This window comes from Serratia odorifera (assembly GCF_041448735.1).
Lineage (GTDB): Bacteria > Pseudomonadota > Gammaproteobacteria > Enterobacterales > Enterobacteriaceae > Serratia_F > Serratia_F odorifera.
This window is the reverse complement of sequence record NZ_JBGMUT010000001.1, coordinates 458913-516028: the sequence shown is the minus strand read 5'-3', so window position 1 is coordinate 516028 and position 57116 is coordinate 458913. Positions and strand designations below refer to the sequence as shown.

Below are 57116 nucleotides of genomic sequence, written 5' to 3'. Positions count from 1 at the left end.
GCGAGCACTACGACTCGCTACCGGATGCGCAAGGCTGGCACGAAATCATTTACGTGGTCAGCGGCAGCATGACGCTGATCCTGACGCAACAGACGTTGACCCTGAGCGCCGGCCAGACCCACGTGTTCAACAGCGATCAACACTATGCCTATGCCAACCGCGGCAGCGAACCGCTACGGTTTATCCGCAACGTGACGTTTTAGTCGTCATTGTCGGCCCGCTGTTCCGGCAGTTCCTCCAGCGGCGGCTGAATGCCTTCCGAAATATAATCCTTGGCGGCAAAAACGCGCTGATTGCCAAGTCGATCCTCGACCACAACGTGCTTTATGGCGCCGCTTGCCAATAAAATCCGCTTGATACCACGACACTGATCCATCGGGGTTGCTCCAGCTGTTGCACATCCCTTCAGTGTATACCCAAAATAATGCCGTTACCGATGACGACTCGGCTAGCGTAGAGGTTATTGCTGTTGCAGCCAACGCTGCAACTGTTCGACGGCGCTGCCGGGCGCGATGGGTTGCGGCGTCAACAGACAGTAACTGCTGCCGTCCTGCTGAAAGCCAAACGGCGCCACCAGCATGCCGGCGTGAATATCGTCGCGCACCTGCCGCCATGGACCGATGCCGATGCCGAGCCCGGCGGACGCGGCCTGCAGGCTGAAATAGAAGTGATCAAAACGCTGTTGCGCCAGCCCGTCGAGCGTCATCCCCTGCGCTTGCGCCCAGTCGTCCCACGCCGTCGGTCGCGTCGCGCTGTGCAGTAGCACCGCATCGCGGCGCAGGCGGAGATCGCTGCCACTGCCCTCGACAAAACGCGCGAGTGCTTCCGGTTTACAGACCGGGCCGACCTTCTCGGCAAACAGCACGCAACTGTAAATATGGCGCTCCCAGGCAAAGTCATTGCGGCGAATCGCCAGCGTAATGCCATCGTGAAACACCACCGGCCCGCCACCCGCTACCAGTTGCACGTTGATTTCCGGGTGCGCCTGCTGGAACGACGGCAGACGTGGGATCAACCAGCGCATTAACAGGGTCGGCTCGCAGGACAGTACGATCGGAGCCTGCTGCGCCTGGCGATAGAGCCCCTGCACCGCGTGCTCAAGAATGCCAAACGCCTGCTGAGTGGCGTGGAGCAACGTGCTGCCGGCGGCGGTGAGATATACCCGCCGATGACGCCGTTCAAATAACGCCAGCCCCAGCTCATCCTCCAATGCGCGCACTGCCCGGCTGACTGCGCCATGCGTCAGATTCAGCGAGCTCGCCGCCTGGGTAAAACTTTCCAGCCGGGCGGCGGCCGCAAAACAGCGTAGCCCGCCCAACGAAATCTGCCGGCCGATTTTAGGTGATATTTTCTCACTGATATCGTCAGTTTTCATCGTTTGTCCCGCGACTCCCTTTCCGCCACAATCCGCCTTCTCTTACGCTTCATCAAGCAGGGCAACTATGACCGAATTTATCGCCGTCGTCACCATTACCTTACTCGCCGTCATCAGTCCGGGACCGGACTTCGCCATGGTATCGCGCAACAGTTTGTTGAACTCCCGGCGCAGTGGGATCCTTACCGCCATTGGCATCGGTTCCGGTGTGTTGATCCATGTCGGCTATACGCTGATTGGCGTTGGGGTGCTGATACAGCAGTCGCTGTGGTTGTTTAACCTGCTGAAAATCATCGGCGCTGCCTATCTGATCTATCTGGGCGTAGGCATGCTGCGACAGGCCGCTGCCCCGTCGGCGAATGCCGAGCGCGCCGCTAACGCCATCGGTGATTTTAACGCACTTAAAACAGGTTTTCTGACCAATCTGCTGAATCCCAAAACCACCATCTTTATCGTCAGTCTGTTTATGCAGGTGGTCAACCCGCATACCTCGCTCGGTATTCAGATCGCCTACGGTCTGTTTATTGCCATTGCGCATATCATCTGGTTCAGTTTGGTCGCGCTGCTGTTTTCAACGCCGCGTATCAATGCGCAGTTCCTGCGTTTGCGCAGCGGCATCGACCGGCTGTTCGGCAGTCTGTTGATTGCCTTTGGCGGATTGCTGGCGCTGGCCGGTATCCGTTAACGCCGCACGCGCCAACTTGCCGGTTAGCTTCTATGCTTAGCGATGGGGTTTTATTCAGCAACGCAGGAGAAGCAAGATGGCGAAACTATTGGTGCTTTACTACTCGATGTACGGGCATATTGAAACGCTGGCACAGGCGGTTGCCGAGGGAGCCGGCAAAGTCAGCGGCATTGAGGTTAGCGTGAAACGGGTAGCGGAAACCATGCCGGCCGAGGCCTTTGCCAACGCCGGCGGCAAAACCGATCAGCCGGCGCCGGTTGCCAGCCCGCAAGAGCTGGCAGAGTACGATGCGATCATCATCGGCACGCCAACCCGCTTTGGCAATATGTCCGGCCAGATGCGCACCTTCTTCGATCAGACCGGCGGGCTGTGGGCGTCCGGTGCACTGCACGGCAAAATTGCCAGCGTATTTTCCTCCACCGGCACCGGCGGCGGTCAGGAGCACACCATTTCGTCGACCTGGACCACGCTGGCGCACCACGGCATGATCATCGTACCTATCGGTTACAAAACGCCGGAGCTGTTTGACGTTTCAAAAACCCGTGGCGGCACGCCCTATGGCGCCACCACCATTGCCGGTGCCGATGGCTCGCGCCAGCCCAGCCAAGAAGAACTCAACATCGCGCGCTATCAGGGTGAATACGTCGCCAGTCTGACCGCCAAGCTGAAAAGCTGAACATTCACCGTACTACTCTTCCCTGGGGCCGGACAGCCACCGGCCCGATCTTGTTGCGGCGTCACACCGGCGCTAAAATGCGGCCACCCTGCCATTCATTTGCTGAACGTCACGGTCGAAATTCGTCCTGCTTTTCCGCTCGGCTTCGCGCCCTGCGGCAGGCGTTGTCTATTTTGCGCATTGCAAAGGGAAATAAGTCAGTGTCTAAAGATTTTGATGAACTAATAAGAGACATGGATCTTATTATTGAAAATGTAGACAATTTAAAGGCTATGGCCCCGCGTGCGGATGTGCCGCCGGTCGCCCCCCCTGCGGCCCATCACTATGATTCATTTTGCGAAACCATGGCGTTGAAAATGGTGCTCAAGGTTTTGCTGTCATCGGTGGATAAAATCGTCAAGGTTCAGATCGCCAACAAGGTTGAGCAGGAAATTTGCCAAATAGAACAGCAGGTGGTTAAAGCCGGTGGCGGCCCGGTTTCGGCCGACGACCTGGCGCAAATGACGCACTATGTACGCCATACGGTGAATGCCTTGCTGGAATAAGCGTCAAAAAACGGGCCAATGCTGGCGGGCATGATCAATTTTTACGAAATTTTTATATTGCCCGCTTTATTCTTTACGCATTGTCTGACTAACTGGACGTATTGCCAACGGCGGCTTGGGCGCAAGCATGGTTAAAACAAAACAAATTCTTATCGTTGTCCACCTGTGTAGTTTTTTGGTTGTTCTCTACAGTCTTTCCATGATTCCACCGTTGCTGATGGCACTGCTGTACAAGGAAAAAAGCGTTTTTTCCTTCTTTTACACGCTGGTGATCGTTGGTGCGCTCGGAGGACTGGGCTGGTTCAGTAGCCGGCAGTCCAGGGTACAGCTGCGCACCCAGGACGGTTTTCTAATTATCGTTTTGTTTTGGTTCCTATTTTCTTTAATCAGCGCCATGCCGTTATGGCTGGATGATAGCCTCAATATCAGCCTGGTCGACGCGGTGTTCGAGGGCGTTTCAGGTATCACAACCACTGGCGCATCGGTGTTGAACGACGTTTCCGGCGTGCCTAAATCGGTGCTCTATTACCGTTCCCAGCTTAATTTTATCGGTGGTTTGGGGGTTATCGTACTGGCGGTGGCGGTGCTGCCGCTGCTGGGTATCGGTGGCGCCAAACTGTACCAGTCGGAAATGCCCGGCCCGTTCAAGGAAGAGCGGCTGACGCCGCGCCTGGCCGATACCTCCAAAAACCTGTGGCTGATTTATCTGGCATTGGGCCTGCTATGCACCGTGGCGTTTCGCGTGGCCGGCATGCCGTGGTTTGACGCGCTGTGTCACGGGCTCTCCACCGTTTCGCTCGGCGGTTTTTCGACCCGCAATGAAAGCCTCGGCTATTTCGACAGTTCGGCGGTGGAAATGGTCGGCGGTATTTTTTCCATCCTGGCGGCGGTCAACTTTACGCTGTATTTCGTTGCCGTCGGCAGGCGCAGCTTCAAACCGCTCTATCGCAACCCCGAACTGCGCTTCTTTTTGCTGATCCTGTCGATCGTCGTCGCAATTGTAGTGGTTGAGCTTTACCGTGCTGACATGTACGGCGCGAAAGACGCCTTTGTTCACGGTTTCTTCCTCACCAGTTCAATGATGACCGATAACGGCCTGGCCACCGCCGACTACGCACAGATGCCCTCGCATACCATCATGCTATTGCTGGCAGCCAGCTTCTTTGGCGGCTGCGTCGGCTCAACCTGCGGCGGCATCAAGGCGTTGCGCTTTTTGATCATGTACAAGCAGAGCCGCCACGAAGTCAATCAACTGGTGCACCCGAACGCCATCTTCACCATCAAAGTGGGTAACGCCCCGATCCACGATCGGGTGCTACGCTCGGTGTGGAGCTTCTTTTTCCTGTACGTCTTATTCAGTTGCTTCTTTATTTGGGCGCTGAACCTGATGGGATACGACATCATGACGTCGTTCGCTACCGTCGCCGCCTGCATCAACAACATGGGGTTGGGCTTTGGTGAGACCGCCGCCGGTTTTGGCACCCTGAGCGATTCGGCCAAGTGGCTGATGTGTGCCGCCATGCTGTTTGGCCGTCTGGAAATTTACCCAATCCTGATTTTGTGTTCGCGCGCCTTTTGGCGCTTCTAAACCACTTTCCTGCTACGCTTAATACGTGGCTGCTGACGCCGGTGTCACCGAGAGCACCGGCGTTATCGTGCCGTCTGGCAGCGTGATTTTCATATAGTCAAAAGTTCTAAAGGCATTAGCAATAATAGCCGTTTTAACCAGAAGCCTGAAAAATGGCGCCCTTTTAAGGTATACTGCCTCGCACACTGTTTCGGGCGTTGCTGCGCCCGTTTTTATGGAGTTGTTAAAACGATTAGCCTAACTCCCTAACGGACTAGCTAAAAGGTATTCTATGAGCCAAAACGACACTGAAAACGTGGCACGTCGTAGCCATATCAATCCTCCGGTATTTTATATTTCCGCCATCTTGATTTTTGTCCTGGTGGCGTTTGCGGCCTTTTATCCCGAATTGGCAGATCGCAAATTCAAAGCGTTGCAACAGGGTATTTTCACCAACGCCAGTTGGTTCTATATTTTGGCGGTGGCGCTGATTCTGCTGAGCGTCACCTTTTTAGGTTTGTCACGTTACGGCAATATCAAACTCGGGCCGGATCACGCCCAACCTGACTTCAGCTACGTGTCGTGGTTTGCGATGCTGTTTTCTGCCGGCATGGGCATCGGCCTGATGTTCTTTGGCGTCGCCGAGCCGGTGATGCACTATCTTTCGCCGCCGGTCGGCACGCCGGAAACAGTGGAAGCGGCTAAACAGGCCATGCGCCTGACCTTCTTCCACTGGGGCCTGCATGCCTGGGCGATTTATGCCATCGTGGCACTGATCCTGGCGTTCTTCAGTTACCGTCACGGCCTGCCGCTGACGCTGCGTTCGGCGCTATATCCGATTATCGGCGATCGCATCTATGGGCCGATTGGCCATGCGGTCGACATCTTTGCGGTTATCGGTACCGTGTTTGGCGTCGCGACCTCGCTGGGCTATGGCGTCTTGCAGGTTAATGCCGGGCTGAATCACCTGTTCGGCTTGCCGATAAACGAAACGGTGCAGGTGGTACTGATCGTGGTGATCACCGCGTTGGCCACGCTGTCGGTGGTATCCGGGCTGGACAAAGGCATTCGCATTCTGTCCGAACTGAACCTTGGTCTGGCGGTGCTGCTGCTGGTGATGGTCGGGGTGCTCGGTCCAACGGTGCTGCTGCTGAAATCCTTTGTGGAAAACACCGGCGGTTATCTGTCTGAAATCGTCAGCAAAACCTTCAACCTATACGCCTATGAGCCTAAATCCAGCAACTGGCTGGGGGGCTGGACGCTGCTGTACTGGGGCTGGTGGCTGTCGTGGTCGCCATTCGTCGGCATGTTTATCGCGCGCGTTTCCCGCGGCCGCACCATCCGCGAATTCGTCACCGGCGTGCTGTTTGTTCCTGCCGGCTTCACGCTGCTGTGGATGACCTTCTTCGGTAACAGCGCCATTCATCTGATTATGGATGAAGGCGCTCGCGATCTGGCCAGCACGGTGCAGAACGACGTTTCGCTGGCGCTGTTCAACTTCCTCGAGCACTTCCCGTTCTCCAATATCCTGTCGTTTATCGCCATGGCGATGGTGGTGGTGTTCTTTGTTACCTCTGCCGACTCGGGTGCGATGGTGGTCGATACGCTGGCCTCCGGCGGCAATGACCAAACGCCAATCTGGCAGCGTATCTTCTGGGCCGGGTTGATGGGCGTGGTGGCTATAGCCCTGCTGCTTGCCGGCGGCCTGAGCGCGTTGCAAACCGTGACCATCGCCAGCGCCCTGCCGTTTTCAATCATTCTGCTGGTGTCTATTTACGGTCTGCTGAAGGCGCTGCGAGTCGACGCCTACAAGCGTGACAGTCAGATGATGACCACCATTGCGCCTACCGCCGCCCGCAATCCGATCTCGTGGCAGCGTCGTTTGCGCAATATTGCCTATTTCCCGAAACGCTCTCAGGTGAAACGCTTTGTCAGTGAAGTAGTGCAACCGGCAATGACGTTGGTAGAAGCGGAACTGGCCAAGCAGAGTACCGTTTCCTCGATTGACGACTCGCAAGACGACCGTATCCGTTTTGAAGTGGATCTGGGCGAGGATCTGAACTTTGTCTATGAAGTGCGCCTGCGTGCCTACATTCAACCGGCCTTTGCCCTGGCCGGGTTGAACGATGAACAACGTGACGAGGAGCATAAGTACTACCGCGGCGAAGTTCATCTGAAGGAAGGCGGCCAGGATTACGACGTGATGGGCTGGACACAGGAGCAGATCATTCACGATATCCTCGATCAGTACGAGAAACACCTGCACTTCTTGCATCTGGTGCGCTAACTGTCACAGGGTGACCGAGTGGCCCATTCGATAGGCAACGCCGGATTCCCCTTATTCTCACCGCCCCGTCTGGGGCGGTTTTTGTTTTAGATATTTTATTTATCTATGTATCAACCCTGACACATTCAAGAAACCAGGGCGCTGCATTGTTGTATCCGCATCACTGCGATAAGTTCAAATGACTGTATATACGTACAGTATTTTGCCAACTTATTGAGGATATCACTATGCGCTTGTCCAGAATTATTGCCCTTTCCGCCTTGCTGCTGGCAACCCAGGCCGGTGCCGCCACGCTGGAATCCATCGACAATTGTGCGGTCGGTTGCCCGACCGGCGGCGATTCTAACCTGTCAATTGTTCGCCACGCCTACACGCTGAATAACAACGGCGACACCAAGTTTGCCAATTGGGTTGCCTACCACATCACCAAAGATACGCTGGCCAGTGGCAAATCACGCACCTGGCGCACCGACCCGGCGCTGGATCCGGCACAGACGCTGGCACCTGCCGACTACACTGGCGCCAACGCCGCGCTGCAGGTGGACCGGGGACATCAGGCGCCGCTGGCCTCACTGGCCAACGTGTCGGACTGGGAGTCGCTGAACTATCTGTCCAACATTACGCCGCAAAAATCCGATCTTAACCAGGGCTCCTGGGCCGCGCTGGAAGATCAGGAGCGCAAGTTGATCGCACGCGCCGACATCAGCTCGGTCTATACCGTGACCGGGCCGCTGTACGAACGTGATATGGGAAAACTGCCGGGAACCACCAAGAGCCACACCATCCCCAGCGGCTACTGGAAAGTGATTTTCATCAATAACAGCCCGGAGGTTAATCATTACGCCGCGTTTATCTTCGACCAGAATACGCCGCGCGGCGCTGACTTCTGCCAGTTTCGCGTGACGGTTGACGAGGTTGAAAAACGCAGTGGTCTGATCCTGTGGGCCGGCCTGCCTGATGACGTGCAAGCCACGCTGAAACAAAAACCCGGCGTACTGCCCGAACTGATGGGCTGCCAGCGCTAAGCTCGACATGAGGCCAGCAGGGGCGACAACCGCGCCCCTGCTGATTACTTCAGATAAAACACCTCGCGTAGCGAAGTAGTCACCGGGCTGAAATCGACGTTGCTGGGCATCAGCTCGCTCATATATCGCCACCAGCGCTGACAAATCTCGGTTTGTGCCACTGCATCCCACTGCGCCTGCGATTCTATGTCCACCACGCCAAACAGCAAATGCCGCGTTTCATCGAGAAAAATAGAATAATGGTGCGCGCCATGGGCCTTCAGCACCTGCGCCAACTCCGGCCAGATCGGGTCATGCCGCCGCTGATATTCGGCATGCGCCTCGGGGTTTACCTGCATGACAAAAGCCTTGCGTATCATTGTCCGTTTCCTCCGCACTGATGCCGGGCGAACTGCGGCACCACACTCTGGCCACGCGCCGGCATTATTGCACCTCCAACGCGGCGCTCATTGGCGTAACGCCAAAACGCGCGGCCAGCGCGATAAACTGCTCGGTGGAGATGGTTTGCCGCTTCCCCCCCATCGCAATCACTTTCACCATGATTTCGGCGGACTTCTCGGCAGTGTCGATCAGGCCAAACGCCTCATCCAGCGTCGGCCCGCAGCCGAAAATGCCATGGAACGGCCACAAGACCAGGCTGTGATGGCGCATCTGTTCGGCGGTTTTCACGCCAATGCCGTCGGTGCCCGGCACCATCCATGGCACTATGCCAATACCGTCCGGGAACACCACCAGGCATTCGGTGCTCCCCTCCCATAGCAGGCGGGTAAAGCTGGCGCTTTCCAGTTTTTCGACAAAGCTGAGCGCGATCAGGTTGGTGGCATGACAATGCATAATCACCCGATCCTGACCGTTGCTGAGCTGCATACGCACAATGTGCGACTGAAAGTGCGACGCCAGTTCAGAGGTCGGCAAGCCGCCCTGCGAAAGTCCCCAGTGAATATGATAGGCCGTGCCGTTATGGTTGACCTGCAGCAGCACCAGGCTTTCCTCCGGCGCCAACGGCACGTTGCGGAAGAACTTGCCGGAGCCGGTCACCAGGAACCAGCAGTCGGCCAGTTCAGCCGCCGGTTGGCTGAGCTCTTCACAGCGCGGTTCAGCGACAAAATCGGCACGGTACGGCGCCACATCGTCATCGGTCAGGCGCAGGCTGATATTGCCGCCGTTGCGTTCATCCCAACCTTTTAGCCACATGTCGCCGGTGGCCTTAATCATACCCTGGACGAACCAGGAAGAAAGTATGCGTTGCATTGCGCTAGTCCTTAACGTTGGCTGAGAATCTGTTGTTCATAATCACGCACCGTGTCAAGCCAGCGGGCATCGGCCGGTACATCGTGTCGCTGGCAATAGGTTTCCCACACCGCTTGCCACGGCAGGGATTTTTGCTCTTCCAGCAATGCCAGACGCGCGGTGTAATCCCCCTGCTGTTCCCGTTGGCGCAGCATTTCGGTCGGCTCCAGCAGAGCCCGCAGCAGCGCTTTTTTCATATTGCGGGTGCCAATCACCCAGGCGGCGATACGGTTGATCGAGGCATCAAAGAAATCCAGCCCGATATGCACCCGGTCAGCCAACTGATGACGCACGATCTCACTGGCGATGGCCTGCGTTTCATCATCCAGCAGCACCACATGATCGCTGTCCCAGCGCACCGGGCGGCTGACGTGCAGCAGCAGTCGCGGCACGTACAGCATGGCGCTGGAAATCTTGTCGGAAATCACCTCTGTGGGATGGAAATGCCCCGCATCCAGGCATAGCGCGGTTTGGCGACTGGCGGCATAACCGAGATAGAATTCATTGGAACCGACGGTGTAACTTTCTGCGCCAATGCCAAACAGCTTGCTTTCCACGGCGTCAATGTGGTGCGCCGGATCGAGCTTTTCCGCCAGCACCTCATCCAGGGCGCTGACCAGACGCTGACGCGGGGCCAGACGATCGACCGGCGTGTCTTTCATGCCGTCCGGGACCCAGATATTCATCACCGATGCGCTGCCTAACTGCTGGCCAAAATAGGCGGAAACCCTGCGGCTGGCCTGGCAGTGTTCAATCCAGAAACGGCGAACCTGCGGATCGGCGCTGGACAGCGTAAAGCCGCTGGCGCTCAGCGGATGCGAGAAACAGGACGGATTGAAATCCAGCCCCAGATTGTGCCGTTTGGCCCAGTCAACCCAGTGCGTAAAATGGCGCGGCTCAATTTCATTGCGTGGGACCGGGGTGTCCGACTCCAGATAAATGGCATGCAGATTCAGCCGATTCGGGCCGGGGATCAGCGCCAGCGCCTGCTCCAGATCGGCACGCAGCTCTGCGGCGTTGCGCGCTTTGCCAGGATAATTGCCGGTGGCCTGGATACCGCCGGTTAACAGCCCCTGCGGGTTTTCAAAACCGGCGACGTCATCGCCCTGCCAGCAGTGTATCGATACCGGTAGCCGGTCCAGCGTGTCCAGGGCGGCGTCAACATCCACGCCAATGTCGGCAAAGCGTCGTTTGGCCAGTTCCCAGGCCTGTTCAATCGGGCTCGTCATACGCAAAATTCCTTAGAGGATTGGCTCAGCGACTGAAATTGCGGCCAGTGGGCGGCAAAATCCGGGTTGTCGTGAGGAGTAAAATGTTGCAACGGAAAATTGGCGGCCACCACCTGGCGGAAATGCTCAATATCATCCACGGCCCCCAGTGCCATCAGTTGTGCGCCAACGTTGCCGAGCGTGGAGGCTTCAATCGGACCTGCGCTGACCGCCAAACCGGTGGCATCGGCGCAAAGCTGGTTCAGCAACGCGTTCTGGCTGCCGCCGCCGACGATATGCAGTCGGCTTAACGGTCGCCCATGCAGATCGGCCAACTGTTGCGCCACCTGTCGATAAAGCATCGCCAGGCTGTCGAAAATGCAGCGCACCAGCTGTGCCGGCGTTTCCGGCACCGGCATGCCCCGTTCACGGCAACTGTCCTGAATGGTTTGCCGCATGCTGACCGGGTTGATAAAGCGGGGATCGTTGGGGTTGACCAGCCAACGGCACGCTGGTTGCTGCGCCGCCTGCGCGATAAGCGTCGGCAAATCGTCCAGCGCCAGTTCACGGGTAATACGTTGCAGCAACCACAGCCCCATGATGTTTTTCAGCACCCGGTAGCCGGTCGCGCCGCCTTCATTGGTAATATTCGCCGCCAGCGCCGCGTCATTCACCATCGCCAATGGGCTTTCAATGCCCATCAACGACCAGGTGCCAGAGCTCAAATAAGCGGCATCGGCATCCTGCAACGGGGTGGCCAATACTGCGCTGGCGGTGTCATGGGTGGCGACGGCAATCACCGGCACCTGGCGACCGCTTGGGCTACGCCAGTCACCGACGCGGTTGCCCGGCGGCGTCGGCTTGCCAAACCACTCGACGGGCACCCCGGCCCAGGCCAGCAGCTCGGCGTCCCAGCCGTCACTGGCGATATTCAGCAGTTGCGTGGTGCTGGCATTGGTATATTCCCAATTAAGCTGACCGGTGAGACGATAGTGTAGATAGTCGGGGATCAGCAGCAGGTGCGCGACGCGCTCCACCAGCTCGGGGTGTTGCTGGCTCAGCGCCCGCAACTGGTACAACGTATTGAACGGCAGATACTGTATGCCGGTGCGCCGGTAGATTTCATCAGCGCCGAACTCACGCTGCGCCTGCGCCATCACCCCCTGGGTGCGGGCATCTCGGTACGAAACTGCCTGACCGACGCGTTCGCCGTGCGCATCCAGCAGTACGAAATCAACGCCCCAGGTGTCAACGCCAATACCGTCAAGCCGGATATTCTCCCCATCCAGATCGCACAGCGCCTGGCAAATATGCTGCTCCAGAGCCTCCAGATCCCAACACTGCTGACCGTTACGCTGTTGCAGGCCATTGCTGAAACGGCTGACCTCCCGCAGCGTCAGACGCTGCGATGCCGAATGATAGCTTGCCAGCATGACTCGCCCGCTGGAGGCGCCAAGATCGATGGCGGCAATATGATGAGTGGTCATAACACAAGCCCGTCGTTACAAGATGCAGGCAGTGTAGAAAGTTGGCGCTGCGGCAGCCTTCTCATCACTGCCAGCGCGTGCTGTTGACTGGCAAAATGCCAAAGATGAATGTGAAACGGATCACGCTTTACTGGATGGGTTAACGCGCAGGGCAATAACGCTCCCTGAGGGCGGCAGGGAGCGGCGTAAGGGGGACGGTCAGCGGCCGGCGGTCAATGACCAATCGACGAGCCGCCCTTGGTCCATCGTCACCGCGCGGTCGCACATATGGTCGATAACGTCGGCATCGTGGCTGACCAGAACCAGCGTCAGATCGCCAGCGCGCTTGAGGTCGTTCAACAGATTGAGAATTTCCGCCTGTACCGACATGTCCAGCGCCGACGTCGGTTCATCCAGCAACAGCAGCCTCGGTTTGAGCAACAGCGCGCGAACGATCGCCACGCGCTGGCGCTGGCCGCCGGAAAGCTGGTGCGGGTAGCGCGACAGCAGGCGGGGATCCAGCCCCACCTGGCGAAAACCGTCGGCAACTTTCTGTTCGATGCCCCTCTCCCCCAGCAGTTGCAGCGGCTCCGCCAGCGTACGCAGCAAACGGTGTTTAGGGTGCAGCGAAGCGTAGGGATCTTGAAACACCATCTGCACTTCGCGACGCAGGTTGCCGGTAAAGGCCTGTCCCGGCTCGATGCGTCGCCCAAACAGGCTGAACTCCCCCTGCCATTGGCCGTTCAAGCCGGCCAATACCCAGAGCAGCGATGACTTGCCGCAGCCGGACGGACCGACCAGACCGAAACATTCACCCGCGTCGATGCGCAGGTCGACGTCGTGTACTACGGTGCGCAGTTCATAGCCCTGACGATGGCTGACGCTCAGGCCATTCAATGCAATCAGGCTCATTTCAGCGCCTCCAGCAGACGTCGATCCAACACCGGCAAGGGTCGCCCACGCGTCGCCTTGCTCGGGCGGCACGACCACAGCGTTTGGGTATAAGGATGGCTGGCATGCGCCAACTGGTCGGCCGGCAGCCGATCGACTATCCGCCCCTGATACATCACCAGCACCCGTTCACAGTAGTGTGCCACCTGCTGCAGGTCATGGCTGATCAGAATCAGTCCCATATTGCGCTGTTCCACCAGACGTTCAATCAGTTGCAATACCTGGCCGCGCATCTGGTGATCGAGTGCCGAGGTCGGCTCGTCGGCGATCAACAGCCGTGGGTCGTTAATCAGCGCGATAGCCAGCATCACCCGCTGCCCCATGCCGCCGGAAAGCTGATGCGGATAACGTTGGCTGAGCGTCTTCACCGCCGGCAAGCCGACCGCCGCCAGCATCTCCAACACTTTCTCGCGTCGTTCGGCGCGTCGCAGTGAGCTATGCAGCAGCAGTGGTTCTTCCACCTGACGGCCGATCGGCTGAGTCGGATTCAGCGCATGCTTGGGATCCTGCAATACCATCGCCATCTTGCTACCGCGCAGCCGGCTCCATTGCCGCTCGCTGATACGCGTCAGATCGTCATCGTCCAGAGACAGGTGCTGCGCCCGCAGCTGCAATGACGACGGCAACAACCCCATCAAGGCACGGGCGGTCAGCGATTTGCCCGAACCGGATTCGCCCACCAGCGCCAACCGTTCCTGGCCGACGCGAAAAGAGATATCGTGAACCAGTTCCAGCGGCTGCGCTCGCAGACCGATCGACAAACGGTCTACGGTCAATAAGCTATTTGTGTCCATTTCGAGGATCCATTTTATCGCGCAGGCCATCGCCCAGCAGATTAAACGCCAGGCTGGCAAACAGGATCGCCCCGCCCGGCGCGGCGGCCACCCACCATTGATCGAAAATGACTTTGCTCCCTTCGGCGACCATCGATCCCCACTCGGCGGTTGGCGGCGCGACGCCCATACCCAGGAACCCCAGGCCGGCGGCGGAAAGGATAATGCCGCCCAGACTCAACGCGGCGCGCACCACCGCGCTCGGCAGGCATAGCGGTAAAATATGGCCGACCATCAGCCGCAACCCGCCAATGCCCTGCATGCGCGCCGCCGCCAGATAATCGCTACGGCGCAACGCCAGCGTTTCCGCCCGCGCCTGCCGTGCGAACGGCGGCCAACTGGTCAATGCCAGCGCCAGCGCGCCGTTCATCAGCCCCGGTCCGAGCATGGCGACCAATGCCAGCGCAATCACCAGACTCGGCAACGACAGGAACACATCGGTGATGCGCATCAGAATGCGCTCCGCCCACCCGCCGAGATAACCGGCGCAGATCCCCACCAGCAGGCCGAGCGGAATGGTCAACAACAGGATCAGCGACACCAGCAGCAGGGTCGGGCGGGCGCCGTAAATGACCCGCGACAGCAAATCGCGGCCAAAGCCGTCGGTCCCTAGCCAGTGTTGCGACGACGGTGGCAACAGACGCAGTTCCATGTGCTGAATATTGGGATCGAACGGCGCCAGCCAGGGAGCGAACAGCGCCGCCAGGATCGGTACCGCCACCAACAGCGCGCCAACCGTCAGGGTCGTCAGGCTACGGCGTGACACAGCGCCCTCCAGCGCCGCGCCGGGCGATACAGGATCGGAAAATGAGTGGCTCATCGGGTTCGTGGGTCCACAAGGTAGGTTAAGGCATCCGCCAACGCGTTCAGCAGCACAAAACAGCTGCCGATCAATAGCGTGGCGCCGAGGATCGCCGGCGTATCGGCGGCAAACAGCGCATTGGTCAGGTAACGCCCGACGCCCGGCCAGGCGAAGACCGTTTCCGTCAGTACCGCCCCCTCCAGCAGACTGGCATAAGACAGCGAAAGTACGGCGATCAGGCTGCCCAAGACGTTGGGGAAGACATGGCGCAGCAGAATGCGCCAGCGTCCCGCCCCCTTCGAGCGCGCCAGCGTCACGTACTCCTTATTACACTCTTCCAGCATTGCGGCGCGCAACAGACGGGTAATGCCTGCCATAGACAGCAGCGCCAGCGCCACAACCGGCAGCCACAGATGGCCGAGCGCGTTATAGAACATCTGCCGATCGCCGGACAGCCAGCTGTCAATCAGAATAAACCCGCTGTACGGCTCCATGGTGTACAGATAGATGTCGTCAAGACGGCCCGGCCCGGCCGACCAGTGCAGTGTGGCATAGAACAGCAGCAGGCCGAGTAGACTAAGCCAGAAAATCGGCACCGAATAGCCGAGCAGCGAGACCAGTCGGGCGGCATTGTCCAACCAGCTACCCGGTTTGTATACCGCCAGCAGCGCCAAACAGATCCCCCCGAGCGCACCGAGAATAATCGCACAGGTCGCCAGCTCCACCGTGGCCGGGAAAGTGCGCAACAAATCGCTCAATACCGGCTGCGCGGTGATGCGCGAAATACCCATGTCGCCGTGCGCCAGGTGCAGTAGATAACGCCAGAACTGCACCGGCAGCGGCTGATCCAGCCCCAGATCGTGACGAACCTGGGCATAGGTTGCCTCGCTGGCGTGATCGCCGGCAATTTGCAAGGTGGGGTCGATCGGCGCCAGGTGGGAAAGCATAAACGTGAACAGCAGCAGGCCAAGCAGCGTCAACGCCAGCGACAGCGCCCCGCCCAGCAACCGCCCGCCCCAACGTCGGCCGTGCCGGGCAAGCCCGGCAGGAGTTTGACTGTCGATCATTACTTGGTGACCTGGCTGTAAAACACCATGTCGGGATTGATGCCCTGCACATAGCCTTTCAGATTATCGCGCACTGCAATCAGGCTGCGCGCCTGCAGGCCAATGACAAACGGCGAACTTTGCTGTACCTGTCGTTGCAGTTGCTGATAATCCGCTACCCGTTTGGCGGTATCGTTTTCTGCCGTTGCGGCCAGGGTCAGCGCATTCAACGCCGGGATGTGCCAGTTGGCGCGCCAGGCCAGAGTTTTACTGCCGTCTTGCGGATTATAGGCGAAGGCGGCGGCGTTGGTGTTCGGGTCAAAATAGTCTGGCCCCCACGAGGTCAGCGTGGCGTCATAGTTAAGCGACTTTACCTTGGTCGATACTTGCGAACTGATGCCGGGCACCAGTTCCACCTTCACCCCACCCTGGGCAAAGCTGGCCTGCAAGGCCTGCGCAATATCGAGGTACGGTGGCTGGTTGTTAACGTCCAGTTTGAAACTGACGTTGTTCAGCCCGGCCTTGGCCAAAATCTGTTTGGCGCGCTGCGGATCAAAGCGGTAGGGACGCTGTTGCAAAGCGCCAAGATACCCGTCCGGCAAGAACGCCTGATGATTCTGGAACTGGCCTTTCAGCAGATCGTCGGCAATGCCCTGATAGTCAAACAGCCAACGCGCCGCCTCCCAGAATGCCGGATTCCCCAGCGCCGGCGAAGCCTTGGCGTTGAATTGCAGGAAATACAGCGACGCATAGGGGATCGCCAACGGTTTCACGCCCGGCTTGTCTTTCAGCGCCGCCATTTGGTCGGCACCCAGGTTACGGGCGATATCGGCGTCACCCTGTTCGATCAGCAAGCGACGTGCGGCAGCATCCGGGACGTTCTTGATCAGCACCGTTTTCAGTTTGGGGGCGCCTTCTGGCGAGCCCGGATTGGCTTCCAGCACCACCACTTCATGCGGCACGTAGGTGCGCAACTGGTATGGACCGCTGCCCGCAGAGTGGCTGCTCAGCCACTGGTTACCCAGATCGTTGCCTTGCTGATGCGCCTGTACCTGTCTGGCGTCGACGATCGACGATACCGGCGCCGACAACAGGCTGAGCACGAAGGCCGGGCTGACCTCGGCACGCCAACTGATTTTTACCGTCCGCTCATCCACCTTGCTCAGGAATTGATCAACATTTTGCCCATTCCAGCCCAGTTGGGTCAGGATAAACGACGGTTCCAGGTTCAACTTGACCACCCGCGACAGCGAGAAAATCACGTCTTCTGGCCGTAGCGGATTACCGCTGGAAAATTTGGCCTCGGGCCGCAGGGTAAAGGTCAGGCTGCGGTTATCGCTGCCCGCCTGCCACTTTTCCGCCAGAGTCGGTTTGAGATCGACAGGATTGCGCGGGTCGGACTGCAACAACCGCTGATACAGGCTGTTTAATGCCTGTACGGTGGTCAGTTCAAATCCCTGCGCCGGATCAAAACTGATCGCATCGTCGATCGATTGGGCAATCACCAGCGTATTAGCCGGGGTTGCCGCCTGTAAATTGAAACTGCCTGCCATAGCCAAAAACATCAGAGTGGGCGCGAACGCTTTCATCAAAAACTCTCCAAGCGGATGGAATTTATAATAATTTCGCGAGTGTAAGTGAGACGGATCCGCAGAAGAAGGTATAATAATAACTATAGTTATTCTTTTTTTATATATAGATATCTAATTGATTATGCGATGAACAGCGGCGGGTTTGACCAGGCATTCCCGCCACCGCCGTCAGATTTGATAATCGATCGCCGGATCCAATTGTGCCGAAAAAACCTGTTCCTTGATTTCCGTCAGGGTTAATGTCGGGTTGCACAGCTGGATAAATCGCCAGGCATAGTTACGCTGTAACTGACTGCGTTTCAACCCCAGCCATACGGTGTTCGGTTCGAAAAGGTGTTCGGCATTCAGGCTGACCAACCCGCCGTCACGCTCTTTTTCGTACGACATGTCAGCCAGAATGCCCACCCCCAAACCCAGTTCGACATAGGTCTTGATCACGTCGGAATCCTGGGCGCTGAGCGCAATGTCCGGCGTGAAACCGGCGGCCTTGAACGCGGCATCCAGTCGCGATCGGCCGGTAATGCCCTGGCGATAGGTAATCAGTGGCAGCGTGCTGAGCATTTCCAGCGTGACGTTGGCTTCGCGGGTCAAGGGATGGTCTTGCGGCACCAATATGGTGTGGTGCCAACGGTAATAGGGGAATGCCGCCAGCGATTCATCATTGATCAACCGTTCGCTGGCGATGCCGATATCGGCCTCCCCCGACGCCAGCATCGACACGATCTCCTCCGGACTGCCCTGATTCAGTACCACCCTGACGCGCGGATATAACGCACGAAACTCCTTAATCACGCCAGGCAAGCTGTAACGCGCCTGCGTATGGGTGGTTGCAATATGCAATTGTCCAGCATCGTTGCTGCTGAACACCTCCGCCAGCCGACGAATATTATTGGCATCATTAAGGATGCGCTCGGCCATCACCAGCAATTCCTTGCCCGGCTCGGTCATCCCCAACAGGCGTTTGCCGCGACGAATGAATATTTCAATGCCCAACTCCTCTTCCAACTCGCGAATATGTCGGCTGACTCCCGACTGCGAGGTAAATAACGTGTTGGCCACCTCGGTCAGGTTGTAATTGCGACGTGCCGACTCGCGAATAATTTTTAATTGTTGAAAGTTCATCTACTGCCCCTTTGGCCCCGAACGTTTTACTATTGATACGGAGACTGCGGGTCACTCACAAATAAGAAATTACCGTTAGTTATGCTTTTTGATGCTAAGGCTTTTTTTAAGCGATGCAAAATGGTCTTTGCTGGATAGCATTGGCTAAAAGGCGGGGAAATTAGACAGATAAATAACCACCAACGGCGTGTGGTTAATTAGTTTCACACTAACCGGTTATTAAATAGAATAAAGCGATATAACGCCTGGCGGGCGAACACATTCGCCAGCAGCATATTCAGGGTGGAACGCAGCGATGTATCTCATCATGCATCAGCTGCGCCAGGCGCGGACATCTTGCGCCAGTGGGCGACTAAAATCGGCGATTAGCCAAGCAGCCACCGCCTGCGTCAGGCTGATGCACTTTCACCGCGGGAACCCGTGGCATTTTGCTGCAACCATTCACGTACGGTATTCACCAGCTCGCCGATACGCTCATCTTGCATGCCGTGGTTCTTCAGCTCGTTGTCGAGCGCAAACAGATACTGGGCGTTGGACCCCAGCGGGCCACTGGCACAGGCGATCAGCGGCGCAATCACCTGATGATTGGTGTCTTGCTCGAACAGCGGATGCTGCGGATCCATGACAAATGCCAGTGCGGTAACAACCTGCCCATTCTCCAACGTCAACTCGCACCAGGTAGGCAAATAGCAACCGGTGAGCATTTCGCGCTTCCATAATAATTCCAGCTCTTCACGCAGTTTGTCTTCCGGCAGACGGAATGCCAGACCGGTGGTCTGCCCGCCCTCTTGCAGTGCCAGCATTCGCCCCGGCTGCAATTGCGTACCGCGCCCGGCGGTTAACCGCAGGCAAAAAGCGCGATGCCAGCCTTGCAGCGTGGCCGGCCGCACCTCTTCGGATTCGAACACCGGGTTCCACATCAACGAACCATAGCCAAAAATCCATACCGGACTGTTATCCGGACGTCGCGCCAGCGCACACTCCAGCGAAGCCAAACGCTGTTCCGGTGTCAGTAACAGCGACTCCTCTATCGTGCCGAAGGCGGTTTTGCAATCTGCATTGCGCAGAAAATCTCGCGTTAACACCTGCTGCAACCTCCCGAGCGACGGATTAAGTCACCCTTTACGCCACTGAATCTTTGAAAATACCATTTTCTGCCACGGAGTTTTATTAGTCCAATATTTAACCCGCGATAGAAAAGACATTATTCTTTTCTCTGAGAGTAAGCAAGTCTATCCCGCGCTTTATCCTGCAAAAGTATTTTCCCCTGAGGGCAATAATAGTAATTATGCACAAGTACGGCATGAAAATGCGTAGCAGGCGGGCTGATGTCCGGCGTAATGACAGATTATTGGCGGTACTCCCTGTGCCGCCCACACATTATTTTTTGTGCCAATGCTCGTCATCACCTTTGCGATAACTTTGTTTGACCGCCGACCATGCGACCTTATGCGCCGTTTCCTCCCGTGAGTCATCGCCGCGTCGATCATCTTTATCCTTATATTGATCCCATGCGCTATTAAACGCCTCTTTATAAATTTCCTGCGCATGGTCGGGTAATACATTCTTTACATTGTCAGGCAAGTCGCTGTTGCTTTTGTAAGGCATGGCTCTCCTCCTGCGTGGTGGTTAAATAGGCAAGTTTAGCTGAACATGCCAGCGCCCTCCATTGGCAAACGATTCTCATTATCAATCAACGTGATATACTGGCGGCAAAAAGATCAACAGGAGAACACCGTGACCACTGAAGCCCCTCGCAACCGAGCCCCTTATCTGATTAGCGTCGCCGGCGTGCAAGACATCACCCCGCATCTGCGTCGCATCACTTTTCATGCCGAGGATTTACAGTTCTATCCGGCCAACGCCGCCGCTGCGCATATCAAGGTGTTCCTGCCACGCCAGGGACAAACGCAGCCGGATTTGCCACGCCTGACGCCCAATGGTCCACAATGGGCTGACGATGCCATCCGTCCGTTGGTACGTACCTATTCGGTGCGCGCGGTACGCCCGGAATCACAGGAAATAGACATCGAATTCGCTCTGCACGATCACCAGGGCCCGGCGGTGCAATTTGCTCGCGCCGCGAAAGTCGGCGATAAAATCGGTATCAGCAATCCCGGCGGGCCCAAGCCGATGCTGCCGGAGGCTGATTTTTACTGCCTGGCGGGCGACCCCTCCTCACTGCCGGCGATTGCCGCCCTGCTGGAAAACCTCGCACCTCGCGCGCAAGGCCATGCGTTTATCCGCGTCGACAGTAGCGCTGATGTGATCGATCTGAAAAAACCGGCGGGTGTTGAACTGAGCTGGATTATCGGCGGCACCGACAAAACCGCCGAATTAATTAGCCAGTTCTGCGCGCTGCCACAGCCAGAGAGCGCGACACATTTCTGGCTGGCCGGCGAAGACCGACTGGTGGTCGAACTGCGCCGCTACCTGCGCCGCGAACGCCAGTGCGAGCGTAATCAGCTGTATGCGGTTCCTTACTGGCGTGAAGGGTTAAATGAAGAGGGATATCATGAAAAACGCCATGAAATAATGGATAACATTGATGACTAAGCAAGATAATCTCCTTTAACTACCAATAGCATGCAGAGTTTGCCATGCTTTTTACCGTACAGATAAAATAAAACTCATTAGTTGCGTAAAAGTAAGTAAATAAAACCGCCTTAATGGCGGTTTTTTTGTTACCCTGATCGCATAAAGCCGCACCGGCTTAGCCAGTAAAATCAGAATTTCACAACACCACAACACGCAGCCCGCCGGATGTGTTCTATTATGAAGTACTTTCTGGATACGCAACATCGCCGGCGGTGCAGGCGATCGGCGCGGCCGGGAGCCTGCAGTTAAAGAAAGGAGATATACCAAAATGAAGTCGCAACACGACCCAGGCCGCTCAAAATCACGCCACAGTGAATATTCCCTGCTGTTCCCGATTGCCGCTCTGGTCGTTTTAAATATGTGGAGCAGCACCAGCAATTTCCCGCTGATCGTCGCCATCAACGTTCTGGCGCTGGTCGGTATCCTGAGCAGCGCATTCAGCGTAGTGCGCCATGCCGACGTGCTGGCCCACCGGCTGGGTGAACCCTACGGCTCGCTGATCCTCAGTCTGTCGGTCGTGATCCTTGAAGTCAGCCTGATTTCCGCGCTGATGGCCACCGGCGACGCCGCACCGGCGCTGATGCGCGACACGCTGTATTCCATCATCATGATCGTCACCGCCGGCCTGGTGGGCGTTGCCCTGCTGCTGGGTGGCAGAAAGTTCGCGACCCAATACGTCAATCTGGGCGGTATCAAACAGTATCTGATGGCCATTTTCCCACTGGCGGTGATCGTGCTGGTACTGCCGAGCGCCTTGCCTGGCGGCAATTTCAGCATTGGCCAATCGCTGCTGGTGGCGATGATTTCGGCTGCCATGTACGGCGTTTTCCTGCTGATTCAGACCAAAACGCACCAGAGTCTGTTTGTTTATGAGCATGAAGACGACGATGGCGACCCGCACCACGGCAAACCCTCTTCGCATAGCAGCCTGTGGCATGCCAGTTGGCTGATCGTGCATCTGGTGGCGGTTATCGCAGTGACCAAATTCAACGCCGGACCGCTGGAAGGACTGCTGAACAAACTGAACGCGCCAACGCAGTTCACCGGCTTCCTGGTGGCGTTGCTGATCCTGTCGCCGGAAGGTCTCGGTGCCCTGCGTGCAGTGCTCAACAACCAGGTACAACGCGCCATGAATCTGTTCTTTGGCTCGGTGCTGGCAACCATTTCCCTCACCGTACCGGCGGTGACCATTATCGCCACCCTGACTGGCCAGACGCTGATTTTCGGCCTGCAACCGCCGCATATGGTGGTAATGCTGACGGTGCTGATCCTGTGCCAGATTTCGTTTTCCACCGGTCGTACCAACGTACTGAACGGCACTGCGCACCTGGCGCTGTTCGCCGCCTATATGATGACCATCTTCGCCTGACGCTCAACCGAGGCTGTGTGGGCGCACGCGCTGCGCCCCGCTATCACAACGCGAAGAAGATCCCGGCAGCAATGCCACCAAACAATAGCCATTTAATGATGTAATACAGCGTCTTGTTCCACGCTTTAAGACGTTTGCCAACCTTGCGAATGGCGTAAATGTATTTAAATATCTTATTGACGCCGCCGGTGCGATCGCCCTGTTCGTTGGGTGCCGTGGCGGCACTCATCAGGTTACGGCCCAACCAATGGTTAACCCACTGCGTCCAGCGATAGCGCATTGGCCGTTCAATATCACAAAACAGTATCAGACGGTTTTGGCCGCTGGTATTTTCCGCGTAGTGCAAATAGGTTTCGTCGAACATCACCCCTTCGCCGTCGCGCCAGCTATACCGCTCACCATCAACTTCAATAAAACAGCGATCGTCGTTGGGGGTAATCAGCCCCAGATGGTAACGCAACGAACCGGCATAGGGATCGCGGTGACGCGGCAAGCGACTGCCGTCCGGCAATTCGGCGAACATCGCCGCCTTCACCGACGGCAGGCCACGCAGCAACGCGGTGGTCTGCGGGCACAGCGTCATCGCCGACGGATGGCTATCTTCATACCATTTCAGATAAAAACGTTTCCAGCCGGTTTTGAAAAACGAATTGAAACCCGCATCGTTATACTGGTCAGACGCCTTGATCTGCTGTATCGCCAATAGTTGCTGCCCTTCTGCGCGAATAGTCTGCCAATGCTCTTGCAACACCGCCAGTTCGGGAAACTGCGCCACGGACAGGTACGGCGTGGTTGGCGCGCGAGAAAACAGATACATAAAAACGTTCAGCGGCGCGGTGAAGGTTGAATGATCGGCAAGCTGGCGCCAAAAACCATAGCGTACCCGTCCGCGATAATGAACATAAACAACGCATAAAATAAATAGAATCAGAATGATGTATTTCATTTTTGCATCAGCACAATCATAGCCAATATTCCGCATGCCGATAGCGGCATCCGCCCTGTCGATAATATTTAACGAAGAAGCAACCTGTTTTCTACACAAAAAACCACAAAATATTACACAATAGCTCAACAACACGGCGATAACCGCCAGCGATAAAAAAGGCCGCCGAAGCGACCTTTTCATTAGGCGATAGGGAGGTTAACTGTAGGCATGGAGCGTACGTTGGCACAGGGCAGAACGTACGCAATCTTGTTTATCAAAACGGATAATACCGATCATCTCATCCTCTTCGAAGCGCTCCAGCGCATCGCTAAGGCCAGATTTCACCCCGCGTGGCAAATCACACTGGGTGACGTCACCGTTGACGATAACCGTGACGTTTTCGCCCAGACGGGTCAAAAACATCTTCATTTGACTGGCGGTCACGTTCTGCGCTTCGTCCAGAATAACCACCGCATTTTCAAAGGTGCGTCCACGCATATAGGCAAACGGCGCAATTTCCACTTTACCGATTTCCGGCCGCAGACAATATTGCATAAATGAAGAGCCTAAGCGACGGAGCAGAATGTCGTATACCGGCCGGAAATATGGAGCGAATTTTTCAGAGATATCCCCCGGCAGGAAACCGAGATCTTCATCCGCCTGTAACACCGGACGTGTAACGATAATCCGATCGATTTCTTTATGAATAAGGGCTTCTGCCGCCTTCGCGGCGCTGATGAAGGTCTTGCCGCAGCCGGCTTCACCGGTGGCAAAAATCAACTGCTTATTTTCTATGGCTGATAAGTAATGACCCTGAGCTTCGGTTCGTGCCTCGATGGGGGAGCTATCGCGCTTGTCTCGCGCCATGCCGATAGACTCAACACCACCCATTTGTACCAGCGAGGTTACGGACTCTTCTTCAAGCTGGCGATGACTACGAGCGTCACGACGAATTACGCGTTTCGCTTCACGACGTGCTTTGATCACTGCTTTCTGTCTTCCCATAGTGGCACCTTACAGTTTGTTTCACCTACCGCATCGGCTATTGCCGCGCGATTAATGTTTCACACACGTATTAGGTTTTGGCCTCCTTCGAGCCAATATAAGCCAATGAATGAAGTGAACGCACGGCAACATTGCTGTGCCGAGCTTCACCGGACGGAGAGAGAATAAAATGTGCTGCGGACAAAACGGCGTAGTAACGAAAATTCTGCAGGAAAGGGTAGCTAACGGCGAGAAATTGAGAGTCGGAGAGAGAACCCTCGTTACAACGAGAAATCAGGGAGGTGAGATTATTTTTTATCATTCGCCCAAACAAGGACTTTACCATTAGCGATCCCCGCAGTGTTATTTACAGCTTCAGCTGTGCACCGTGTAAAACTACCGCCAGATAATTACAGTATAATGACATTTAACTCCAGCGCGTTACTAAAATGTAAATATTTTTAATCTACATTGTTTCTCAACGGCACAACTGCACTATATCACGCGAATCCGCGCCAACCATAAAAATTTATTTTTTAATATATTTCAAAAGGTTAGCTAAAATCAGGCAAGATTGCATTTTTATATATCGGTTAAAAACTGCGCAACCAAAAGCGGGGTACCCCGCTTGGCTTAATTGACCTCACCGGCAGCGTTGGCAATGGTCGTCATTCAAAGCTATAGGCAACGCTAAGCCCAGCACCCCAATTTCTACCCGGCGCCGGTTCATAATAACGACCATTACCTTCATTAACGATAACCGAGCCGACATACTCACGGTCAAACAGATTGTCCACCCGACCAAACAGGTTAAACATCCAGTTGCCCAGTGGATAACGGTAGCCGGTATTCACGCCAACCGTGGTATAGGACGGTGCCTGCTCGCTGTTTTGATCGTTGACCTGAATATCGCTCATGTAGCGCACTTCCGCCCCGGCGTACCAGCCTTCCGGCGGCGCCCAGCCCAGCGACGCATAGCCCATGTTGCGTGCAATGCCCGGCATGCGGTTGCCATCGGGAATGGTTTTGTCGCCGGAACACTGCGCATCGCCGCATATCGAGTTACGATAGCGCGCATCCAGCAGCGTCCAGGCCATTTTTAACTGCCAGGCTTCGCCAAACTGCTGGTCGAGCGCCAGCTCAAGCCCACGGCGCCGCGTCTGCCCGGCATTTTTATAGCTGCTGCGGCCATTACGGCTTTCGGCCACCACTATTTCGTTTTTGGTGTCGGTCTGGAACAGCGCTGCGCTCAGCAAGCCATTGCCAATGCGGGCTTTACTGCCAAGCTCTATCGAGTCGCTGGTCGCCGGTTTCAAGCCGAAATTCATCCCCGGCTCACCATCCGGGCGATAAGACAGTTCATTGATGGTTGGCGTTTCAAAGCCACGACCGGCAGAAAGATAGGCATTCCAGCCATCCGCCAGCGTGTAACGCAGCGAGCCGGCCGGCAACCACTGGTGATAGCGTGCGCTGCCGCTGTCGTCGCCATTGCCGGCGGTAATATAATGGTCGTTGGAATCAAAATTGACGCTGCTAAAACGCACGCCGGCGTCCAGCGTCAGGAGCGGTGTCAACTGCCATGAGGTTTGCAGATACGGATCCAGATTCCACATCAGGTTGCGTTCATCACGCCGCAAATTCCCCTTGGTCCCCAATTCGGTTACGCCATTGACCATGGTGAAGTTTTCATAACCTTTGCGGTTTTCACTCATGGTTTCATAGTTCAAGCCGCCGGTCAGGGTATAGGGCACGGCGGAAATCTGGCCACGATGCGTCCAGCGCGTGTCGATCCCCTGATAATGCCGTGCCAGTTCGATCACTCCGCCTGGGTGCTGGGGGCTGCGTTGCTGCACCGCCAGCGGAATCGATTGATATTGTGTGGTTTCGCGCTCGCCGGCATACATCATCACGCTGAGATCGTCATCGCTGCCGATCTGCCGCTGATAGTGCAACCCGGCCTGCGTCTGCGATAAGGTTTTACGCGTATTGTACTGTTCGGCGCGCGGCGCCTGCCGTGGATTTTCATGCCATTCGTCGGCGGTAAGACCGCCAGGATCGTTGGCCTTGAGATCGACGCTGTTGAACAGCAACGTCAACGTGCTGACATCGTCAATGCGCACCCCCAGCTTGGCATTGCCGAGATTCTTGCGTGCCCCGCTATGATCGCGATAGCCCTGGGTCGTAAAGCGGGTGGCGGAAACGGCGTAATTTACATCGCCGCTCTGGCTACCGTCGCCGGTGGCACCGGTAGCCTTGACGCCATAGCGCCAGGTGCCGTCGCTGCCGGTGTACATGCCGCTTTCCAACTGGTTGGGCTGGCGGCCGGTTTGCGTTTCGACGTTCATCATGCCGCCGGAAGCGTTGCCGTACAGTGCGGAAAATGGCCCGCGCAGCACTTCGACCTTGTCGACCGAGTTGAGATCGATGTTCGACGTCTGCCCCTGGCCATCGGGCATGGTGGCCGGAATACCGTCGACATAGATCCGCACGCCGCGCACGCCATAGGTCGAACGGGCGCCGAAACCGCGTATCGACAGTTGCAGATCCTGTGCGTAATTCTGGCGATTTTGTATCTGCAGGCCCGGCACGCTGCCCAGGCTTTCCGACAGGTTGATTTGCGGCCGTGCATCGCGCATCTGCTCGCCATTCACCACGCTGACCGCAGCCGGCGTACTCAGTTCGGACAGCCCGTCGCGCTTGGCTGAAACCACCAGCGTACTTTCCTGCTCTGGCGAACTCTGCGCCGCGCGCGCTGACGTCGACAAGATAACCGGTAACACCAAGGCCGAAGCCACCACCATTTTTTTCTGCATGAGTTTATTCTACAGTCCCGATCACGTTGGAAACATTTTGTACCATTTGGAACGAGGATGCGACGAGTTATTACTGATAACAATAGATTGGAACACCAGCCGGCGCGTTTTTATCTGGTTTCCCCGCCCAACTCCCCGGCTCGGGTGCCGAAGGGTTGTGACCTTGCACACATTTTTAAACATTCTCGTAACATTCTTGAAAAAGCGACCGCCTAAGCGCCGTTTCCGGTCAAAACTTTAAGGTTCCTGTGCCAGCCATCTCATACACTCGCTGAGTAATGTCGTGCGGCAATTGTGCGGCACGTTTTTATTCAGGAGGGCAAGATGACGCTTTTGCACAGCCGTGATTTTTTCCCTTCCGGCTATCAGCCGGTGGCAATTGAACCGCGGGCACCTCAGCCGGCATTTCCAGAACATCACCATGAATTTTATGAAATCGTCATCGTTGAGCAAGGCGCCGGCGTGCACGTTTTCAATGGACATCCCTATACGCTCAACAGCGGCAGCGTGTGCTTTGTCCGCGATCATGACCGCCATCTGTTTGAGCAGACCAACGGTTTATTCCTGACCAACGTACTGTTCCGTGCGCCTGACGCCTTTCGATTTTTGTCCGGCGTCGAACATTTCCTGCCACGGGAATGCAACGGCGTCTACCCGGCACACTGGCGTATCGGCCAACAGGTATTGCAACAGATCAAACCATTGATCAACCGTCTGATGGTCGCCCCGCAGCAAGAGTGCAACGAAGAGATCGCCCTGCATGAAAGTCTGTTCATGCAACTGCTGGTGCAATTGCGTCAAGGGTGTATGGCGGCACGCGGCGACGATCAACAAGGGCGTTTACACCAGTTGCTCGACTGGCTCCAGACGCATTACGCCGAGCCGATTGACTGGAGTGAACTGGCGGAGCGCTTCGGTATCCCGCTGCGCACCCTGCACCGCCAGCTCAAGAATCACACCAATATGACGCCGCAGCGCTACCTGACGCATTTACGCCTGTTGCAGGCGCGTCATCTGTTATGCCATAGCGACACCAGCGTCACCGATATTGCCTTTTGCTGCGGGTTTGGCGACAGCAATCATTTTTCCACCCTGTTCAAACGCGAATTTGCCTGCCCGCCCCGCACCTTGCGCGGTCAACGGTGAAAATTAAAAAATACGTCGTTCATCAACCTAATGCCTGCGATTTCAAGTAATAATGTTCCCCCCTTTTCGATGGTGAGAACGCTGAATCATGCGACCCCTGCTGCTTGAAAGCCGTGATTATCTGATATCGCCGCAAATGCCGGTGGCGGTGGCGGAACGTTACCCGCAGCAAGGGTTCGCGCCGCACACCCATCAGTTCTATGAAATCGTCATCGTCTGGCGCGGCAACGGCCTGCACGTGCTGAACGATCATCCCTATCGCATTACCTGCGGCGACATCTTTTACATTCAGGCCAGCGACTGCCACAGCTATGAATCGGTGAACGATCTGGTGCTGGATAACATTATCTATTGTCCGGAACGGCTGCGCTTCGGCGCACAGTGGGACCACCTGCTGCCGCCGTTTGACCCGCAAAATGCGCGCTACTGGCGGTTGACCACCCAGGGCATGAATCTGGCGCGGCCGATCGTCGCCCAGCTTTCGCAGGAGAGTCGCAAAACCGATACGCTATCGATTCAGCTCACCGAAGCGCTGTTGCTGCAACTGGCCATCGTCCTGAAGCGTTATCGCTACGCGGTAGACGACGCCTATCTGTTGCCGGATGGCGAGCAGCTGGATTTGCTGATGGCGGCGCTGCAAAATGGCATTGAGGATCATTTCGACCTGGCGGCATTTTGCGCACGCCACCAGTTGACCGAGCGGGCGCTGAAGCTGCTGTTCCGCCAGCAAACCGGCATGACCATCAGCCACTATCTGCGTCAGCTACGGCTGTGTCAGGCCAAGCGCCTGCTGCGACGCAGCGACTACCTGATCGGCGAAGTCGCCGCGCGCTGCGGTTTTGAAGACAGCAATTACTTTTCGGTAGTGTTCGCCCGCGAAGCCGGTATGACTCCAAGGGAATATCGCCAGCAGTTTATCGCCGCAGGCGTCTGCCCAAGGTAACCCGTCACGCTGGCGGCGCTCGCTTCAGTACGCCATGCCCAACCCGACGATATTGGCAGCCAGAATGATGATCAATCCCCCCAGCACCAGCACCCGCAGCGGTTTGTTGCCGGCGGCGCGCCACTCTTTCAGCAGCAGACCGACAATGCCGCCACACAGCACATAGAAACTCATATGCAGCATCCAGCTCATATAGTCATACTGCGCCGGAATGCGCGCATGTCCCCAGGCGTAGAAAAAGAATTGCAGATACCACATCAGGCCGCCCAGGGCAGAAAGCAGCAGGTTGACCAGCAGCAACGGTTTGGCCAACGAGAAATCAGCCCGCAGCGACAGCGTTTTTTTGCACGCCAGGCGCACCAGGCAATAACCGAGGTTGATCACCGCCCCGCCGCCCATGATCACCACGTAGCTCGGCAACGCTACATACAGCGGACTGATGCCGACCGCCGCCGCGGCATGATGCATCGGCTTGGCGGCGTCCATGGCGAACGACATGCCGGCCGAGAAAATACCGCACATCACCGCCAGCACCAGGCCTTTCTTCAAGTTGAACTCTTCGGCGCGAATGCCGAGCGCCCGTTCTTTCAACAGACCGGCATAACTGACCACGCCGACACCAATCAACGCCACCAGCACCCCCAGCAACGTCAGCAATCCGCCAGGCGTACCGAACAGCAGCATGAAACGCCCTTGCAATAGCGGCGTCATCAAGGTGCCGACGATCAGCGTAATACCGATGGCGATACCAATGCCCATCGACATGCCGAGGTAGCGCATCGTCAGACCGTAATTGACGTTGCCGATGCCCCACATGGCGCCAAAGAGAAACACCGGCAACAGCGTCGCCGCGCTGAAGGAGCCGTAATAGTGCCAAAAGTCCGGCAGCAGCCAATAGCTGATGCTCCACGGCAGGATCAGCCAGGACACCAGTCCGCCGATCGACCACATGGTTTCCCAGGACCAGCGTTTGACCTGTTTGAACGGCGCGTAAAAACATGCGGCGCTGGCGGCGCCAACCAGATGCCAGAGTATTCCCAACCAAATCGCGTTATTCATCCTGTCTTCCTTTGTCTATTGTCACGCGGCGCAACCCGGAACCGTAGGGCCGCAGATAAAACGCGAGTCTAGGAAGTCTGGTCAACGCTGACCTTCGGTTGAGTGCCGGGAGATATATGACGCTGGCAGAATTCAGCAGATGCGGATGAGAACGATCACAGAATTGAAAGCGTTGGATAAACCCACGCGCGCCGTTCGGCGCACGTGGTTCAAGCAGCGGTGGTTACAGGTAAACGCGCAGATATTCACTCAGGCACAGGATCGCCATCGCCTGGCCGTATGGCATCGAGGTCAGCGGCACCTGACGATAGTACGCCAAATCCTTGCCCATTGCGGTGCCGAACGACACCTGCAACAGCTCCCCTTCGCCATTGATCTGTTCAATGACGCCTTTTACCGCCTTGGCCGCCACCTCGGCATACTGCTCGCCAATATAACGTTTACGTACCGCCTTCAGCATGCCGAACGCGAAGCCGGCGGTGGCCGAGGCCTCCAGATATGAATGCGGATCGTCAAGCAGCGTATGCCATAAACCGCTGTCATGCTGACAGCTGGCCAGCGCCGCCACCTGATCCTGCAACACCTGCAGCAGGAAACGACGCGTCGCGTCATGTTCCGGCAAATCCAGCAGGTCGAGGAATTCGGGGATAACGATGGTCAGCCAGCTGTTGCCGCGCGCCCAACGCGCCTTGGCGAAGTTGTGTTTGCCGTCGAAGGTCCAGCCATGGAACCACAGCCCGGTTTCCCGCTCCATCAGATGCTGGGTGTGGATCAGAAACTGATACTTGGCTTCTTCGATATACGCCGGGCGGTTCAGCAAGCGACCGATTTTAGCCAACGGCAGCACCGTCATCATCAGCGTGTCGTCCCACAGTTGCTGATGATTTTCCTCCGCCAGCGTCACATGCTGCATGCCGCCGCGTTCGGTGCGCGGCATTTCGTACATTGCCCATTCAGCCCAGCGCTCCAGATACGGTAACCAGCGCGAATCACCGGTTTCTTCGTAGCGGTAGGCCAAGGTCAGGAACGGACAGACGGTGTTGACGTTTTTGGTCGGCGTCCCTTCGGCAAAGCGTGCGCTGAACCAGTCGTCAATAATGGCACGCATTTTATCGTCACCGGTCTGTTGATAGTACTGGAGGATACCGTAGAGACCAACGCCGTGTGTCCACTCCCACCCGGCCCAACCTTTGGTATCAATCACCCGACCATCATCCAGCCGCAGCAAGAATTCGCCGTCCACATCGGTGATGTTTACCAGATTATCCACCAGGCGACCGATCAGCGCATGCAGCGTATCACGGCTGATGAAACGCTCAGGCTGGCGCAATAACGGACTGTGTTTTACGGGATAGACCAACATAACGTAATCCTCAAAATCATCATTACTTGTAGTGAGTCAAGCCGGCGACGCCACGCGCACTGGGCCGTGACGGCAGCGCTGCGGCAGCCGGCTTGTTGCGGTTGAGATAGCCAATGTTGTTGTTGCCCCACAGCGACTCGTAAGGCATCCCCGCCAGCGTCTCGATAATCTCGCGCGCCGGCGGGCTAATGTTTTCCGGTACCACGTCGCCGGCAACACGCATTTTTACCGTTTCCTCGCGTAACACCCGGTGGGTGTCCAGATTCAGTTTAAAGCGCAGGGAAATCAGGAAACCGATGCTCAACACCAGCACGGTGCCAAAACACAGCACCATTAAAATGGTGTGACTCACCTCCGGCCGCTGGACGCTATGACCGGAAACAAAGCCGGAATATTGCAGCATGATACCCACCAGCATCACCGCCCCGGCCTGGGACGCTTTGCGCGACAGCGTCATAATGCCGGCAAAAATGCCCTCGCGGCGTTGACCGGTGATCGCTTCGTCAACGTCGGCGATGTAGGTGTAAATATTCCATGGTACATAGTTGATACCGCCGCGCCCAAGACCGGCGAGGGCCGACACCAGCAGCAACAGCGAGAACACGTCGTTGAGATTGGCGTAGTACAACAGCGCATACGACATGGCGCTCAGGCCGAACAGCACCACTACCATGCGGTAGCTGGGCGCCGGGCCAAAGCGAATGCACAGAGGGATCATGGCAATGACGGCAATAAACTGCATGATGGCCATGGTGCCCATCAGATTGGAGGCCACCGAAGCGCTTTGCATCAGCACGAACACCACGTAATAGGTAAACACCGCGTTGAACACGTCCTGTGCGATATAGCCGCCAAGATACATGCCGAGATGCTGGCGAAAAATGCGAATGCGCAAGGTGGAGCTCAGTTCAATGCCCAGCCGACGCAGACTCTGCCACAGCGTCAGTTTCTGCCGCTCGGCTTCCAGCGCTGCGGCAGATTTCTTCTCTGGCGGCCGCTCCCAGGTGAAACAGTAGACCAGCGTCAATACCAGCGCACAGATCACTGAAAACACCAGGCTGGCATAGAAGAACGAGATCGGATTGTCTTTACCAAAATAGCTCAGCAGCATACCCGGCAGGAACGCGGCCAGGATGGCGGAAAGCTGCGCCAACGCAATGCGCGCGCCAGAGAACTTGGTTTTTTGTTTGAAATCATCGGTCATTTCCGGCACCAGCGTTTCATAAGGCACCAGAATCGAGGTGTATACCACGTCAAAAAACAGGTAGGTCAGCAGATAATAGCCATAGCTCATATCGCCAACCCACATCAGGCTATAACTGAATACCAGCGGTATGCCGAGCAGAATGAAGAATTTGCGGCGGCCGAAGCGCCTGCCGAGCCAGGTCGAGCCAAAATGGTCGGTCAGGTAGCCCATCAACGGGCTGACCAGCGCATCCAGCACTCTGGCCATGGCGAAAATAAACGTCGCTTCGATCGGACTGAGCCCGCAAAAGGTGGTGTAAAAGTACAGCAGCCAGGCCGCAGTCAGCGCGGTGGTTCCCGCCCCCAGAAAATCCCCCGAGCCGTAGGCAAGATAGTTTTTCAGCCCTATCTGGCGAGTATTCATTGCTGTCATCCTCATGGCCACATGACGGGAAACGTCCCGTGGTGCTATGGAACCTACCGGTAAAATAGGGAGATGAGCGCAGCAAAACCTTGCCATTTTTGCCAGCACGCCACACCGGGTGGCAGTGACGGAAAGATGGCGACGATCTACCTCTCCATTTTTATAAAACGAGGTTTTGATTATAATGAATCGTTGTATCTATTTATGTGAGAGTGGCGTGTTTTTGCCGTTTAGCGATGAGATATTTGCGGGGAAATGCTGCCCCGACGTTCGGTCTGGGGCAAGCGAAAATCACTGGCTAAGCTGGTGGGCAAGCTGCCGCAACTGGTCGGCAATCTGCTGCAGGTCTTGCTGACAGCGTTCCTTCGGCCCGCTGGACTGGCGAATAACCAGTTTGGCCGGCAAAATGGAAGAAGAACGCTGCATTTCGTCGTCGCTGGCGCTGAGGATCCGCCGCACCGCCTCCCTGCCCTGTAAATCCAGATCCAGTGACACCGTGGTCAACGCCGGGTGGAAGAAGGCGCTCTCATAGGCGTCATCATAGCCAATCACCGATTTTTTCCCTGGGATCGACAGCTGGTTCTGATGAAAAGCGCTTAGCACCCCGAGCGCCATCTGATCGTTGGCCACCAATACCGCTGAAAATTGCGGCGTTTCGCGCATCATTTGCAGCGCGCCGGCGTAACCGCTCTGCGCGTCCCAATTACCATGCAGCACAGTGACCGGTTGCAGAGCGTAATCCTGTAAGGCCTCCAGCCAGTTCTTCAACCTCAGGTTGGCGGAAATAGAGTGCTGCGGCCCGGCCAGCAGCGCGATATCCCGATGGCCGATTTCATACAGGTATTTAACGCTGGCGCGGGTACCGTCGGCAGGATTGAACGAGATGTTAAACACCGAGCTGTAAGGATCGACGTCAAGAAACAGACAAATGATGTCATCGTTATCAGCGGCGATCTTTTCTGCCGCTGCGGTTTCCAGCGGCACGTTGATGATAACCTTCTCAACCCGCTGCGACTTGAGTTCGTTGATCGCATCCTGCACTTCATGATTGACGTTCTCATCGATCATCGAGATCAACACCTGGTAGCCCTCGGCATTGGCGTAACGCTTGACCGCCGCAGCAATCTGCGAAGGCGCGTGCAACGCCAGCGAAATGGTCACCAGTCCTAGCGTACGGCTCTGCTTGCCGACCAGTTGTTGCGCCAGCCGATTGGGGACGTAGCGCAACGCTTCGATGGCATGCTCAACCTTGCGGCGCGTGGCTTCAGATACGTTGGCCGACTTGTTCAATACCCTGGAAACGGTTTGGTAAGACACGCCGGCATGGCGGGCGACATCCTCTAACGTCGTGCTTTTGGACTTCATCATCAATTCCCTACGGTTGCTCTGCGATGATTGTAACAGGCTATTCACCTTCGACACAGTTACCCCTGTCACAGTCAACAAAAACACCATGAAAGTTATTCGTTCACATTATGGCAATCAGTGATCGCACTCACTTATCGTAACAAATCCCGCTGTTTTGTTTGCACTAAATCACAATAAATTAATTATTCAATTGTACGTTTTTACAATTAGTCATTTTATAGCCTCGATTATGTGAACGTATTACAAAAATATAAAGAGGCATACATGAACACAAAACTGCGTAGCGTTTCCGTGGCGTTGGCGATGGCACTCACCGCTCCTGCCGTTTTTGCCATTGATTTTCATGGCTATTTACGATCAGGGGTTGGCGTTTCTCGCGATGGTGGTCTGGAGGAGTGGCAAAAGAACAAGGTTGGCCGTCTTGGCAATGAATCTGACACCTACGGCGAGATCGAGCTGGGCGCCGAAGTGTATAAAAAGAACGACGTCAGTTTTTATGTCAACAGCATGGTCAGCATGGTTTCCGACGGTTCCAATGACAATGAAAGCACGTTGAACGACGATGCCGAATTTGGCCTACGCCAGCTGAACGTGCAGATCAAGGGGCTGATCCCCGGCGATCCGAATGCGGTGATCTGGGGCGGAAAACGTTACTACCAACGTCATGACCTGCACATCATCGATACCAAATACTGGAACATTTCCGGCGCCGGTGCCGGGGTGGAAAACCTCAGCTTCGGGCCAGGTGCCGTCTCCGTCGCCTGGATCCGCGGCGATGGCAACGACGTGGACTATCGGGTAGATAACGACAACGATCTCAACATCAATTACCTCGATCTGCGCTATGCCGGCTGGAAACCGTGGGCCGGTGCCTGGACCGAGTTTGGCATTGATTACGCCATGCCGAACCCGACCAACAAGCAAAAGCAGTATGGCGGCCTGTACGACGCGGAAAACGGCGTGATGCTGACCGGCGAGATAAGCCAGGACATGCTGGGCGGCTACAACAAAACGGTGTTGCAGTACGCCACCAAGGGACTGGCGCAAAACATGATTTCCCAGGGCGGTGGCTGGTATGACGTTTGGAACAAAACCGACGACGCCACCGGCTATCGCGTCATCAATACCGGGCTGATCCCGATTACCGACAAGTTCTCCCTCAATCACGTTCTGACCTGGGGCTCAGCCAATGACATCAGCGAATATATCGACAAAAGCCGCCTGATTTCGCTGGTTGGTCGCGCGCAGTATCAGTTCACCGATTATGTTCGCGCCATTGGCGAAGTCGGCGGCTTTTATCAGAAAGATGACAACAAGGACGGTAGCCACTACAAACAGGGGGGTGAAAAATACACCGTGGCGCTGGGACTGGCGGATGGGCCGGACTTCATGTCGCGGCCGGAACTGCGGGTGTTTGCTTCTTATATGAATGATTCCGAACAGGGCAAATCCTTCCAGGATGGTACGGCAAGCGATACCTGGAATTTCGGCGTTCAGGTTGAAGCCTGGTGGTAAGCCGTTTCTGTTAAACGATATGACCTGTTTTAGTCCTACCCTCATCTCTATTTTTGACGATGCTCTCCGGTTAATGTCAGCCGTGGATAACCGTTATTGGCGGTTATCCACGTTTTTTTAATCCGCATGCTTTACCGCGAATCGCTGTTCCAATAATTGTCGCAGATTGTCTGACTGCTTGCCGAAAATAGCGTGTACCTCCTGGCCGATAATAATCACCCCCAGCGCTCCTGCCTGCTGTAACCCTTCGCTATCCAGCGCGGATAATTGCCTGAGCTTAACCCGCAAACGGGTAATACAGGCATCGACGTGAACAATATTATCCCTACCGCCAAGACAGCGCATCAGCGACGCCAAATAGTCGTCATCAACATTATTGACTGCCGCCGGTTTTGGCGGGTGAGAGAAATAGTGAATAAAGGCTTTCAAGCTGACCATCGTTATCTCCTGCAAACACACATAAAAAAACGCCCGTTCAAATGAACGGGCGCTGCGGTAATCGCTTAATCCAACCGACGGGTAATAACGCGGCAGCCCCATGGCCCCAGCGGCAGCTCACCCTGCAGCGTTTCCCCGTCCGACATATCCTGGTATATCGCCGGCAGCGTTACGCTCTTGGCGCGATCGCTGTAGTTTTGCACGATGATGAACTCACTCTCGCCGTCGCTGCGCCGATGCGCCGTCACCCCTTGCGGCAGCACGGTTTCCAGCGCACGGGGCAGCGCCAGTTCGGCGATGATCTTGCCAAAGAAATCGCGCTGGAATGCCGCATCGTTGCGTGAAGCGACGTACCACGCCTTGCCGTTGCCAAAGCTGTTGACCGTCAGCGCCGGGCGACCGGCATAAAAATCGCTGCCGTACACCGCCAGCGCGCTGGCGCCTTCCAGCGTAATCAGCTCGCACAAATGACGAGCCTGATAGCTGCCTTGCAACCCCAGCGCATTGCCCGGTACGCCGCGCACGCTGTTGGTTTCCTCATCGGTCAGGCAGTCTATTTCCTCCGCCCAGATGCCGAGCACGTTACGCAACGGTCCGGGGAAGCCGCCGAGGTGACACAGGTCGCTGTCGTTGACCACGCCGCTCCAATAGGTGACCACCAGTTGTCCCCCTTGGCTGACAAAGGCTTCCGCCCGTTCGGCGAAGCCGTCACGCACCATGTACAGCATGGGCGCAATCACCAATTTATAACTGGACAGATCGCAGTCGGCATTGATGATATCCACCGCAATGCCCTGTTCCCAAAACGGCCGATAATGCTCGGCGACCGTGCGCTCATAATGCATGCCGCTGTTGCGCGGCCCCTGCGCGTCATCCAGCGCCCAGCGGTTTTCCCAATCGAATATCACCGCCACCTGCGCTTCTACGCGGCTGCCGGCGACTGGCGCCATGGCGGCCAGCAGACGGCCCAGCTCGCAAACCTCCTGCCCCACGCGGGTATCCAGTCGACCAGAGTGGTCGATCACCGCGCCGTGGAATTTTTCCACCGAGCCGCGGCTTTTCCGCCATTGGAAATACTGTATCGAGTCCGCGCCGTGCGCCACCGCCTGCAATGACGACAGAATGTGCATCCCCGGTTTTTTCAGCTTGCTGGTGGGCTGCCAGTTGGTGACGCTGGGCGTGGATTCCATCAGCACAAATGGTTTGCCCTGTTTTAGCGTGCGCATCAGATCGTGGTACATGGCGGTATAGCAGGCCAGATCGCTTTCGTCCTCCTGGTTATGCCACATTGGGTAACTGTCCCAGGAGATAAAGTCGATCGCCTGCGCCAACTGCCAATAATCGTAGTCGTAGAAATATTCCATGAAATTGGTGGTGGCAGGCAGTGACGGGTTGGCGGCCTTCAGCGGCACGATCTCCTGCGCGCAAAAATCGGTGGCCTGCGCGGTGCAAAAGCGCCGCCAGTCAAGGTTCAATCCGTGGATCGACACTTCTCCCTGCGGCGCCGGCGATTCAATCTGTGACCAATCGCTGTAAGTGTGGCTCCAGAAGGTGCTCCACCAGGCCTGGTTCAACTTTTCCAGCGTCTGGTAGCGCTGTTGCAGCCAGACACGGAACTGGCTCTGGCAACGGTTGCAATGGCAGTCACCGCTGTATTCGTTGGAAATGTGCCAGCCGATCACCGCCGGATGGTCGGCATAACGCTGCGCCAGTTGACGGTTGATTTCGTTCACTTTGCGGCGATACACCGGCGAGGACAGGCAATGATTGTGCCGGCCACCGTGCAGCGCTGGCACCCGATCGCGCCCGACGCGTAGCACTTGCGGATATTTTTGTGACAGCCACGCCGGTCGCGCGCCGCTTGGCGTCGCCAGATAAACATAAATTCCCTGTGCATACAGCCGTTCAATCACCTCATCCAGCCAGGCGAACTGATATTCTCCCTCTACCGGCTCCAGCATCGCCCAGCTGAAAATACCCACCGACATCACGTTGCAGTGTGCCTGCTTCATCATTTCAATGTCTTTATCCAGCATTCCCGGATAATTAATCCACTGCTCCGGGTTATAGTCTGCCCCATGCAATAGGCCGGGCGCCCTTGCATTCAAAGGAGGAAATTTGTTCATCATGATTCCTTAAAATTAACCACCCAAGGTATTAACGAAATACGCGCAATTAATTAAATGCTTTTATTGAAGGCAAAACTTTACCCTGGCAATCAAATAACGCCTGATTCTCTCGGGCATTACCGTCCTTACCTGATTCGCCGATATATTTCATACCGACCGGCGTCGCCCAACCGGCACCAGGCACTGCAATCCAGGTAGGTTCCCAATAAAATATGCCTTTCCCCCGTCCGTTGGGCACGTTAATAACGCCTTGCATCAGATCGCGAATATAATCTGCCTGCCCCTGGACCGTTGCCGGATAACCGCCCGCCTGGGCTTCCTTGGCAGAAAAGCTGTTTTCGGTATCATCACAGTTTTCCAACGAATAACCGTAGGCGGCTTCCACCACGATCACATCTTTGCCATAGCGTTGGCTGATGTCGTTCATATTGTTTTGCAGCGTGGCGATCGGGCCATCCCAATAGGTGTACATCGACAGACCAATCACATCGAACGGTACCTGGCGCCGGGTTATCTCGTCGAACCACCAGCGGAAGGTGTCATTCTTGGTGCCTTCCGCCAGATGCAGCATGATTTTGACCTGCGACGGCGAATCGAGATTTTCCCGCAACCCGGCGATGGCGGCGTTCAGCAAACCGGCCAACCGATCAAATTCGCCGCCGTTCTGCCCCCAGCTCTTTCCTTCCGGCCACAGTATGCCGCCGTTGATTTCATTGCCGATCTGGACCATGTCCGGCAGTACACCTTGCTGCTTAAAGCTGGCGATGGTGTCGCGCGTGTAGTCGTGGATCGCCGTAGTCAACTGCGTATAGGTCATGCTATTCCAGGCTTTCGGCTTGAACTGCTTGCCCGGATCGGTCCAAAAATCGCTGTAGTGAAAATCCAGTAGCACTTTCATGCCCTGTGCCTTGGCGCGCTTGGCCAGTGCCAGCGTGGTGGCCAGATCGTTATCGCCGCCGCCGTAGCGCTGGCCGGCGCCATCACTGGGATCAACCCATAAACGCAAACGTATGTAATTGACGCCGTTATGCTTCAAAATCGCCAAGGGATCCTGCTGCACATGGTGTTCGTTATAAAAAACGCCGCCATGCCGCTCCACGTCTTGCAGGGTGGAAATATCAGCGCCCTTGATAAAGTCAGACGGCGCATTCAGCAACGGCTTGATGACGACGCTATCCGCCGCTGATACCCCTGGCGAGGCTAACGCCAGCGCCAGACTGATGCTTAAAAACAACGGTTTGATGGTTCGCATTGCATTATCCTTTGGTGCTGCCCGAGGTCAGGCCGGAGACAAAGTACTTTTGCAGGGCCAGGTACAAGATGGCGACCGGGACCGCAATCAGCACCGCGCCCGCCGCGTAGGTGGTGTAACTGGCACCCATCTTCTGCGCTACCAGGTTGTACAGGCCAATCGGCAGCGTGTACTGATCCGGCGTACGCAAGATAGTGCTCGACAAAATGAAGTCGCCCAGCGGGCCGGTAAACGAAAACAGCGCCACCACCGCCAGAATCGGTTTGGAGAGCGGCATGATGATTTCGATGAAAATGCGAAAATTGCCGGCACCATCCATCCGCGCCGACTCATCCAGATCCCTGGGAATGGCGTCCAGATAGCCCTTCATCAGATAGGTATTCATCGGGATCATGCCCGCCACATAAATCAGCACCAGCGCCAGGTGGCTATTGATCAATCCCAGCAGTTGCGACAGCACAAAAATGGCGATCAGCGCCGAAAACTGCGGGATCATTTGCAGCAACAGGAACAGCATCAGGCCGTTTTGACGGCCTTTAAAGCGAAAGCGCGAAAAGGCGTAGGCGGTGAAGCTGACGCTTATCAGCGTCAATACCATGGTCAGAAAGCTGATCTTCATCGAATTCCAATACCAGGTCAGATAGTTGACCTTACCGTTGAAAAGATCGGCGTAGTGCTGGAACGACAGATTTTCCGGAATAATGGCGCTGCTAAGCAGGCTGTTACCGGCATTGAGCGATGCACCAATGGTCCAGATCAGCGGATAGATGATGACGATCGACACCATGACGATCAACAACCAGGACAGCGACAGCCGCAGCCATTTTTCTTGCTTGATGCTTTTTGAGGTTGCCATAGGATCCCCTTACGCCATGTCGTCGTTTTTGAACGATTTGGTGGCGCGGAACTGCCACAGTGCCAGCCCCACCACAAAAATCGACAGCAGAATGGTGATGGTGGCGGCGATGGCATACTGCGAGGAAGACATCGTCAGCTTGTAGATCCACGACACCAGAATATCGGTTCCACCGGCGTTGGAACCCGCTACCGCCGGCCCGCCGTTATTGAACAGATAGATAATATTGAAATTGTTAAAATTGAAGGTGTATTGGGTGATGATGATCGGCGCTATCGAATACAGCACTAACGGCAGCGTAATGGTGCGCAGCTTGGTCAGGGTGCTGGCACCATCCATCGTCGCCGCTTCGTACAGATCGTCCGGGATCGCCTGTAGCACGCCGGTGGTCATGGCGAACACAAACGGGAACCCCAGCCAGGTCTGCATCAGGATCAACGCGGTTTTGGTCCAGAACGGATCGGTCATCCACGCCTTTGGCGCAATGCCGAAGAACGCCAGGATCGCATTGTTAATCACCCCAAACGAATCATTGAACATACCGGCAAATACCAGAATGGTGACAAAGCCCGGCACCGCCCATGGCAGAATGAAAATGGTGCGGATCAGCGGTTTGAAGCGTAAATCCTTCTGATTCACCAGGATCGCCAACAGTACGCCGACGGTGCATTGCAGCGTGGTGGCCAGCAGCGTCCAGACCACCGTCCATTGCAGCACGTCGAGGAAGGTCGATCGCCAGATCGACAGGGTAAAAATATTGACGAAGTTTTTAAACCCGACCCAATCCACCAGCTTGGCCGGCGGCGTGTGATAGAGGTTGTAATTGGTGAAGGCGATCGAAAAACCGAACAGGATCGGGAAAATCACCACAAACACCAACAGGATGAACCCCGGGGTAATCATCAGGTACGGGAAACCTTCGCTCAGCAATATGCGGTATTGCTGACGCACGCCGTTAAGCGCCTGGCCTGCGTCGCGCCTTTTGCCGTTAAGCCAGGCGTCACGCAGCGACAGCAGGTACAGCGCCAGCCCAAAGCCGAGGATCAACACGCTGATGATGCCTTCCGCCAGCAGGAATATCGAGTTGTCGCGCGGCACCTGTTCGCCTAACGTATAAAGTCCCCATAAGCCTTCGGCAAGAAAATCATCAAATACGCCAATAAAACTGCTCAGCAAAATCAGGAAAATCAGCCCTTTCGCCCACTGCCGGTGATAGAACTGACCAAAACCGGGTATCAGGGCCAGCAGCAGGCCGGCCAGCGCATGGTGGCTGCGGCCCTTGTCTGCGGCTAGTTTTTCGCTGGGAGTGATAATCACACACTGCTCCTTCATTTAACGGGAGCGTACCCCCGTCCAGATGAGATGGTTACTGATTGCTGGCCTGCATCGCCTCAATTTGCATTTTGATCTGCTTGACCGCGTCATTGAGCGCCGCTTCCGGCGGCTGCTTGCCGGTCATGCTCAGCTCCAGCGCGGCATTGGCCGGCCCCCAGACTTCCTGCATTTCCGGCACCCCCGGCATGGCGGTCGCTTCGCTGGCCTGTATCGCCACCGCACTGGCCCGTTCATCATTTTTAATCAGCGGATCGTCAATCATCGCCACCAGCGGCGGGATTTCTTTGGTGGCCTGGTAACGGGTTTTTACATATTCAGGCTGGTTGATAAATTCAATGAATTTCTGCGCTAACGCGCGATCTTTGCTCCAGGTGGAAATGACGTAACCTTTCACTCCCAGGAAGGCGTTCATCGGCTTGCCGTTGGCCAGCTTCGGCAGCGGTGCTACGCCATAGTTGATACCGGCATCGGCGTAAGGCTGAAACGCCCATGGACCGTTGATCACTGCCGCGGCTTTGCGCTCGGTAAATAACGAGTCAATGGCGTTCAGGCCGCTATCGCCAATAATGCCGGTTGGGAACAGGCCATCGGCATAGAATTTTTTTAACGTATTGACGGCGGCAATGCTGCCGGGTGCATTGAGACCAATGTCGAGCGGATTCACGCTGCCGTTCTGGCTATGGCCAAAGATATAGCCGCCCATCGCAGCCATCACGCCCCAGCTGTAATACATCTGATCAAACTTGGCCAGCAGACCGTATTGGTTCGCCGCCCGTTGCCGTTTGGAAAAATCATGGTAGTCGTCCAGGGTGGCCAACGGCTGCGGCAGTAGATCCTTGTTGTAAATCAGCACTAGCGTTTCCACCGCCTTTGGCAAGCCGTACAGCGTGTTATCCATGGTAAAGGCGGCGATTGCCGGCTTGGTGAATGCTTCGACCTTGGCCTGATCCACCTTCAGCGGCGTTAACAGCCCCTGCACCACCGCGGCGCCCAACTGATCGTTGGGGATCACCAGCACATCAGGTCCGATGCCAGCCGGCCCGTCCAGCCGCAGTTTTTCAATTTGCTGGGCATAGGGCATTTCCTGCAGATTGATTTTGACGTTGTACTGTTTTTCAAAATCGCCGATCGCCTGCTTGATGCCGGCGGATTTCTTGATGTCTTCCCAGACCGTCAGTTGCTGTCCGGTGGCCGCTGCGGCAAAACCGGCATATTGGCTGGTCAGCGCCAGCAGAATCAGTGCACCCATGGTATGTCTTTTCATTCCACGCCCCTTTGTGAAGGTATTACATTTTTTATTTTTACGTTTGATTTAACCTTGTGCGAGCAGGATATGATCCTTGCTGTATCTGCACTAATACAGAGTACCTCCTCGCCCTTTCTCGATGTTATACGCTACGCTTATGTCACGGATAACACGATACAAATATCGCCAATCTGTGATCGTGATTGCAGAAATGAAACAGCGGGATAGGGCATGGGATAACGCGCAGTTATAGTCATTTCAAGCCTTTCGAGCCCTTTTCGCCGAGTTTGATTTTTTTGTTATACGTAATACAACAAACAAAAAATGGCCGATGCCGGCGACGCGTTCACTGATAACTTTCTAAGGATCGACAGATGTCCAGCATAAGACTGAGGAATGTCACCAAACGCTTTGGCAACGCGGTGACGCTGCAAAATATCAACCTAGATATTGAAGGCGGCGAATTCGCCGTGTTTGTTGGCCCATCGGGCTGTGGCAAATCCACCCTGCTGCGCATGATCGCCGGCTTGGAGGATATCAGCGAAGGCGAGGTGCTGATTGGTGACCAGCGGGTCAACGACGTGGCGCCCGCCCATCGCGGCGTGGCGATGGTGTTTCAATCCTATGCGCTATACCCGCATATGACGGTCGCCGAAAACATGGGTTACGGGCTGAAAGTCAACGGAATGCCAAAAGAGCAGATCCGCCATCAGGTCGAAATGGTGGCAAAAACGCTGCAGCTGTCGCATTTGCTGGATCGTAAACCTAAACAGCTTTCCGGCGGTCAGCGTCAGCGCACCGCCATCGGCCGCGCCATTGTGCGCAACCCCAAGGTCTTTATGTTCGATGAACCCCTGTCCAATCTGGATGCCGAGCTGCGCGTCGATATGCGCCTGCACATTGCCAAACTGCATCAGGAATTGAAAACTACCATGGTGTATGTCACCCACGATCAGGTTGAAGCGATGACCCTCGCCGATAAGATCGTGGTGATGAATTACGGTAAGGTGGAACAAATGGGTACGCCAATGGCGTTGTACTACAACCCGATCAACCGCTTCGTCGCCGGTTTTATCGGCTCGCCAAAGATGAATTTTTTGCCGGTGACGGTGGTCAACTGGTCGCCGGAAGCGCTGACCGTCGCCATTGAGCACGGCAGCACGCTGACGCTGGCATTGTCTACCCGGCAGCTGCAGTCCGGCGATGCACTAACGCTCGGCATTCGCCCGGAACACCTCTCTACCGCCGGCGATGCGCCGTTGCGACTGGATTTTCATTGCGAAGTGGTTGAGCGGCTCGGTAATAACACCTATCTGTTTGGGCAATGCCACGGGCATGATGGTTTCAAGATACTGTTGCCCGGCGATGCACATTTTCTGCCGTACCAGAAAGTGCAGCTCGGGTTTGACGCCGCACAGTGCCTGGTATTTGACGCCGATGGCGCACGCATCAGCGCAGACATAACGATCCCGCATCAATAACAGTATCGCCACGGTCGCGATCGACAGCGTAAGGATACGCCGTCGCCGACGTATTTAGCCCATGCCGTGTTACGATAAAACGTATCACTGAGCTACTCTAGGCTTAACGTCATCTCGGCAAGGAAGTCAATATGCCCCCGTCGCATCATCATCGAGTCATGCCAACCATGGCTGCGGAACAGCTGTGCCGTAGCCTGCCGGCGTTGCTGACAACCTCGCCGGCCAGCGCCCGGCTGTCCCCCACTAACTATCAGCACATCCTTGCGTACTGTAACGTACGGCCCGATCTCGCCGGTTGGCGAAGCTTTCTCACCCTGGCACTGGCGCTATTGGGATTGCTGGCGCTGGTAGCCGGCAGCGTGTTTTTTATCGCCAGCAACTGGCAGGCCATGCCGGTATTTGCCAGGTTCGCGATGATTGAACTGCTGATCCTGGCGCTGGCGACGATAGTTTGGCAACGATGGTACGATGCCGTCGCGCGCAGCGCGCTACTGGCGGTGGGATTAAGCTTCGGTGGTTTATTCGCGCTATACGGCCAGGTTTATCAAACCGGCGCCGACGCTTGGCAACTGTTCTTCACCTGGGCGTGCGTGTTGTTGCCGCTGGCGCTGATTGGCCGCCAGAATGGCCTGTGGCTGTGTGCCTGGGCGGTAGCCAGTCTGGCATTCCAACTGTACTACGCCAGTTGGGCGGCAAATGTCGTGGCCCCCCCGTGGTGGGCCAACGGCGACAGCGTGCTGCTCGGCTATCTGCTGGTGCAATCGCTATGCCTGATCGTGCGTGAAGCGTTGGCGGCTCGTGCGCGGCCGTCTTCCTGGCTAGCGCGCCGATGGCTGTCGTGGATGATGGCAGGATATGTGTTGCTGATCCTGACGCTGCGGTTGATTGAGGCGATTGCCGACTGGCGCTTCTTCGCCTCTGCCGCATTGACGGCCGCGCTGTGGGTGCTGCTACTGTTGGGTGGATATGCCTATTATCGCCAGCGCGCGGCCGATCTCTGCATGCTGACGTTGGGCGTAACCAGCCTGATGCTGCTCGGCTGTGCGTTGATTTATCGTCTGGTGGCTCGGGCATGGGAGGTCGGGCCGTTATTCGCGATGTGCGCACTGATGGCGCTGTGGCTGCTGGCCTGCGGAGCGCTGTTGCTACGTTGGCGACAGGCGCTGTCTCAATCCGCCCTATCGGGCGTAACGCACCATCAGTGGGACGAGCTACTGGCACCGTTACGTCAGCGGCAATGGCTGACCACGGCGCAAAGCGAACAGCTGATGCGCTGCAATCCGTCGGACAGGCTACCGTGGTACCTGCATATCGCGCTGGCCATCAGCGGCTGGCTGGCGGCAATGATCATATTATTACTATTGGCGCTGCTGCTTTACGTCAGTGGCTTACTGGATTCGCTGGACGGCGGGTCGCTGATGCTGTTTTCGCTGTTGATTGCCATTCCTGCCGCCGTGCTGTTACGCAAACCCGGTATCGGCACACGGCAGATCGGCCTGGCGTGGGCCATCGCCGCCAGCTGCGGTTTATCTGTCGGCATTTACATGTTGGATGAAACACGCTGGCTGCCGGCCGATATCAGCCGCGCGCTGTGGTTGCTGCCGGTGCTGGGCGGAATGGCGTGGCTGATGCCCGATCGCAGCTATCGGTTTATGGCCAGTGCTGTCTCAACGCTGATCCTGCTGTTGCCAGGCGCCTACCTTGCCGAGCACCATTGGTCATCCAGCGCCAGCGCGGCGTTGATGCTGGCAATAAGCGCCACGGTCACGTTCGGCTGGCTGTCCGTGCTGCATCGACAGCAACGATATCCGGCAGTTGCCGGCCACGGCATGATCGGCGCGCTGGGCTACGGCATCCCGGCAGGGCTGGCGCTGTCGTGCCTTGCCAGCGTTCACGCCGACATGTTCGACGTTATCTTCTGGCGCAACGCCAGCAAGGCCAACCTGCCGATGATGCTGGGTATCGGCATCGCCATCGGCCTGATCGCGGCAACCTGGCGGTATGCGGTAAAAACCGCTGCGCCGGCTACGCCGATTCTGCTGCCGGCCGCCGTTATCTGTGGTTCGATCGCCGTTTTTGCGCCGGGCATCGGCCTAGGGCTGGCGCTGCTATTGCTGGCTCGTTATCAGGGACGCCATGTATCATTGGTCGCTGCCGCGGCCTTCCTGTTGTTATATCTGATCGACTGGTACTATTTTCTTGGCATCAGCTTGCTGCAAAAATCACTGCTGCTGGTCGTCAGCGGACTCGTGCTGTTGGCGCTGCTGGCGGTGGTGCGTAAAACGTTACCACCGACGTCTGGAGGCTGTCATGCACATGAATAAGCGGCTGAAATGGCTGTTTATGGGGGTGGTATTACTGAGTCTGGCCGGCGTTAATCAGGCAATTTATCAACGACAACAGACGCTGAAACAGGGCACGGTGGTGATCCTGGCGCTGGCGCCGGTAGACCCGCGCTCATTGATGCAAGGTGATTATATGGCGCTGGACTACGCGCTGAGCCGTCAGTTGCAACAGCAGATCCGCCAGCAGCGTCAAACCTGTCGTGCGCAGGATAACTGCCCACCTCCCGCCGGCAGTGGCAAGATCGTGGTGAGACTGGATGCCAGGCACCATGCCGTAGACGCCGCATTCTATCAACAGCAGACGCTGCAACCCGGACAAGTACTGATGCAATATCGCCTTGCCGCCAACGCGGTACATATCGGCACCTCAAGTTACTTCTTCCCGGAAGGTCAGGCTGAACGCTTCTCAAAAGCACGCTACGGCGAGTTCCGCGTCGACCGGCACGGCACTGCGTTATTGACCCACCTGCTCGACGCGCAGGGAGAGCGCATCGTCGCCCCCCGCTGACTGCGGGTGAGAAAAACGAAAAACCCCGCGCTTCCAGGAAGCACGGGGTTTGAATTTTATGGCGGAGGAGCAGAGATTCGAACTCTGGAACGGTTTCCCGTCGACGGTTTTCAAGACCGTTGCCTTCAGCCACTCGGCCACCCCTCCGCAATGAGCCGCACTATAAACACAGTGGATTCGCTTGTAAAGCCCGCCACGACGCGATCGCGCGAAAAACCGGCACGCGGCGGCCGGACGTTGAATAAAGCAGCAATTTGCGCGTTGTTGCAGCAATGATAACTGACGGTAAAGATTGGTAAACAAACTTTAATCAAACGCTTGCGCTGCCTATCATCGTGATTAATTTTGTGATGACCTGATAAGAGAGATCATTATGGACCGCATTGTCGTCTCATCCTCGCGCGATTCGTTGCTCAGCACGCATAAAGTGCTGCGCAATACCTATTTCCTGCTGTCGCTGACGCTCGGTTTCTCCGCGTTGACCGCCACTGCCAGCACCATGCTGGGCTTGCCGGCTCCGGGCCTGCTGTTGATGCTGGTCGGCTTCTATGGCCTGATGTTCCTGACCCACAAGCTGGCCAACAGCCCGGCAGGTATCCTGGCGGCGTTTGCGTTGACCGGTTTTATGGGTTACACCCTGGGACCGATTCTTAGCTCGTTCCTCAATGCCGGCGCCGGTGACCTGATCATGCTGGCGTTGGGTGGTACTGCCCTGGTGTTCTTCTGCTGTTCTGCCTATGTGCTGACCACGCGTAAGGACATGTCGTTCCTGTCAGGCATGATGATGGCGGGCTTTGTGGTTCTGCTGGTAGCAGTGATAGCCAACCTGTTCCTGCAAATCCCTGCCCTGCACTTGGCGATCAGCGCGCTGTTTATCCTGTTCTCTGCCGGCGCCATTTTGTGGGAAACCAGCAATATCATTCATGGCGGCGAAACCAACTACATCCGTGCAACGGTTGGCCTGTATGTTTCGCTGTACAATATGTTCATCAGCCTGTTGAGCATTCTGGGCTTCGCCCGCAGCAACTGATAACCTCAGTCGACAACGTTTTCCAGCCCCGCTTATGCGGGGCTTTGTTTTTGATGGCGACGAAAATTTGCTAAACTGCGCGGCGTGATGAATTACCGATTATCGAGGCTGTATGTTGGAGTTTGAAGGTCAGGTTATCGACACTGACGCGCAAGGATACTTGAAGAACAGCGACGACTGGCATGAAAGCCTGGCGCCGCTGTTGGCCGCACAGGAAGAGATTGTTCTGACCGATGCCCACTGGGAAGTGGTGCGTTTTGTGCGCGCCTTTTATCAGGAATTTAATACCTCACCGGCGATCCGTATGCTGGTCAAGGCCATGGCGCAAAAATACGGCGAAGAAAAAGGCAACAGCCGCTATCTGTACCGACTGTTTCCCAAAGGGCCAGCCAAGCAGGCCACCAAAATTGCCGGTCTCCCCAAACCGGTAAAATGCATCTGACAGGCTAATAACGGATATCAAATCCGTTAAATGCCTCAACGCCTCGAGGCTCCACCAGGACGCGCTCAACGCGCGCGCCACGAGGGCCTCCGGCTTTTAACCAAGCCACCAGGGCATCGACTTGCTGCTGCTGACCGCAGGCCAGCACTTCCACGCTACCGTCGTCCAGATTGCGCGCATAGCCGGTCAGCCCCAACGCATTGGCCTTGCTCTGCGTGTTATAGCGGAAGCCCACGCCCTGCACTACGCCATAGACATACGCGGCGATACAAACCTGAGTCATAACACTCTCCCTAACCCGCTAACGGTAAGGACAGTATAATAGAAATGAGGCAACGGAAACCATCGGGGGAGATAAATACCGGCCGAGTCCCTTCAGCCGTAAATAGTGCAGATTGTTTTATTGCAGCTTACTTTTCCAGTTAAGACGTTCTCCGTAGAAATAAGAGTCAAAAAAGTGGCTCTTCCCGCGTAGCTTGATAAACACCCCTATCAGTAAAGCGATAAGTGTGACAGTGGCAATATAAAACTGCGGAGAATTGGCATCAAATACCATGCCCATGATAATAATAGGCATTACGTGCCAAAGATAAATTGGCAGCGAAACCTGGCCCATTTTTACTATCAGATTTTCTGATTGCATATTGATATGCTTACACCAGCCCACCAGCAGGAACAGCAACGCCACGTTAAAGACAAACCAGGCAGTGGCATCAGCGAGCGTGGCGTCGGCCAGGTAATAGCTCAAACCACCGGCCAGTACCACCAGCGGCAGCGTTAGCCACCCCGATAACGAGAGACTCCTGTCAGCCATGAGATAACCCAACAGGAAGAAAGCGTAATAATAGTAGAATCGCTTATCGCCAATAAATTTCAGCATGCCATACTTTGCTTCGAGCAGATCGGCATAGCAATACCATCCAATGGCTAACAAAGACGACAATACCAGCACCAGGGTCAATAATGTATTATTCCGATAGGCAATAAGCGTATAAATGACGAATATTATAACGGCAGGAATATACCAAAGGTGATAATAGGGATAGAGAATCAACCCAAGCACCGTTTTAATACTTACCCCTTCTCCCTGCCAAGCGGTGAATAACGCATACAGACTGTATGCTGCAAATGCCAGCAGGTAGGGCATAATCATACGCCATTGATACTTTTTTAAAATATTCACCAAACCGCCATCCAAAAACTTGCGGCGAACAAAATACCCCGTCACACCTAAAAATAACGGCATATGGAAAAAATATATTGCTCCACGGATCCCACTGTCAGCACTCCCTGGCAAGACGTGTCCAATAATAACCAGAAGTATCAAGCTTCCCTTCAGGAAATCGAACGATAAATCTCTTGCTTTCGCCATTTAACCCAATCCCAATACAAAGTTTACTTTCTGATAAAGTATTCAATAACAGGCGAGACGCGGTTTTTTGTCAATGCGGAAAAGCCTGAAAACATCCTGGCAGCGGCGGCGAACGGCGGTCTCAATCATCAACGGTAGAGGACGAGGCAACATTCAGCTATCATGAGCCACTTATTCCGGCTGATGCTCGCACTGGCCCCTGAACCTCTCGAATAGAAAGTACTGTAAACATGCGCTTATATCTCGCTAAAGGACGTGAAAAGTCCTTGCTTCGTCGTCATCCCTGGGTTTTTTCTGGTGCTGTTCAACGCATTGAAGGAAAACCGCTTTCTGGCGAAACCATCGACATTCACGACTGCCAGGGCAAATGGTTGGCGCGCGGTGCCTATTCACCGGAATCGCAGATCCGCGCTCGCGTCTGGAGCTTCCAGCAAGATGAAGACATCGATATCGCCTTCTTTGTGCGCCGCTTGCAGCAAGCACAGCGCTGGCGTGACTGGCTCGCCAAACGCGATGGATTGGATGGCTATCGCCTGATCGCCGGCGAGTCCGATGGCATGCCGGGTATTACTATCGACCGTTTCCAGAACTTTTTGGTATTGCAATTGCTGTCGGCCGGTGCGGAATACCAGCGTGCGGCGCTGCTTTCTGCGCTGCAGCAGTGTTACCCGCAATGCGCCATTTACGATCGCTCGGATGTAGCGGTGCGTAAAAAAGAGGGCCTGCCGCTGACACAAGGGCCGGTGCTGGGCGATATGCCGCCGGCGCTGCTGCCGATCCGCGAACATGGCATGCAACTGTTGGTGGATATCCAGCAAGGTCACAAGACCGGCTTTTACCTTGACCAGCGCGACAGCCGCCTGGCCGCGCGCAACTTTGCCGCCGGGCGCCGCGTACTCAACTGCTTCTCCTACACCGGTGCTTTTGCGGTAGCGGCCCTGATGGGCGGTTGCGAGCAGGTTATCAGTGTGGATACCTCGCAGGCAGCGCTGGATATTGCCAAACAGAACGTGGAGCTGAACAAGCTCGACGTCAGCAAAGCCGAATTTGTCCGCGATGACGTATTCCAGCTGCTGCGCAACTACCGCGCGCAAGGCGAGAAATTCGACCTGATCGTAATGGATCCACCGAAATTCGTTGAAAACAAAAACCAGTTGGCCAGCGCCTGCCGTGGCTATAAAGACATCAATATGTTGGCACTGCAGCTGTTGAACCCTGGTGGCATCTTGCTGAGCTTCTCATGCTCGGGGCTGATGCCTACCGATTTGTTCCAGAAAATCCTGGCCGATGCCGCTGTCGACGCCGGTTGTGATGTACAATTTATAGAGCAGTACCGGCAGGCTGCCGATCATCCGGTCATTGCCACCTACCCTGAGGGGCTGTATCTGAAAGGGTTTGCGTGCCGGGTGATGTAACTTGAAATACGCGGTTTTGCCCTCATATCTTGATAAAGATTGGGCAAAACGCGGTTTCTCAGGAGGTCATCATGATTGCCAGCAAATTCGGTATCGGGCAACAGGTTCGTCATAAGCTGCTGGGGTATTTGGGCGTCGTTATCGATATCGACCCGGAATATTCTTTGGAACAACCTAAAGCCGACGAGATAGCAGCGAATGACGAGCTGCGCTTCGCTCCGTGGTATCACGTGGTGATGGAGGACGAAGAAGGACAACCGGTTCACACCTATCTGGCGGAAGCACAGCTGGCAGGCGAAGAGCAGGACGCCCATCCTGAACAACCTTCGTTGGACGAGCTGGCGGAATCCATCCGCCATCAGTTGCAGGCCCCTCGCCTGCGCAATTGACAGTAAACCTGAGAAACGGCATCAGGGCCTGATATTACGCCAGGCCCTGTTTTATTTTTCTAGCCCCAGGCGTGGAATATCAATTTTCGGGCAACGGTCCATCACCACCGTCAATCCGGCCTGGTTCGCCAACTCCGCCGCCTGCTGATTAATCACGCCAATTTGCAACCACAGCGCTTTAGCGCCGATGGCAATGGCCTCCTGCGCGACGCCATAGGCCGCCTCGGAATTGCGGAACACGTCAACCATATCGATAGCGTGCGGAATATCCGCCAGACTGGCGTACACCGGCTGCCCCAGCAGGGTTTGTCCCGCCAGCTTTGGGCTGACCGGCGTAACCTGATACCCCTGCGACAGCAAATAGGCCATTACGCCGTAGCTTGGCCGCGACGGCTTGTCGCTGGCGCCTACCAACGCGATAGTTTTTACCTGCTGTAATAACGCGGCTATTTCACGATCTTGCATAAAACCCTCCTGTTAGTCGCCATAAAACCCCTACGACAAGTGTAACCGAACAGCCAAAACGCGCGTTAATGCAAGATACCCGCATTATCGTGGTCTGAACACCTGTCGACGCAATCGCCGATCATGACGAAAGCGGCAAACAGATGTCCAAATGTAAATACAGCCGCCGAACGGAAAAACTTTGACACACTGTGCCAGCTCCTCAACAATATTAGCTATGACTGATTATAAGGAGATAACAATGAAATTTGGTCTGATGGTTACGGGGCTACTCAGCGCCTGTCTGAGCCTGTCCGCCGTAGCTACGACCCTGAAACTCTCTCCGGATATCGATCTGCTGGTTGTTGACGGCAAAAAAATGACCGGCTCACTGCTGAAGGGCGCAGACAGCCTGGAACTGGACGGCGGACAGCATCAGTTGCTGTTCCAGGTGACCAGACTGCTGACCGATGGTTCACATCCCCAGGCGCTCTACACTTCTCCTCCCTTGATTGTGGCGTTCAGTACGCAAAACGTCAGCGCGGTTGAATTTCAATTGCCACGCATCGACAACCAGCGTGACGGACAGCGTTTCGAAAAGCTGCATAACTACCAGGTGGTCGACAATAACGGCAAACCCTTGGTGATAAGAAAGGATGTATTGCGCCTCGACGAGCAGATCTCCGATGAACGGCTGGAAAAAACCGTCGCCGATTATAACGCGCAGCGTCGTCCGGCATCGGTGCCGGCCTTTGTCCATTTACGCACCAGTAAACAGGCGCTCCCCGCCGCCCAGAGCGTGCCGCAGCAACTTGCCCCGCTTAAAGAGTCAGACGTCTCGGAACGCATGCTGCACTACTGGTTCCAACAGGCCGACGGCGAAACTCAGCGACGCTTTTTGCAGTGGGCCAACCAACATGCAAACTGAACTGCCGACGCGATTAGCTTTACGGCTAATTTGTTGATAAACGCTAGGCAGTGAAAAACAGTTTCAGTAATCTGTTACGCATCTTCTGCGTAGATCAAGGATCTCAACATGGAAATGACCACCCGCACCATCGCGAAACGTAAGCACATCGCCCTGGTCGCACACGATCACTGTAAACAGGCGCTGCTGCAATGGGTAGAAACTCATAAAACGCTATTGGCGCAGCATCAGCTGTATGCCACCGGCACTACTGGCAATCTTATCCAGCGCGCCAGCGGCATTGCAGTACAAAGCATGATGAGTGGGCCTATGGGCGGCGACCAGCAGGTTGGCGCCATGATCGCCGAAGGCAAGATAGACATGATGATTTTCTTCTGGGATCCGCTCAACGCGGTACCGCACGACCCGGACGTCAAGGCCTTGCTGCGCCTGGCGACGGTATGGAACATCCCGGTGGCCACCAACCGTTCTACCGCCGATTTCCTGATCGGCTCCTCGCTGTTTGACAGCGAAGTGGAGATAGCCATTCCCGACTACCAGCGTTACCTGCAAGATCGCCTCAACTAAGCCGGACGGCCTGATACGTTATCAGGCCCTGCTCTAGGGTTTCTTCTGTATCGGCACGCCAAGATCGTGCAGTTGCTCCACAAACACCGACGGGCGCTCACGATCCTGCAATAGCCAAACCTGGTGCTTCGCCCGGGTCAATGCAACGTACAGCAGCCGTCGCTCTTCGGCATCGGGAAAATCCTCCGGCTGTGGCAACAGCACATCCTCCACAATCGATTCACGCGCCAGCGCCGGGAAACCGTCATGTCCCTGATGCAGGCCGACAATAATCACATATTCAGCCTGCTGCCCCTTGCTGGCGTGAATGGTCATAAATTCCAGATTAAGCTTTGGCCAGCGGGTAGCCGCTTTTTGTAACGCCTCCGGTTTCAAATGATGGTAACGCGCCAACAGCAGAATACGCTCATCCGGCTTGGCGTAGCCGCTGAGCTTGTCCAGCAGGGACTCGATCTGATCCTGCGGCAGGATCGCCACCGATTTTTTATTGCCCTTGCTCAGGCTGTTCAGTGGTTTCTTTAACTGATGCGGGTTCTGCTGCACAAAACGGTTGGCGATTTCGCCAATGCGCTCATTAAAGCGGTAAGTGGTGTCCAGGGCACACTGCGCGCCTTCACCAAAGTTATCGGCAAAGGCGGTGGTCAGCGCCATTTCGGCACCGCTAAAACGGTATATCGCCTGCCAGTCGTCGCCCACCGCAAACAGGCAGGTCTGCTTATTCTGTTTACGCAATGCAGCCAACAGTTGTGCGCGCTGTGGCGAGATATCCTGAAACTCATCCACCAGGATATGTTTCCATGGGCTGACAAACCGCCCCTTGGCCAAAATGTTCACCGCCTGGTGAATCAACCCGGAGAAGTCCACCGCCCCCTCATCTTTCAGCGCACTTTTCCAGGCTTTCAACAGCGGAGCCATCAGGCGAATGCGTTTGGAAAACAGATCGCGCACTTCCTCATTGGCTTGTTCAATCATTTCCGCCTGACTGCCTCCGTGCATGCGCATCAGTCCCAGCCAGCGTTCAAGCCGACCGGCCAGCCGTTCCGCCAGCCGCTTGTCCTGCCAAAAATCGCCGTCTGGCACTTCCCATGCCAATTCGTCGATCAGCCATTGTCGCCAGCCTTTGGCCTGCGCTTTTTTCTCGCCACATTGCTGCTGCCAGGTTTTCACCAACAGTTCGCGTCGCGCCTTACTGTCGGTTTCGAGTTTGCTGATCGCCGGCGCCTTGCGACTCCCCTGCTGAATGATGTGCAGCGCCAGCGCATGAAACGTCTTCGCCTGAATGTCGCTGTTCCCCAGCCGCTCGCTGATACGCTGATTCATCTCTTGCGCCGCCTGCCGGCCAAACGCCAGTAACAGAATCTGCCCGGGTTCCGCCTCCTGACGCCGCAACAACCAACCAGCGCGGGCCACCAGCACCGAGGTTTTGCCGCTGCCGGCGCCGGCCAGCACCAGTACCGCGTCTTCGCCGTTGACCACCGCCCGGCTCTGCGATGCATTCAGCGGCGAGCTTTCCACCGTCTGGAAGAAATCCGCGTGCTGTTCCAGCATGCGCTCGGTCCAGTTTTGGTTGCGTTCGGCAACGCTACGCGCCCCCTGTTGCAACCATTGCAGGCACAAATGGTAGTCGGCACGGCAATTGTCAAAGGCCTCCAGTCGGTCCACCGGCATAGGCAATGCCTCAAACGCCTGGCGGATCTGCTGTTGCAGCTTGCCCAATTGCGAACGTTTGAACCAGTGGTCCTGCTGTTCGATGCGCTGAATACTCTGCACCTGCTGCTGCAAAACACCGGCGCTGACGTCGCTCATTTCAGCGCTCCAGCTTTGCCAGGCCTGCTGCAGATAGTGATAGAAACGCTGCGTTTCCTGCCATTCGGTACCGTGCAAACGCACCACTTTCTCATCCGGCAGTTCGAACTCCAGTTCACCCCAGACGATGCCACGCTTGCATCTGACTTCGATCAACTGATTGAAAGGGATCAAGTATTGGTGTTTTTCACCGCTCACCTCAACCCCGGCATGCAACAACCGCACACGGTTGTAAGGATGCTGAGCCAGGTGTTTCCCCAGCGATGTCGCTTTAAGTTCCATATTGGCGCGCCATGACTATGTTGAGATTGGATGTTTGCCAGTTTACCTGCGATAAGCAGTGGCACTCTAGCGCTAAAAAAAGGGTAGAATAGATTTTGCGTTTTGATAGCAAACGCAACCGCCTGGCGGTTTGGCCATCATTAGAGCAGATTGACGACTATGCGTACTGTACTGAATATTCTTAATTTTGTGTTAGGGGGCTTTTTTACCACCCTCGCCTGGCTGTTTGCCACCCTGGTCAGCATCGTACTGATTTTCACCCTGCCGCTCACCCGCTCCTGCTGGGAAATCACCAAGCTGTCGTTTCTGCCCTACGGCAATGAAGCTATCCACGTGAACGAGCTGTACCCGGAGAAAAGCAACGCACTGATTTCCGCCGGCGGTTCACTGCTGAATATCGTTTGGCTGATCCTGTTCGGCTGGTGGCTGTGTCTGTCGCATATCGCCGCAGGCATCGCGCAGTGCATTTCCATTATCGGCATTCCGGTTGGCATCGCCAACTTTAAAATCGCCGCCATCGCGCTGTGGCCGGTCGGGCGCCGCGTTGTGTCGGTCGAAATGGCGCAGCAGGCGCGCAGCGAAAACGCGCGTCGCCACTACCAGCAACGCTAATTGTCTCTACGCCCGAGGATTTTTTGTGCGCGCTTTTGCACCGGCCATACGCCGCTATGCCTATAACAGTAATC

54 protein-coding genes and 1 tRNA gene (2 of these 55 cut by a window edge) are annotated in these 57116 nt (G+C 55.9%); 23 read left to right on the top strand and 32 right to left on the bottom strand.

Features of this window, described 5'->3' with window-relative positions:
• Positions 1-203 carry the 3' portion of a helix-turn-helix domain-containing protein gene (locus tag ACCC84_RS02345; protein ID WP_198772715.1) on the top strand. The gene continues 373 nt to the left of window position 1, outside the view, so 203 of the gene's 576 nt are visible here — the last part of the coding sequence; the start codon falls outside the window, past its left edge; its stop codon occupies positions 201-203.
• Here the strand turns inward: ACCC84_RS02345 and ACCC84_RS02340 are convergent.
• On the bottom strand, positions 200-376 hold the full coding sequence (locus ACCC84_RS02340; protein ID WP_004964516.1) for a hypothetical protein: 177 nt from the start codon (positions 374-376) through the stop codon (positions 200-202). The two genes, ACCC84_RS02345 and ACCC84_RS02340, sit on opposite strands and share 4 nt — an antisense overlap.
• An 84-nt stretch (positions 377-460) precedes the next feature.
• Positions 461-1375 (bottom strand): LysR family transcriptional regulator, encoded by a 915-nt coding sequence (locus tag ACCC84_RS02335; protein ID WP_371901504.1) that lies wholly within the window; start codon positions 1373-1375, stop codon positions 461-463.
• Between the two features lie 67 nt (positions 1376-1442).
• Between ACCC84_RS02335 and ACCC84_RS02330 the strand changes: the two genes are divergently transcribed.
• From ACCC84_RS02330 to ACCC84_RS02305, 6 genes are all read left to right on the top strand, one after another.
• Positions 1443-2060: a LysE family transporter gene (locus tag ACCC84_RS02330; RefSeq protein WP_198772716.1), complete on the top strand. Its 618-nt coding sequence runs from the start codon at positions 1443-1445 to the stop codon at positions 2058-2060.
• 76 nt (positions 2061-2136) lie between these two features.
• Entirely contained in the window at positions 2137-2736 is a 600-nt protein-coding gene (wrbA, locus tag ACCC84_RS02325; protein WP_004964519.1) for an NAD(P)H:quinone oxidoreductase, read from the top strand.
• A gap of 233 nt (positions 2737-2969) precedes the next feature.
• The gene (locus ACCC84_RS02320; RefSeq protein ID WP_004964522.1) at positions 2970-3281 is read left to right on the top strand and encodes a hypothetical protein; all 312 of its coding nucleotides are present in this window, start codon (positions 2970-2972) and stop codon (positions 3279-3281) included.
• A 127-nt stretch (positions 3282-3408) separates the two neighbouring features.
• Positions 3409-4869, top strand: a complete 1461-nt coding sequence (locus tag ACCC84_RS02315; RefSeq protein WP_004964524.1) for a TrkH family potassium uptake protein — start codon at positions 3409-3411, stop codon at positions 4867-4869.
• Positions 4870-5140: 271 nt separating this feature from the next.
• A complete protein-coding gene (locus ACCC84_RS02310) occupies positions 5141-7135 on the top strand; it encodes a BCCT family transporter (protein WP_004964527.1) in 1995 nt (664 codons plus the stop codon).
• A gap of 227 nt (positions 7136-7362) precedes the next feature.
• Positions 7363-8160 (top strand): DNA/RNA non-specific endonuclease, encoded by a 798-nt coding sequence (locus ACCC84_RS02305; protein ID WP_004964530.1) that lies wholly within the window; start codon positions 7363-7365, stop codon positions 8158-8160.
• A gap of 44 nt (positions 8161-8204) precedes the next feature.
• On the opposite strand, the gene rhaM is transcribed toward ACCC84_RS02305, so the two are convergent.
• From rhaM to chaB, 12 genes are all read right to left on the bottom strand, one after another.
• On the bottom strand, positions 8205-8519 hold the full coding sequence (rhaM, locus tag ACCC84_RS02300; protein ID WP_004964532.1) for an L-rhamnose mutarotase: 315 nt from the start codon (positions 8517-8519) through the stop codon (positions 8205-8207).
• 64 nt (positions 8520-8583) lie between these two features.
• Positions 8584-9411: a rhamnulose-1-phosphate aldolase gene (rhaD, locus tag ACCC84_RS02295; protein WP_004964536.1), complete on the bottom strand. Its 828-nt coding sequence runs from the start codon at positions 9409-9411 to the stop codon at positions 8584-8586.
• Between the two features lie 11 nt (positions 9412-9422).
• The gene (locus ACCC84_RS02290; protein ID WP_004964539.1) at positions 9423-10679 is read right to left on the bottom strand and encodes an L-rhamnose isomerase; all 1257 of its coding nucleotides are present in this window, start codon (positions 10677-10679) and stop codon (positions 9423-9425) included.
• Positions 10676-12145 carry a rhamnulokinase gene (gene rhaB, locus ACCC84_RS02285; RefSeq protein WP_004964542.1) on the bottom strand — a complete coding sequence of 490 codons (1470 nt, stop codon included), beginning with the start codon at positions 12143-12145 and terminating at the stop codon, positions 10676-10678. The genes ACCC84_RS02290 and rhaB overlap by 4 nt, the downstream gene beginning before the upstream one ends.
• A 198-nt stretch (positions 12146-12343) precedes the next feature.
• The gene (locus tag ACCC84_RS02280) at positions 12344-13036 is read right to left on the bottom strand and encodes an ABC transporter ATP-binding protein (RefSeq protein WP_004964544.1); all 693 of its coding nucleotides are present in this window, start codon (positions 13034-13036) and stop codon (positions 12344-12346) included.
• Positions 13033-13869 carry an ABC transporter ATP-binding protein gene (locus ACCC84_RS02275; RefSeq protein WP_371901503.1) on the bottom strand — a complete coding sequence of 279 codons (837 nt, stop codon included), beginning with the start codon at positions 13867-13869 and terminating at the stop codon, positions 13033-13035. Before ACCC84_RS02275 ends, ACCC84_RS02280 begins: the two co-directional genes overlap by 4 nt.
• Entirely contained in the window at positions 13856-14728 is an 873-nt protein-coding gene (locus ACCC84_RS02270; protein ID WP_198772719.1) for an ABC transporter permease, read from the bottom strand. The genes ACCC84_RS02275 and ACCC84_RS02270 overlap by 14 nt, the downstream gene beginning before the upstream one ends.
• Positions 14725-15777 (bottom strand): ABC transporter permease, encoded by a 1053-nt coding sequence (locus tag ACCC84_RS02265; RefSeq protein WP_004964553.1) that lies wholly within the window; start codon positions 15775-15777, stop codon positions 14725-14727. The genes ACCC84_RS02270 and ACCC84_RS02265 overlap by 4 nt, the downstream gene beginning before the upstream one ends.
• Entirely contained in the window at positions 15777-17345 is a 1569-nt protein-coding gene (locus ACCC84_RS02260; protein WP_004964557.1) for an ABC transporter substrate-binding protein, read from the bottom strand. Before ACCC84_RS02260 ends, ACCC84_RS02265 begins: the two co-directional genes overlap by 1 nt.
• Positions 17346-17516: 171 nt before the next feature.
• Entirely contained in the window at positions 17517-18470 is a 954-nt protein-coding gene (cbl, locus tag ACCC84_RS02255) for an HTH-type transcriptional regulator Cbl (protein WP_004964559.1), read from the bottom strand.
• Between the two features lie 389 nt (positions 18471-18859).
• A complete protein-coding gene (locus ACCC84_RS02250; RefSeq protein WP_039992785.1) occupies positions 18860-19555 on the bottom strand; it encodes a gamma-glutamylcyclotransferase in 696 nt (231 codons plus the stop codon).
• A 295-nt stretch (positions 19556-19850) separates the two neighbouring features.
• Positions 19851-20078: a putative cation transport regulator ChaB gene (gene chaB / locus ACCC84_RS02245; protein WP_004964566.1), complete on the bottom strand. Its 228-nt coding sequence runs from the start codon at positions 20076-20078 to the stop codon at positions 19851-19853.
• 129 nt (positions 20079-20207) lie between these two features.
• On the opposite strand from chaB, the gene ACCC84_RS02240 reads away from it, so the two are divergent.
• Complete coding sequence (locus tag ACCC84_RS02240) at positions 20208-21026, top strand: siderophore-interacting protein (protein ID WP_039992786.1); 819 nt, start codon at positions 20208-20210, stop codon at positions 21024-21026.
• A 310-nt stretch (positions 21027-21336) separates the two neighbouring features.
• A complete protein-coding gene (chaA, locus tag ACCC84_RS02235; RefSeq protein ID WP_004964577.1) occupies positions 21337-22437 on the top strand; it encodes a sodium-potassium/proton antiporter ChaA in 1101 nt (366 codons plus the stop codon).
• A 43-nt stretch (positions 22438-22480) separates the two neighbouring features.
• Here the strand turns inward: chaA and lpxO are convergent, their stop codons facing one another.
• The 3 genes from lpxO to pqqU all read right to left on the bottom strand — a co-directional run bounded on the left by lpxO (position 22481) and on the right by pqqU (position 27162).
• Positions 22481-23383, bottom strand: a complete 903-nt coding sequence (gene lpxO, locus ACCC84_RS02230) for a lipid A hydroxylase LpxO (protein ID WP_039992229.1) — start codon at positions 23381-23383, stop codon at positions 22481-22483.
• 198 nt (positions 23384-23581) lie between these two features.
• Entirely contained in the window at positions 23582-24370 is a 789-nt protein-coding gene (gene phoH / locus ACCC84_RS02225; protein ID WP_004964582.1) for a phosphate starvation-inducible protein PhoH, read from the bottom strand.
• A gap of 647 nt (positions 24371-25017) precedes the next feature.
• Complete coding sequence (gene pqqU / locus ACCC84_RS02220) at positions 25018-27162, bottom strand: TonB-dependent receptor PqqU (protein WP_371901502.1); 2145 nt, start codon at positions 27160-27162, stop codon at positions 25018-25020.
• Between the two features lie 324 nt (positions 27163-27486).
• Here pqqU and rhaS point away from each other — a divergent pair, with 324 nt between their 5' ends.
• The gene (gene rhaS / locus ACCC84_RS02215) at positions 27487-28308 is read left to right on the top strand and encodes an HTH-type transcriptional activator RhaS (protein ID WP_039992230.1); all 822 of its coding nucleotides are present in this window, start codon (positions 27487-27489) and stop codon (positions 28306-28308) included.
• 85 nt (positions 28309-28393) lie between these two features.
• Entirely contained in the window at positions 28394-29251 is an 858-nt protein-coding gene (rhaR, locus tag ACCC84_RS02210) for an HTH-type transcriptional activator RhaR (RefSeq protein WP_039992231.1), read from the top strand.
• 24 nt (positions 29252-29275) lie between these two features.
• Here rhaR and rhaT read toward each other — a convergent pair whose 3' ends face one another.
• The 4 genes from rhaT to ACCC84_RS02190 form a co-directional block, all read right to left on the bottom strand.
• The gene (rhaT, locus tag ACCC84_RS02205; RefSeq protein WP_198772724.1) at positions 29276-30310 is read right to left on the bottom strand and encodes an L-rhamnose/proton symporter RhaT; all 1035 of its coding nucleotides are present in this window, start codon (positions 30308-30310) and stop codon (positions 29276-29278) included.
• A 223-nt stretch (positions 30311-30533) separates the two neighbouring features.
• Positions 30534-31673, bottom strand: a complete 1140-nt coding sequence (bglB, locus tag ACCC84_RS02200) for a beta-galactosidase BglB (protein ID WP_004964597.1) — start codon at positions 31671-31673, stop codon at positions 30534-30536.
• Between the two features lie 22 nt (positions 31674-31695).
• Entirely contained in the window at positions 31696-33282 is a 1587-nt protein-coding gene (locus tag ACCC84_RS02195; protein ID WP_039992232.1) for an MFS transporter, read from the bottom strand.
• Between the two features lie 291 nt (positions 33283-33573).
• Positions 33574-34647 carry a LacI family DNA-binding transcriptional regulator gene (locus ACCC84_RS02190; RefSeq protein ID WP_371901656.1) on the bottom strand — a complete coding sequence of 358 codons (1074 nt, stop codon included), beginning with the start codon at positions 34645-34647 and terminating at the stop codon, positions 33574-33576.
• A gap of 267 nt (positions 34648-34914) precedes the next feature.
• On the opposite strand from ACCC84_RS02190, the gene ACCC84_RS02185 reads away from it, so the two are divergent.
• A complete protein-coding gene (locus ACCC84_RS02185) occupies positions 34915-36165 on the top strand; it encodes a maltoporin (RefSeq protein WP_004964608.1) in 1251 nt (416 codons plus the stop codon).
• A gap of 117 nt (positions 36166-36282) precedes the next feature.
• Here ACCC84_RS02185 and ACCC84_RS02180 read toward each other — a convergent pair whose 3' ends face one another.
• From ACCC84_RS02180 to ACCC84_RS02155, 6 genes are all read right to left on the bottom strand, one after another.
• Positions 36283-36603 (bottom strand): PTS sugar transporter subunit IIB, encoded by a 321-nt coding sequence (locus ACCC84_RS02180; RefSeq protein ID WP_004964611.1) that lies wholly within the window; start codon positions 36601-36603, stop codon positions 36283-36285.
• Positions 36604-36668: 65 nt separating this feature from the next.
• Positions 36669-38729: a beta-galactosidase gene (locus ACCC84_RS02175; protein WP_039992234.1), complete on the bottom strand. Its 2061-nt coding sequence runs from the start codon at positions 38727-38729 to the stop codon at positions 36669-36671.
• A gap of 49 nt (positions 38730-38778) precedes the next feature.
• Entirely contained in the window at positions 38779-39984 is a 1206-nt protein-coding gene (locus ACCC84_RS02170) for a glycoside hydrolase family 53 protein (RefSeq protein ID WP_004964615.1), read from the bottom strand.
• A gap of 4 nt (positions 39985-39988) precedes the next feature.
• A complete protein-coding gene (locus ACCC84_RS02165; protein WP_004964618.1) occupies positions 39989-40840 on the bottom strand; it encodes a sugar ABC transporter permease in 852 nt (283 codons plus the stop codon).
• A gap of 9 nt (positions 40841-40849) precedes the next feature.
• Positions 40850-42157 carry a carbohydrate ABC transporter permease gene (locus tag ACCC84_RS02160; protein ID WP_039992235.1) on the bottom strand — a complete coding sequence of 436 codons (1308 nt, stop codon included), beginning with the start codon at positions 42155-42157 and terminating at the stop codon, positions 40850-40852.
• A gap of 49 nt (positions 42158-42206) precedes the next feature.
• A complete protein-coding gene (locus ACCC84_RS02155) occupies positions 42207-43439 on the bottom strand; it encodes an extracellular solute-binding protein (protein ID WP_039992237.1) in 1233 nt (410 codons plus the stop codon).
• A gap of 356 nt (positions 43440-43795) precedes the next feature.
• On the opposite strand from ACCC84_RS02155, the gene ACCC84_RS02150 reads away from it, so the two are divergent.
• From ACCC84_RS02150 to ACCC84_RS02140, 3 genes are all read left to right on the top strand, one after another.
• Complete coding sequence (locus tag ACCC84_RS02150; protein WP_198772730.1) at positions 43796-44902, top strand: ABC transporter ATP-binding protein; 1107 nt, start codon at positions 43796-43798, stop codon at positions 44900-44902.
• A 131-nt stretch (positions 44903-45033) separates the two neighbouring features.
• Entirely contained in the window at positions 45034-47226 is a 2193-nt protein-coding gene (locus tag ACCC84_RS02145; RefSeq protein ID WP_371901501.1) for a DUF4401 domain-containing protein, read from the top strand.
• On the top strand, positions 47213-47755 hold the full coding sequence (locus tag ACCC84_RS02140) for a GDYXXLXY domain-containing protein (protein ID WP_371901500.1): 543 nt from the start codon (positions 47213-47215) through the stop codon (positions 47753-47755). The genes ACCC84_RS02145 and ACCC84_RS02140 overlap by 14 nt, the downstream gene beginning before the upstream one ends.
• A gap of 59 nt (positions 47756-47814) precedes the next feature.
• Here the strand turns inward: ACCC84_RS02140 and ACCC84_RS02135 are convergent.
• Positions 47815-47902, bottom strand: a tRNA-Ser gene (locus tag ACCC84_RS02135).
• A 226-nt stretch (positions 47903-48128) separates the two neighbouring features.
• Here ACCC84_RS02135 and yccA point away from each other — a divergent pair.
• On the top strand, positions 48129-48785 hold the full coding sequence (gene yccA / locus ACCC84_RS02130; RefSeq protein ID WP_004964637.1) for an FtsH protease modulator YccA: 657 nt from the start codon (positions 48129-48131) through the stop codon (positions 48783-48785).
• A 112-nt stretch (positions 48786-48897) separates the two neighbouring features.
• Positions 48898-49227 carry a sulfurtransferase TusE gene (tusE, locus tag ACCC84_RS02125; RefSeq protein ID WP_004964640.1) on the top strand — a complete coding sequence of 110 codons (330 nt, stop codon included), beginning with the start codon at positions 48898-48900 and terminating at the stop codon, positions 49225-49227.
• A 4-nt stretch (positions 49228-49231) separates the two neighbouring features.
• Here tusE and yccX read toward each other — a convergent pair whose 3' ends face one another.
• Both yccX and ACCC84_RS02115 read right to left on the bottom strand, forming a co-directional pair.
• A complete protein-coding gene (gene yccX / locus ACCC84_RS02120; protein WP_004964644.1) occupies positions 49232-49510 on the bottom strand; it encodes an acylphosphatase in 279 nt (92 codons plus the stop codon).
• Positions 49511-49627: 117 nt separating this feature from the next.
• The gene (locus tag ACCC84_RS02115) at positions 49628-50599 is read right to left on the bottom strand and encodes an acyltransferase family protein (RefSeq protein ID WP_004964647.1); all 972 of its coding nucleotides are present in this window, start codon (positions 50597-50599) and stop codon (positions 49628-49630) included.
• 230 nt (positions 50600-50829) lie between these two features.
• On the opposite strand from ACCC84_RS02115, the gene rlmI reads away from it, so the two are divergent.
• Positions 50830-52014 (top strand): 23S rRNA (cytosine(1962)-C(5))-methyltransferase RlmI, encoded by a 1185-nt coding sequence (gene rlmI, locus ACCC84_RS02110; RefSeq protein WP_004964650.1) that lies wholly within the window; start codon positions 50830-50832, stop codon positions 52012-52014.
• A 71-nt stretch (positions 52015-52085) separates the two neighbouring features.
• Positions 52086-52403 carry a heat shock protein HspQ gene (gene hspQ / locus ACCC84_RS02105; RefSeq protein WP_039992239.1) on the top strand — a complete coding sequence of 106 codons (318 nt, stop codon included), beginning with the start codon at positions 52086-52088 and terminating at the stop codon, positions 52401-52403.
• A 51-nt stretch (positions 52404-52454) separates the two neighbouring features.
• Here the strand turns inward: hspQ and ACCC84_RS02100 are convergent, their stop codons facing one another.
• Positions 52455-52868, bottom strand: coding sequence for a CoA-binding protein (locus ACCC84_RS02100; protein WP_088499660.1), 414 nt, complete (start codon positions 52866-52868; stop codon positions 52455-52457).
• Between the two features lie 241 nt (positions 52869-53109).
• On the opposite strand from ACCC84_RS02100, the gene ACCC84_RS02095 reads away from it, so the two are divergent.
• Both ACCC84_RS02095 and ACCC84_RS02090 read left to right on the top strand, forming a co-directional pair.
• Positions 53110-53775, top strand: coding sequence for a DUF2057 family protein (locus tag ACCC84_RS02095; protein ID WP_039992240.1), 666 nt, complete (start codon positions 53110-53112; stop codon positions 53773-53775).
• Between the two features lie 108 nt (positions 53776-53883).
• Positions 53884-54342, top strand: a complete 459-nt coding sequence (locus ACCC84_RS02090; RefSeq protein WP_004964668.1) for a methylglyoxal synthase — start codon at positions 53884-53886, stop codon at positions 54340-54342.
• A gap of 33 nt (positions 54343-54375) precedes the next feature.
• On the opposite strand, the gene helD is transcribed toward ACCC84_RS02090, so the two are convergent.
• Positions 54376-56430, bottom strand: coding sequence for a DNA helicase IV (gene helD, locus ACCC84_RS02085; protein WP_273867442.1), 2055 nt, complete (start codon positions 56428-56430; stop codon positions 54376-54378).
• A 159-nt stretch (positions 56431-56589) separates the two neighbouring features.
• On the opposite strand from helD, the gene ACCC84_RS02080 reads away from it, so the two are divergent.
• Both ACCC84_RS02080 and yccS read left to right on the top strand, forming a co-directional pair.
• On the top strand, positions 56590-57042 hold the full coding sequence (locus tag ACCC84_RS02080) for a YccF domain-containing protein (protein WP_004964675.1): 453 nt from the start codon (positions 56590-56592) through the stop codon (positions 57040-57042).
• Positions 57043-57067: 25 nt separating this feature from the next.
• Positions 57068-57116, top strand: partial view of a YccS family putative transporter gene (yccS, locus tag ACCC84_RS02075; RefSeq protein WP_004964678.1) — the start only. It continues 2087 nt past the right edge of the window; only the first 49 of its 2136 coding nucleotides appear in the window; the start codon lies at positions 57068-57070; its stop codon lies beyond the right edge, outside the window.

What these genes read in the sequence shown, in the direction of transcription:
- ACCC84_RS02340 (WP_004964516.1), bottom strand. Translation starts at nt 376, where the DNA reads ATGGATCAGTGTCGTGGTATCAAGCGGATTTTATTGGCAAGCGGCGCC.
- ACCC84_RS02335 (WP_371901504.1), bottom strand. Translation starts at nt 1,375, where the DNA reads ATGAAAACTGACGATATCAGTGAGAAAATATCACCTAAAATCGGCCGG.
- ACCC84_RS02330 (WP_198772716.1), top strand. Translation starts at nt 1,443, where the DNA reads ATGACCGAATTTATCGCCGTCGTCACCATTACCTTACTCGCCGTCATC.
- wrbA (WP_004964519.1), top strand. Translation starts at nt 2,137, where the DNA reads ATGGCGAAACTATTGGTGCTTTACTACTCGATGTACGGGCATATTGAA.
- ACCC84_RS02320 (WP_004964522.1), top strand. Translation starts at nt 2,970, where the DNA reads ATGGATCTTATTATTGAAAATGTAGACAATTTAAAGGCTATGGCCCCG.
- ACCC84_RS02315 (WP_004964524.1), top strand. Translation starts at nt 3,409, where the DNA reads ATGGTTAAAACAAAACAAATTCTTATCGTTGTCCACCTGTGTAGTTTT.
- ACCC84_RS02310 (WP_004964527.1), top strand. Translation starts at nt 5,141, where the DNA reads ATGAGCCAAAACGACACTGAAAACGTGGCACGTCGTAGCCATATCAAT.
- ACCC84_RS02305 (WP_004964530.1), top strand. Translation starts at nt 7,363, where the DNA reads ATGCGCTTGTCCAGAATTATTGCCCTTTCCGCCTTGCTGCTGGCAACC.
- rhaM (WP_004964532.1), bottom strand. Translation starts at nt 8,519, where the DNA reads ATGATACGCAAGGCTTTTGTCATGCAGGTAAACCCCGAGGCGCATGCC.
- rhaD (WP_004964536.1), bottom strand. Translation starts at nt 9,411, where the DNA reads ATGCAACGCATACTTTCTTCCTGGTTCGTCCAGGGTATGATTAAGGCC.
- ACCC84_RS02290 (WP_004964539.1), bottom strand. Translation starts at nt 10,679, where the DNA reads ATGACGAGCCCGATTGAACAGGCCTGGGAACTGGCCAAACGACGCTTT.
- rhaB (WP_004964542.1), bottom strand. Translation starts at nt 12,145, where the DNA reads ATGACCACTCATCATATTGCCGCCATCGATCTTGGCGCCTCCAGCGGG.
- ACCC84_RS02280 (WP_004964544.1), bottom strand. Translation starts at nt 13,036, where the DNA reads ATGAGCCTGATTGCATTGAATGGCCTGAGCGTCAGCCATCGTCAGGGC.
- ACCC84_RS02275 (WP_371901503.1), bottom strand. Translation starts at nt 13,869, where the DNA reads ATGGACACAAATAGCTTATTGACCGTAGACCGTTTGTCGATCGGTCTG.
- ACCC84_RS02270 (WP_198772719.1), bottom strand. Translation starts at nt 14,728, where the DNA reads ATGAGCCACTCATTTTCCGATCCTGTATCGCCCGGCGCGGCGCTGGAG.
- ACCC84_RS02265 (WP_004964553.1), bottom strand. Translation starts at nt 15,777, where the DNA reads ATGATCGACAGTCAAACTCCTGCCGGGCTTGCCCGGCACGGCCGACGT.
- ACCC84_RS02260 (WP_004964557.1), bottom strand. Translation starts at nt 17,345, where the DNA reads ATGAAAGCGTTCGCGCCCACTCTGATGTTTTTGGCTATGGCAGGCAGT.
- cbl (WP_004964559.1), bottom strand. Translation starts at nt 18,470, where the DNA reads ATGAACTTTCAACAATTAAAAATTATTCGCGAGTCGGCACGTCGCAAT.
- chaB (WP_004964566.1), bottom strand. Translation starts at nt 20,078, where the DNA reads ATGCCTTACAAAAGCAACAGCGACTTGCCTGACAATGTAAAGAATGTA.
- chaA (WP_004964577.1), top strand. Translation starts at nt 21,337, where the DNA reads ATGAAGTCGCAACACGACCCAGGCCGCTCAAAATCACGCCACAGTGAA.
- lpxO (WP_039992229.1), bottom strand. Translation starts at nt 23,383, where the DNA reads ATGAAATACATCATTCTGATTCTATTTATTTTATGCGTTGTTTATGTT.
- phoH (WP_004964582.1), bottom strand. Translation starts at nt 24,370, where the DNA reads ATGGGAAGACAGAAAGCAGTGATCAAAGCACGTCGTGAAGCGAAACGC.
- pqqU (WP_371901502.1), bottom strand. Translation starts at nt 27,162, where the DNA reads ATGCAGAAAAAAATGGTGGTGGCTTCGGCCTTGGTGTTACCGGTTATC.
- rhaS (WP_039992230.1), top strand. Translation starts at nt 27,487, where the DNA reads ATGACGCTTTTGCACAGCCGTGATTTTTTCCCTTCCGGCTATCAGCCG.
- rhaT (WP_198772724.1), bottom strand. Translation starts at nt 30,310, where the DNA reads ATGAATAACGCGATTTGGTTGGGAATACTCTGGCATCTGGTTGGCGCC.
- bglB (WP_004964597.1), bottom strand. Translation starts at nt 31,673, where the DNA reads ATGTTGGTCTATCCCGTAAAACACAGTCCGTTATTGCGCCAGCCTGAG.
- ACCC84_RS02195 (WP_039992232.1), bottom strand. Translation starts at nt 33,282, where the DNA reads ATGAATACTCGCCAGATAGGGCTGAAAAACTATCTTGCCTACGGCTCG.
- ACCC84_RS02190 (WP_371901656.1), bottom strand. Translation starts at nt 34,647, where the DNA reads ATGAAGTCCAAAAGCACGACGTTAGAGGATGTCGCCCGCCATGCCGGC.
- ACCC84_RS02185 (WP_004964608.1), top strand. Translation starts at nt 34,915, where the DNA reads ATGAACACAAAACTGCGTAGCGTTTCCGTGGCGTTGGCGATGGCACTC.
- ACCC84_RS02180 (WP_004964611.1), bottom strand. Translation starts at nt 36,603, where the DNA reads ATGGTCAGCTTGAAAGCCTTTATTCACTATTTCTCTCACCCGCCAAAA.
- ACCC84_RS02175 (WP_039992234.1), bottom strand. Translation starts at nt 38,729, where the DNA reads ATGAACAAATTTCCTCCTTTGAATGCAAGGGCGCCCGGCCTATTGCAT.
- ACCC84_RS02170 (WP_004964615.1), bottom strand. Translation starts at nt 39,984, where the DNA reads ATGCGAACCATCAAACCGTTGTTTTTAAGCATCAGTCTGGCGCTGGCG.
- ACCC84_RS02165 (WP_004964618.1), bottom strand. Translation starts at nt 40,840, where the DNA reads ATGGCAACCTCAAAAAGCATCAAGCAAGAAAAATGGCTGCGGCTGTCG.
- ACCC84_RS02155 (WP_039992237.1), bottom strand. Translation starts at nt 43,439, where the DNA reads ATGAAAAGACATACCATGGGTGCACTGATTCTGCTGGCGCTGACCAGC.
- ACCC84_RS02150 (WP_198772730.1), top strand. Translation starts at nt 43,796, where the DNA reads ATGTCCAGCATAAGACTGAGGAATGTCACCAAACGCTTTGGCAACGCG.
- ACCC84_RS02145 (WP_371901501.1), top strand. Translation starts at nt 45,034, where the DNA reads ATGCCCCCGTCGCATCATCATCGAGTCATGCCAACCATGGCTGCGGAA.
- ACCC84_RS02140 (WP_371901500.1), top strand. Translation starts at nt 47,213, where the DNA reads ATGCACATGAATAAGCGGCTGAAATGGCTGTTTATGGGGGTGGTATTA.
- yccA (WP_004964637.1), top strand. Translation starts at nt 48,129, where the DNA reads ATGGACCGCATTGTCGTCTCATCCTCGCGCGATTCGTTGCTCAGCACG.
- tusE (WP_004964640.1), top strand. Translation starts at nt 48,898, where the DNA reads ATGTTGGAGTTTGAAGGTCAGGTTATCGACACTGACGCGCAAGGATAC.
- yccX (WP_004964644.1), bottom strand. Translation starts at nt 49,510, where the DNA reads ATGACTCAGGTTTGTATCGCCGCGTATGTCTATGGCGTAGTGCAGGGC.
- ACCC84_RS02115 (WP_004964647.1), bottom strand. Translation starts at nt 50,599, where the DNA reads ATGGCGAAAGCAAGAGATTTATCGTTCGATTTCCTGAAGGGAAGCTTG.
- rlmI (WP_004964650.1), top strand. Translation starts at nt 50,830, where the DNA reads ATGCGCTTATATCTCGCTAAAGGACGTGAAAAGTCCTTGCTTCGTCGT.
- hspQ (WP_039992239.1), top strand. Translation starts at nt 52,086, where the DNA reads ATGATTGCCAGCAAATTCGGTATCGGGCAACAGGTTCGTCATAAGCTG.
- ACCC84_RS02100 (WP_088499660.1), bottom strand. Translation starts at nt 52,868, where the DNA reads ATGCAAGATCGTGAAATAGCCGCGTTATTACAGCAGGTAAAAACTATC.
- ACCC84_RS02095 (WP_039992240.1), top strand. Translation starts at nt 53,110, where the DNA reads ATGAAATTTGGTCTGATGGTTACGGGGCTACTCAGCGCCTGTCTGAGC.
- ACCC84_RS02090 (WP_004964668.1), top strand. Translation starts at nt 53,884, where the DNA reads ATGGAAATGACCACCCGCACCATCGCGAAACGTAAGCACATCGCCCTG.
- helD (WP_273867442.1), bottom strand. Translation starts at nt 56,430, where the DNA reads ATGGAACTTAAAGCGACATCGCTGGGGAAACACCTGGCTCAGCATCCT.
- ACCC84_RS02080 (WP_004964675.1), top strand. Translation starts at nt 56,590, where the DNA reads ATGCGTACTGTACTGAATATTCTTAATTTTGTGTTAGGGGGCTTTTTT.